41 protein-coding genes and 1 pseudogene (1 of these 42 only partly in view) are annotated in these 57671 nt (G+C 27.8%); 32 read left to right on the top strand and 10 right to left on the bottom strand.

The features are described from left to right. The 5 genes in view from RT575_RS10060 to RT575_RS10040 are tightly spaced (at most 23 nt apart) and all read left to right on the top strand, a layout consistent with a single transcriptional unit that may run on beyond the window. Positions 1 to 517, top strand: partial view of an ABC transporter ATP-binding protein gene (locus RT575_RS10060; protein WP_313385804.1) — the 3' portion only. It extends 194 nt beyond the left edge of the window; only the last 517 of its 711 coding nucleotides appear in the window; its start codon lies beyond the left edge, outside the window; it ends in the stop codon at positions 515 to 517. 23 nt (positions 518 to 540) lie between these two features. Continuing rightward, positions 541 to 1362, top strand: a complete 822-nt coding sequence (locus RT575_RS10055) for a GIN domain-containing protein (protein ID WP_313580583.1) — start codon at positions 541 to 543, stop codon at positions 1360 to 1362. Between the two features lie 17 nt (positions 1363 to 1379). Beyond that, the gene (locus tag RT575_RS10050; protein WP_313580581.1) at positions 1380 to 3800 is read left to right on the top strand and encodes an ABC transporter permease; all 2421 of its coding nucleotides are present in this window, start codon (positions 1380 to 1382) and stop codon (positions 3798 to 3800) included. 15 nt (positions 3801 to 3815) lie between these two features. Beyond that, positions 3816 to 6236, top strand: coding sequence for an FtsX-like permease family protein (locus RT575_RS10045; RefSeq protein WP_313580579.1), 2421 nt, complete (start codon positions 3816 to 3818; stop codon positions 6234 to 6236). Between the two features lie 13 nt (positions 6237 to 6249). Then, positions 6250 to 7539, top strand: a complete 1290-nt coding sequence (locus RT575_RS10040) for a TolC family protein (RefSeq protein ID WP_313580577.1) — start codon at positions 6250 to 6252, stop codon at positions 7537 to 7539. Positions 7540 to 7602: 63 nt separating this feature from the next. Here the strand turns inward: RT575_RS10040 and RT575_RS10035 are convergent, their stop codons facing one another. Both RT575_RS10035 and RT575_RS10030 read right to left on the bottom strand, forming a co-directional pair. Continuing rightward, positions 7603 to 8037 carry a DoxX family membrane protein gene (locus tag RT575_RS10035; protein ID WP_313385816.1) on the bottom strand — a complete coding sequence of 145 codons (435 nt, stop codon included), beginning with the start codon at positions 8035 to 8037 and terminating at the stop codon, positions 7603 to 7605. Positions 8038 to 8118: 81 nt separating this feature from the next. Then, complete coding sequence (locus tag RT575_RS10030; protein WP_313580575.1) at positions 8119 to 8718, bottom strand: SMI1/KNR4 family protein; 600 nt, start codon at positions 8716 to 8718, stop codon at positions 8119 to 8121. A 210-nt stretch (positions 8719 to 8928) separates the two neighbouring features. On the opposite strand from RT575_RS10030, the gene RT575_RS10025 reads away from it, so the two are divergent. From RT575_RS10025 to RT575_RS10000, 6 genes are all read left to right on the top strand, one after another. Next, a complete protein-coding gene (locus RT575_RS10025) occupies positions 8929 to 11637 on the top strand; it encodes a TonB-dependent receptor (protein ID WP_313580574.1) in 2709 nt (902 codons plus the stop codon). 13 nt (positions 11638 to 11650) lie between these two features. Continuing rightward, positions 11651 to 12871 carry a DUF4876 domain-containing protein gene (locus tag RT575_RS10020; protein WP_313580573.1) on the top strand — a complete coding sequence of 407 codons (1221 nt, stop codon included), beginning with the start codon at positions 11651 to 11653 and terminating at the stop codon, positions 12869 to 12871. A 15-nt stretch (positions 12872 to 12886) separates the two neighbouring features. Next, the gene (locus tag RT575_RS10015) at positions 12887 to 14410 is read left to right on the top strand and encodes a DUF6850 family outer membrane beta-barrel protein (protein ID WP_313580572.1); all 1524 of its coding nucleotides are present in this window, start codon (positions 12887 to 12889) and stop codon (positions 14408 to 14410) included. A 164-nt stretch (positions 14411 to 14574) separates the two neighbouring features. Continuing rightward, positions 14575 to 19077, top strand: coding sequence for a glutamate synthase large subunit (gltB, locus tag RT575_RS10010; protein WP_313580570.1), 4503 nt, complete (start codon positions 14575 to 14577; stop codon positions 19075 to 19077). Further along, positions 19077 to 20504 carry a glutamate synthase subunit beta gene (locus RT575_RS10005; protein ID WP_313580569.1) on the top strand — a complete coding sequence of 476 codons (1428 nt, stop codon included), beginning with the start codon at positions 19077 to 19079 and terminating at the stop codon, positions 20502 to 20504. Before gltB ends, RT575_RS10005 begins: the two co-directional genes overlap by 1 nt. 205 nt (positions 20505 to 20709) lie before the next feature. After that, positions 20710 to 22053, top strand: a complete 1344-nt coding sequence (locus RT575_RS10000) for an ammonium transporter (RefSeq protein ID WP_313580567.1) — start codon at positions 20710 to 20712, stop codon at positions 22051 to 22053. A gap of 89 nt (positions 22054 to 22142) precedes the next feature. On the opposite strand, the gene RT575_RS09995 is transcribed toward RT575_RS10000, so the two are convergent. After that, positions 22143 to 22850, bottom strand: coding sequence for an RsmE family RNA methyltransferase (locus RT575_RS09995; protein ID WP_313385823.1), 708 nt, complete (start codon positions 22848 to 22850; stop codon positions 22143 to 22145). Beyond that, positions 22850 to 23869 (bottom strand): tRNA (adenosine(37)-N6)-threonylcarbamoyltransferase complex transferase subunit TsaD, encoded by a 1020-nt coding sequence (gene tsaD, locus RT575_RS09990; RefSeq protein ID WP_409515954.1) that lies wholly within the window; start codon positions 23867 to 23869, stop codon positions 22850 to 22852. The genes RT575_RS09995 and tsaD overlap by 1 nt, the downstream gene beginning before the upstream one ends. 63 nt (positions 23870 to 23932) lie before the next feature. Here tsaD and RT575_RS09985 point away from each other — a divergent pair, with 63 nt between their 5' ends. From RT575_RS09985 to RT575_RS09940, 10 genes are all read left to right on the top strand, one after another. After that, positions 23933 to 28528, top strand: a complete 4596-nt coding sequence (locus tag RT575_RS09985; protein WP_313580565.1) for a translocation/assembly module TamB domain-containing protein — start codon at positions 23933 to 23935, stop codon at positions 28526 to 28528. 213 nt (positions 28529 to 28741) lie between these two features. Next, the gene (locus RT575_RS09980) at positions 28742 to 29212 is read left to right on the top strand and encodes an Lrp/AsnC family transcriptional regulator (protein WP_313374018.1); all 471 of its coding nucleotides are present in this window, start codon (positions 28742 to 28744) and stop codon (positions 29210 to 29212) included. Between the two features lie 28 nt (positions 29213 to 29240). Further along, the gene (locus tag RT575_RS09975) at positions 29241 to 29942 is read left to right on the top strand and encodes an NrtR DNA-binding winged helix domain-containing protein (protein ID WP_313385825.1); all 702 of its coding nucleotides are present in this window, start codon (positions 29241 to 29243) and stop codon (positions 29940 to 29942) included. Between the two features lie 14 nt (positions 29943 to 29956). Continuing rightward, the gene (locus RT575_RS09970) at positions 29957 to 30439 is read left to right on the top strand and encodes a hypothetical protein (protein ID WP_313385827.1); all 483 of its coding nucleotides are present in this window, start codon (positions 29957 to 29959) and stop codon (positions 30437 to 30439) included. Between the two features lie 120 nt (positions 30440 to 30559). Next, on the top strand, positions 30560 to 31132 hold the full coding sequence (locus tag RT575_RS09965; protein ID WP_313385829.1) for a hypothetical protein: 573 nt from the start codon (positions 30560 to 30562) through the stop codon (positions 31130 to 31132). A 290-nt stretch (positions 31133 to 31422) separates the two neighbouring features. After that, positions 31423 to 34188, top strand: a complete 2766-nt coding sequence (locus RT575_RS09960; RefSeq protein WP_313580563.1) for a TonB-dependent receptor plug domain-containing protein — start codon at positions 31423 to 31425, stop codon at positions 34186 to 34188. Between the two features lie 24 nt (positions 34189 to 34212). Next, positions 34213 to 35442 (top strand): DUF4876 domain-containing protein, encoded by a 1230-nt coding sequence (locus RT575_RS09955; RefSeq protein WP_313580561.1) that lies wholly within the window; start codon positions 34213 to 34215, stop codon positions 35440 to 35442. Between the two features lie 13 nt (positions 35443 to 35455). Next, a complete protein-coding gene (locus RT575_RS09950; RefSeq protein ID WP_313580559.1) occupies positions 35456 to 36985 on the top strand; it encodes a DUF6850 family outer membrane beta-barrel protein in 1530 nt (509 codons plus the stop codon). 5 nt (positions 36986 to 36990) lie between these two features. Then, positions 36991 to 38142, top strand: a complete 1152-nt coding sequence (locus tag RT575_RS09945; protein ID WP_313580557.1) for a cytochrome c peroxidase — start codon at positions 36991 to 36993, stop codon at positions 38140 to 38142. 54 nt (positions 38143 to 38196) lie between these two features. Continuing rightward, positions 38197 to 39180: a lipoate--protein ligase gene (locus tag RT575_RS09940; RefSeq protein ID WP_313580555.1), complete on the top strand. Its 984-nt coding sequence runs from the start codon at positions 38197 to 38199 to the stop codon at positions 39178 to 39180. 49 nt (positions 39181 to 39229) lie between these two features. On the opposite strand, the gene RT575_RS09935 is transcribed toward RT575_RS09940, so the two are convergent. The 4 genes and pseudogenes from RT575_RS09935 to RT575_RS09920 all read right to left on the bottom strand — a co-directional run bounded on the left by RT575_RS09935 (position 39230) and on the right by RT575_RS09920 (position 41534). After that, positions 39230 to 39334 carry a T9SS type A sorting domain-containing protein gene (locus RT575_RS09935; RefSeq protein ID WP_313580629.1) on the bottom strand — a complete coding sequence of 35 codons (105 nt, stop codon included), beginning with the start codon at positions 39332 to 39334 and terminating at the stop codon, positions 39230 to 39232. Between the two features lie 12 nt (positions 39335 to 39346). Further along, entirely contained in the window at positions 39347 to 40195 is an 849-nt protein-coding gene (locus tag RT575_RS09930) for a fibronectin type III domain-containing protein (RefSeq protein ID WP_313580627.1), read from the bottom strand. A 102-nt stretch (positions 40196 to 40297) separates the two neighbouring features. Further along, positions 40298 to 40996, bottom strand: a pseudogene (locus tag RT575_RS09925) (endonuclease I family protein); the annotation flags it as partial. Between the two features lie 10 nt (positions 40997 to 41006). Continuing rightward, on the bottom strand, positions 41007 to 41534 hold the full coding sequence (locus RT575_RS09920) for a tRNA methyl transferase PRC-barrel domain-containing protein (RefSeq protein ID WP_313580553.1): 528 nt from the start codon (positions 41532 to 41534) through the stop codon (positions 41007 to 41009). A 167-nt stretch (positions 41535 to 41701) separates the two neighbouring features. Here RT575_RS09920 and RT575_RS09915 point away from each other — a divergent pair, with 167 nt between their 5' ends. The 8 genes from RT575_RS09915 to RT575_RS09880 all read left to right on the top strand — a co-directional run bounded on the left by RT575_RS09915 (position 41702) and on the right by RT575_RS09880 (position 53599). Then, positions 41702 to 43153, top strand: coding sequence for an MATE family efflux transporter (locus RT575_RS09915; protein ID WP_313385838.1), 1452 nt, complete (start codon positions 41702 to 41704; stop codon positions 43151 to 43153). A 2-nt stretch (positions 43154 to 43155) separates the two neighbouring features. Then, positions 43156 to 43389 carry a hypothetical protein gene (locus RT575_RS09910; RefSeq protein WP_313385839.1) on the top strand — a complete coding sequence of 78 codons (234 nt, stop codon included), beginning with the start codon at positions 43156 to 43158 and terminating at the stop codon, positions 43387 to 43389. 106 nt (positions 43390 to 43495) lie between these two features. Continuing rightward, entirely contained in the window at positions 43496 to 45268 is a 1773-nt protein-coding gene (locus tag RT575_RS09905; protein WP_313580551.1) for a long-chain fatty acid--CoA ligase, read from the top strand. Between the two features lie 126 nt (positions 45269 to 45394). Continuing rightward, on the top strand, positions 45395 to 46003 hold the full coding sequence (locus RT575_RS09900) for a TetR/AcrR family transcriptional regulator (RefSeq protein ID WP_313385841.1): 609 nt from the start codon (positions 45395 to 45397) through the stop codon (positions 46001 to 46003). Positions 46004 to 46010: 7 nt separating this feature from the next. Beyond that, entirely contained in the window at positions 46011 to 47324 is a 1314-nt protein-coding gene (locus RT575_RS09895) for a TolC family protein (RefSeq protein WP_313580549.1), read from the top strand. Positions 47325 to 47345: 21 nt separating this feature from the next. Beyond that, on the top strand, positions 47346 to 48416 hold the full coding sequence (locus RT575_RS09890) for an efflux RND transporter periplasmic adaptor subunit (protein WP_313580548.1): 1071 nt from the start codon (positions 47346 to 47348) through the stop codon (positions 48414 to 48416). Positions 48417 to 48428: 12 nt separating this feature from the next. Continuing rightward, on the top strand, positions 48429 to 51605 hold the full coding sequence (locus RT575_RS09885) for an efflux RND transporter permease subunit (protein WP_313580546.1): 3177 nt from the start codon (positions 48429 to 48431) through the stop codon (positions 51603 to 51605). A 224-nt stretch (positions 51606 to 51829) separates the two neighbouring features. Beyond that, positions 51830 to 53599 carry a hypothetical protein gene (locus RT575_RS09880; RefSeq protein ID WP_313580544.1) on the top strand — a complete coding sequence of 590 codons (1770 nt, stop codon included), beginning with the start codon at positions 51830 to 51832 and terminating at the stop codon, positions 53597 to 53599. Between the two features lie 70 nt (positions 53600 to 53669). Here RT575_RS09880 and RT575_RS09875 read toward each other — a convergent pair whose 3' ends face one another. Together RT575_RS09875 and RT575_RS09870 are read right to left on the bottom strand one after the other, a co-directional pair. Beyond that, the gene (locus tag RT575_RS09875; protein ID WP_313580542.1) at positions 53670 to 54713 is read right to left on the bottom strand and encodes an acyltransferase; all 1044 of its coding nucleotides are present in this window, start codon (positions 54711 to 54713) and stop codon (positions 53670 to 53672) included. 99 nt (positions 54714 to 54812) lie between these two features. Next, the gene (locus RT575_RS09870; RefSeq protein WP_313580540.1) at positions 54813 to 56015 is read right to left on the bottom strand and encodes a GTP-binding protein; all 1203 of its coding nucleotides are present in this window, start codon (positions 56013 to 56015) and stop codon (positions 54813 to 54815) included. Between the two features lie 102 nt (positions 56016 to 56117). Here RT575_RS09870 and RT575_RS09865 point away from each other — a divergent pair, with 102 nt between their 5' ends. The 3 genes from RT575_RS09865 (at position 56118) to RT575_RS09855 (ending at position 57515) form a co-directional block, all read left to right on the top strand. Beyond that, positions 56118 to 56501: a Fur family transcriptional regulator gene (locus RT575_RS09865; protein ID WP_313385848.1), complete on the top strand. Its 384-nt coding sequence runs from the start codon at positions 56118 to 56120 to the stop codon at positions 56499 to 56501. Between the two features lie 66 nt (positions 56502 to 56567). Then, positions 56568 to 57089 (top strand): GNAT family N-acetyltransferase, encoded by a 522-nt coding sequence (locus tag RT575_RS09860; protein ID WP_313580538.1) that lies wholly within the window; start codon positions 56568 to 56570, stop codon positions 57087 to 57089. 18 nt (positions 57090 to 57107) lie between these two features. Further along, positions 57108 to 57515, top strand: coding sequence for a hypothetical protein (locus RT575_RS09855; protein WP_313580536.1), 408 nt, complete (start codon positions 57108 to 57110; stop codon positions 57513 to 57515). Positions 57516 to 57671: the final 156 nt, after the last annotated feature.

The following is a 57671-nucleotide window of genomic DNA, read 5'->3' as shown; positions in this document are numbered from 1 at the left end:
AAATAACGAAATGGCAAAAGCAAATGAGACGAAACGAGCTAAGGTTCGTAAAGAAAATATAGGTTTCATTTTTCAAAACTTTAATTTAATTGATGAACTTTCTGTTTATGATAATATTGAACTACCATTGATTTATGCTAAAATAGCTAGTTCTGAAAGAAAAAAAAGAGTGAAAGAAATTGCAGAAAAACTGAATATTTCTCATCGCTTACAACATTTTCCTCAACAACTTTCAGGAGGTCAACAACAACGTGTAGCAGTTGCAAGAGCATTGGTGATGAACCCTAAAATTATTCTGGCTGATGAGCCAACAGGAAATTTAGATAGTACAAATGGAAATGAAGTAATGGAATTATTAACAGATTTACATATACAAGGTTCAACAATTCTTATGGTAACACACTCTTCACATGACGCCGCATTTTCTGAACGAATAATTACGATGAAAGATGGTGAAATACTTTCTGAAAAAATAAATCAAAAAAATGTTAATGTTTTTGCAAATACAGAATTATAAAAATTAATCAATATACATATACTATGAAAAAATATATCACATTCGTACTAATCTTTATTGCATTAATTATTAATGCTCAAATACAAGAAACAAGAAATATTTCATCTTTTGACAAAATTTCAGGAAGCACAGGGGTTAATATTTCTTATCATCTTTCTAACTCTCCTAAGATAATTGTAGATACTGATAAAAAAGAAAATTTAAATTATATTATTACTGAAGTTAAGAATAATGTATTACAGTTATATATTGATAATAAAGAAAAAAGAAATATCAATATTTCAAAGGTTAATATAGCTGTTTATGGATCTTCGATTAATTCGATTAAAATGAGTTCGGGAGCTCAAATAAAATTTAATGATAAAATGAATTCTAATGGTTTAGAGATCCATTCTTCTTCGGGTTCTATTATTAATTTAGGTGAATTGTTTAATTCTAAAAATATTAATATTCATTTATCATCTGGTTCACAATTAAAAGGAAATCTTTCTTCTGATAATATAAAAGCATCAATTAGTTCTGGAGCAAATTGGAATACAAACTTAAAATCTAAACAATTAGAAATAAATAGCTCTAGCGGATCTAGTACAACTTTAAGTGGAAAAACAAACTTAATTACTGTAAAATCTTCAAGTGGATCTAAATGTAATTTATATGATTTAGAAGTATTGGAAGCAAATTTTAAAGCAAGTAGTTCCGCTACAATTAATAGTTGGGTTGTAGATAAATTTTCTGCTTCTGTAAGTTCTTCTTCTAAGATTACAATAAAAGGAGACCCAAAAGTTACTTCTATAAAAAAAGATAAATCAGGAAAAGTAAAAAATAAATCGGGTAACGACTATTAACTCTAAATGATATCTAGATGCTAAAAAACTGGTTCAAAATATATATTCATAATGCTATAAAAAATAAGTGGTTTACTTTATTAACCATTCTAGGTTTAGCAATAGGAATTACAGGAGTTATTTTTTCAACATTGTATTGGAAAGATGAAACAAGTTATGACCAATGGAATACAGATAAAGATCTCATTTACGAAACGTTATCTGTGTTTCCTATTGCTGGAGAAGAATGGCCGACCAGTGTTGAGCCTTTACCTCGTTATTTGAAAGAAAAGTCAGATAAAGTTGAAAATTATTGTTGGTTTGAGGGGTGGTATGGAAGAGAAACTTTTTATGTCGATAAAAAAAAAGTTTACATAGAAGGAATTGTTAGTACAGATCAAAATTTCTTTGATTTTATTCCATTCAAATTTGTAAAAGGAAATGTAGAAGACTTTCGTAAAAATAAATATGGTATTGCGTTAGAAGAAAATGAAGCAATTAAACTATTTGGTAATCAAAATCCTGTCGGAAAAATCTTAACAAACTATGACGGACGAAAGATGCCTATTTACGGAGTTTTTAAGGGAAATAAATTTAGTGGATTTCAGCCTAAAATGGTTGTTTCTAATATTTATACTCGTTTAGATGATGTTAAAGATAATTGGGGAAGTTATGGTCCTGGATTATTAATAAAGTTAAAAGACCTTAAGTATAAATCGGAAATAGAAAAATTAGGGACAGATTTGTTTTATGTAAATAATACCATAAAAAATGCCAAAAATGAAGGTATGTCTATTGAGGAATTTTCAAAAATTTATGAACCAGTAAAAGTAAAGTTTCAATCCTTAAAAGATTCTAGATTAAATGCTAAGGTATCAAAACTTCCAGAAGGAATGGGGAATATGTTGTTTATACAAATTAACTTAGGGTTATCGTATTTGATTCTAATTTTATCTATAATTAACTATATTAATCTATCTACTGCACAAGCAATAAGAAGAGCAAAAGAAGTAGGAATAAGAAAAATTGCTGGTGCATCTAAACGTAATATTATTTTACAATTTATCATAGAAACAACTATTACAACTGTTATTGCATTTTTTGTTGCATTAGCTTTAGTAGAAGTAGGTTTATCGAGTTATAATCAATTAATCAATAAAAATTTAGAAATTGATTTTATAAGTTTTATTCCAAATCTATTACTGATTTTTAGTATTGTTGTTGTTCTTGCTGGAATTTTTCCTGCGATTTATGTTTCCAATTTTAAAGAATTAAACGTTTTAAAAGGAAATTTCTCAAGGAGTAAAAATGGAATTTGGTTACGAAATTCAATGCTAGTTTTACAGTTTTCTATTGCAACATTCTTTATAGTGGGAGGTACATTTGTTATTCAGCAAATGAATTATTTAGCGAATAAAGATTTGGGTTTTTCTGGAGACCAAATTATTAGTATACGATTTAGAAGACAAGATTTAGGAGAGCGAAAGTTTGATTTTTATAAAAGTTTTCAGCAAGATTTATTAAAAATAAAAGGCGTACAAGCTGTTAATGCAACAGTATTCACATTTGGTTCTAATAGCGCTGGCTCAAATACAAGTTTTAGAGTAAAAGATAAACAATTAGTAACAGAAAATATGGCAATAGATTTTGGTTTTCTTGATATGATGAAAATAAAAGTTATCCAAGGAAGAGATCTAAACCCTACCATTTCATCTGACACGATATCAAATGTTTTGATTAACGAAACAGCTAAAAATTATTTTGGAGAATCATTAAAAATAAATGATGAATTTTATTGGAACGATCAAAAACTAAAATTAGTTGGTGTAACAAAAGATTTCAATTTAGGACAACCACAATTGAAAATAAAACCTATGATGTTTTTCAATTTCAAAGTTGTAAAATGGTTGAATGCTAATGTGGACAATATAATTATTAAAGTAGATACAAAAGACACTAAACAAACAATTGATAATATTGAGAAATTTTGGAAAGTAAAAGTAGATCAAGATTATCCTTTTGAATATGATTTTGTAGATAAACAATTTGCACGTTCATACGAAAATTATACAAAACAAGAAAAGATGTTCAAAATACTAAACGTAGTTGTGATAACGATTGCTTTGTTCGGATTATTTGCTCTTTCATCATTCACCATAGAGCGTAAATACAAAGAGATAGCAATTAGGAAAGTATTGGGGGCAGAAACAGGATCTTTATTAAAAATTCTTTCTAAACAATATATTTATTTATCAGTAATTGGTTTTGCTATTGCTATTGTCCCAAGTTATTTTTTAATGCAAATGTGGTTAGAAAATTTTGCATATAGAATTAGTATCTCTATTTGGGTTTATGTTTTTGCATTTGTGCTATTACTTTCACTTACGTTGTTAGTTGTACTATTAAAAGCTTATTCAGCAACACGAATTAATGTGCTTAATTATTTAAAATACGAATAATAAAATAATAGTTAGATGCTAAAAAACTGGTTAAAAATATATATTCATAATGCTATAAAGAATAAATGGTTTAGTTTATTAACTATTCTAGGTTTAGCAATAGGAATTACAGGAGTTATTTTTTCAACATTGTATTGGAAAGATGAAATAAGTTATGATCAATGGAATCCATACAAAGATAGAGTGTACGAGGTTATGACTGAGTTTACTCATAATAATGAAATCTGGCCATCTACAGTAACACCTTTAGGTGAAAATTTAGGTCAATCAACTAGTAAAATTGAGGATAAAACCTGGATTGTTCCATGGTATTCTAATAGTACTGTTATTATTGATAATAAAAAAGTTTATTTAAAGAATACTATAATAACAGATCAGAATTTTTTTAGTTGCATTCCATTTCAGTTTGTAAAAGGAAGCATAGAGGAATTTAATAAGAATAGGTTTGCTATTGCAATAGAGGAAGATGAGGCAAAAAGATTATTTGGAGATAGAAATCCAATCAATCAAATCATTACACAACTTGATGGAAAGAAGATGCCTATCCTGGGTGTTTATAAATTAGAAAAGTATTCAAGTATCAAACCAAAATTTGTTTTTTCTTCTATATATAATCAATTAAAAGAAAACCAAAATGAATGGGGAAACTTTGGAACAACATTATTGGTGAAATTGAAAAATCCATTAGAAAAAGATGAAGTCGAAAAAATAGGGAGTGAATTATTTTATAAAAATAGGACTATAGTTTTTGCAAAAGAAAAAGGAGTTTCTGTCAATGAATATATAAAAGTAAATGGTATAAATAAAGTAAAATTATTACCATTAAAAGATGCTCGTTTAGATTCGATTCAAACAAATTTACCAGAAGGAAAAGGGAATAAACTCTTTTTAGAGATTAATTTAGGTTTATCTGTATTGATTTTGATTTTATCTGTTATTAATTATGTTAATCTTTCTACTGCACAAGCTATTCGTAGAGCAAAAGAAGTAGGAATTCGAAAAGTTCTTGGAGCATCAAAAAGAAATGTAATTTATCAATTTATTTTTGAAACAGCAATTACAACATTTGTTGCATTATTATTTGCAATGGCTTTGGTAGAAATAGGTTTACCTTTTTATAATCAATTAATAAATAAAGAAATAGAAATAGATTTTATAAGTTATTTATCTTATTTAGGAAGTATATTTTTTATTGTTATTGTTTTAGCAGGAATTTTTCCAGCTATTTATATTTCAAATTTTGAAATTTTAAAAGTCTTGAAAGGTAATTTCTCAAGAAGTAAAAATGGAATTTTATTAAGAAATATAATGCTTATCCTTCAATTTTCTATAGCAGCATTTTTTATTATCGGTGGAACGTTAGTTAGTGAGCAGGTTCAATATATAGCTAATAAAGAATTAGGTTTTAATGGAAAACAAGTAATTAGTGTAAAGTTTAGAAAAGCTGATTTAGAAGGTAATCGATATGATTTTTATAGAAAAATAAAACAAGATTTATTAAAAATAAAAGGAATAAAGGAAGTTAATGCGATAGCATTTCAGTTTGGAGATAATGGTGCTGTTTCTAATTCGCAATTCTCTGTAGAGGATAAAATTATTACAGGAGAAAATATGGCAATAGATTTTGGTTTTTTTGATATAATGGGAATAAAAATGAAAGAAGGAAGAGATTTTAATTCTGCTATTTCCTCTGATACAATTTCCAATGTTATCTTGAATGAAACTGCTATAAAACAATTAGATAATAAATTAAAAATTAATGATGAGTTTTCATGGAATGATAATAAATTCAAATTGATAGGTATAGCAAGTGATTTTAATTTAGGTTCTCCTGCAAAAGAAATAAAACCAATGTTATTCATGAATTTTAATACAGTAAAATGGATGTCATATAACTTACAAAGTTTAATTTTCAAAATAGATTCAGAGAACCCAGAAGAAACGATTTTATCTATCGAAAAATTTTGGAAAGCAAAAGTAGATCAAGATTATCCTTTTGAATATGATTTTGTAGATAAACAATTTGCACGTTCATACGAAAATTATACAAAACAAGAAAAGATGTTCAAAATACTAAACGTAGTTGTGATAACGATTGCTTTGTTCGGATTATTTGCTCTTTCATCATTCACCATAGAGCGTAAATACAAAGAGATAGCAATTAGGAAAGTATTGGGGGCAGAAACAGGATCTTTATTAAAAATTCTTTCTAAACAATATATTTATTTATCAGTAATTGGTTTTGCTATTGCTATTGTCCCAAGTTATTTTTTAATGCAAATGTGGTTAGAAAATTTTGCATATAGAATTAGTATCTCTATTTGGGTTTATGTTTTTGCATTTGTGCTATTACTTTCACTTACGTTGTTAGTTGTACTATTAAAAGCCTATTCAGCAACACGAATTAATGTGCTTAATTATTTAAAATACGAATAAAAATATTCTTAATATGAATTTTAAATATTTTTTATTAATGGCAGTGCTTTTCTCTTTTATAGGGAAAGCACAGCTTTTATCAATTGATGATTGTATAAAAATAGGAAAAGAAAATCAACCAGATTTTAAAATACAATCAGTTATAATAGAACGTAAAAAAGAAGAAAAACGCTCTTTTGGTTCTCAATTTTTACCGAGTATAGACGCATCTTTCTCACACGCCTATAACTTTGGTTCATCTATCGATCCTGCAACAAATACACGCGAGCCATCAAATATACAATCAGATAATATTGGAGTAAATGCACAAGTTAATTTATTTGATTTTTCTAAGTGGAATAGAACAAAAATTCAGAATCTGAATATAGAGATAGAAAAAATGGAATTCGAAGTAATAGAAAACCAATACGAACTATTAGTTTTAGAAAAATTTATGGCAGCATTAGCACTTCAAGAATGGCAAAAAGTATTAAAAAAACAAATAATAAATGCAGAAAACCAATTAAATAGAATAACAAAAGAAGTCGAAGAAGGACGACGTCCTAAAAGTGATTGGTACGATATTAATGTAATTTATTTACAAGAAAAAAATAACTTAGAAATAGCGTTGAATAATGAGGTTGTAAAAAAAACAGAATTAATACAATTACTTAATATAAATACTGTCGTAGCAGAAGATATAAACCTAATACGACCAATATCACTAGATACGTTAAAAATAAATCCTGTTATCACAAATTACCCAAGTCTCAAAAAAATAGATTTAGCAGATACAAGACTAGAAAAAGAATATACACAATTATTATCCAATTATTTACCAAGTGTAAATCTTAATTATTCTTATGGAACCTTTTATTCACAAACTATAAAAAGTTTAGGAGATACGAGTTTCAATTTTGGTCGTCAGTTAAAAGACAATAAAAGTCAGTATATAGGATTAAACTTTTCTGTACCTATCTATTCAAAAGGAAATAATAAACAACTTCTAGAACTAAAAAAAATAGAGCAAAATTTAAATAACGAACTTAAAATAAAAGAAGAAAAACGTCTTAATGACTTATTTTCAATAGAAAAAAAGAAATTACAATTACTTGAAAATCTAGATCAATCTCTTCAAGAAATTGTAAAAGCATCGGAAGAATCGTTAGCAACAACAGAATCCAAATATATTTTTGATAAAGTTGATGCATCAGTATACAAAATAGCAAAAAATCAACTTCTTAGTGCAAATTATAATGAATTAAATAATGAATTCGATAAAATATATATCCAATATCAACTACAAATTCTAAGCAACAATTAATGTTTTTTTTAGGATTTTTTTGCAACAAATTTATTATTGTCGAAGGAGTTGCCTAAATAAATATTACAGTTTTTTTTTAATTAAATTATCTATTGTTATAAAATATTTTGTTTGATTTGCTAATAAAAATGAGGCAGCAAATCCTATCCAAACAGAGTAATCTAAAGAAGTTTTTATACTAAAGGATATTGCCATACTTAATGAAAAACTCAATAGTAAAAAACTTGTTAAGTAAGACGCTAATTTTATTTTATAACCAATAATTAGCATAATAGATAAAATTATTTCAAGAAAAGTAGCAATATAAGCACTAGTAGTAGCTAATTTTTCTGGTACAAAATAGATAAGTTGTTTAGTGTATAATTCAAAATTTTTCCAATTTCCCCATGTCGAATTATTTTTCCAAATTGACAAACGATCAGCAACTGCAGATAACATTGTAACTCCTAGAGCAAATCTTAATAAGAGTTGAGAAATTATGATTTTATTCTTTGTCATGAATAGCATTTTATAATGGAGCAAAGTTTGAAAATCTAAATCACAAAAATCTTAAGATAGCTTAAGATTTTATAAATTACACTACATTTCGTCTATGATAAAATCATATTCATTTTCTATTAATTTTTTTAGATAATCATCAAAACTATCAGCAATTACTGTAAATTCATCAGGATCATGTAAAAAACGAACAATTTGCCCCTTCGTTCCTTTTTCTGAAGGTGTAAAATCTATAAATAATTGGGAAGTACCTCCATTGTTCATGCAATCAGAAAAATGTAACCATTGAATATTTTTAATTGAGTTTGTTATTTTATCATCTACAATAACTTCGTCATATTTTCTTTCGATATAATCAGTATAATATTCAATGATCTTATTTTTATTTTCTATCATTTCTAATGATGAAAGTAGATAATAAGGATATTCATAGATATCTGATCCAAGAAAATAAAATGCAATTTTTTCATTTGCATATTCTGTAAAATATGTACCATCTACATATTCTAATAAATTAAGTAATGATTCTGGAATAGATGGATATAAAGTTTTAATTTTTAGTATATTTTCTAATGATGCTCCATGTTTTATTTTTTCAAAATAATCCCATTCCTCAGAATTATTATTTGAATAATAAGCTTTTTTTAATCCTTCTATGTAATTATTTACAGTGTTATTCATGATAATTATATACAAACAAATTTAAGTAATTATATACAATTGGGAATTTATTTATATCGAATAGTAGGTAATAAATGTCATTTAAATTTATTTAGATTAATTAAAAATAAAAATTACTTTTGCGCCTTTAACACATAATAAATGAAATCTCATTTTTATATATTTTTTTATATAATATTCTCTACAATTTTGTATTCTCAGAATAATAGTTTGCAAATAGAATTAAAAAATGAAAATAATACATTGACTAATGATGTGAAAGTAACATTAAAATCAGAGGAAGGTAAAACTTTAGAAATTTTTACAAATAACAAGGGAATAGCTATATTTACTGATCTTGATAGAAAAAAATATTCACTTCATATAGAATCTATAAACATAGAATCAATAAATGATGAAATAGTAATTAATAAGTTTTCTACAAAAAAAATATATATAACAGAATCTCTTATCAATAATCTCCAAGAGGTTGTTGTGACAGCTAAAGAATCGAAGGGGTTAACTAGTGTGTCCATTATTGATGAAAGAGCGATGCAGCATTTACAACCTTCTAGTTTTACTGATTTATTAGAACTTTTACCTGGAGGGAAAGCAAAGGATCCTATTTTTAACCAAACAAATTCTATCAAGCTAAGAGAAACAGGGATAAGAGATGGATCAAATAATTATTCAACATCATCTTTAGGGACTAGTTTTATTGTCGACAATATTCCTAAAAATGTTAACTCTAATTTACAATTTACAGAAGGAACTTCTTTATCAATAAATCAAGGTAATTCGACAGGATATTCAGATGCAAAAAGAAATAGTGTTCCGAAAGGTGTCGATATGCGTTCTATTTCAACAGATCAAATAGAGCGTGTAGAAATAATAAGAGGAATACCTTCTGTAGAATATGGAGATTTAACAAGTGGAGTGGTAAAAATTATTCGAAAAAAAACGCCATCAAATTTGGAAGCAAGGTTTAAGGCAGATGCTTATAGTAAATTATATTATTTAGGAAAAGGTATAGGAATAGAAAATAAAAAAATAAATTTGAATTTTGGAATTGATTTCTTAGATGCTAAACCAGATCCTAGAAATGATTTGGAAAATTATAAGAGAATAACAGCATCTATGCGAGCCTACAAAACGTGGGATAATTCTTTTTCTACTCTCGATTGGAATTTAAATCTTGATTATACAGGTTCTATTGATAATGAAAAGACAGATCCAGATAATTCTTATTCGCTTATAGATAAATATAAATCTAGTTATAATGATTTTAATATTTCGAGTATACTTGATTGGAATTTTAAGGAAAGTAAATTCTTGAAGAGTATTAATTTTTATTCATCAATATCTCAACAATTTGATCAAATAAATCAAACAAAATTAGTTCAATTAACTTCAGCTACCGCAGTTCCAAACTCAGTAAAGGAAGGAGAAGCTTATGGTACTTTTCTAGAACCTAAATATATTTCTCATTTACTTGTAGATGGTAAACCTTTAGATTTATACTTAAAATTAATAGGAAATTTTGATTGGAAATGGAGTAATTTAAGAGCTGGTCTCGAATGGAAATATTCAAAGAATAATGGGAAAGGACAAGTATATGATCCTTTACGTCCTCCATCGCCAGAAATGTATTCAAGAAATAGATCATACAAGTCTATTCCTGCTATACAAGATTTTTCTTTATTCGCAGAAACAAATAAAAAGTTTAAAATAGAAAAGCATCAATTCGAAATTTTAGCGGGAATCAGGAGTATAACTTCTCCTGGAATAAGTGACAAATATTATTTAAAAAATAAATATTACTTCGATCCAAGAGTAAATGTTCAATGGAAATTACCTAATATTTATATTAATAACAATCCTCTTAAAATAGATGTTACAGCTGGTTATGGTGTACATACTAAATTACCTACACTTAGTATGTTGTATCCAGAAAATAGTTATTTAGATTTTGTTCAGTTTAATTATTATCATGATAACCCAGCTTATAGAAGAATATACCTTAAAACTTACATAACAGATATCACAAATTATAATTTAGCTGCTGCAATTAATAAAAAATGGGAAGTAAGGACAGATCTGGAATATAAAGAGATTAATTTTTCATTGACTTTTTTTAAAGAAAAAATGAATTCTGGATTTAGAAATATGACTGATTATAGATTGTTTACTTATAAAAAATTTTCTGTAGAAGGAATAGATCATACTACAATTACAGAAGCACCATCTGTTGAAAATTTATCATATACAAATCAATCTTTATTAGAAACATTTAAAAAACAAGATAATGGAAGCACAATAGATAAAACAGGTATAGAATTTCAGATTAGTACTAAAAGATATTCTGAGATAAACACAAGGTTAACATTAAATGGAGCTTGGTTTAAAACAAAATATACGAATAGTTTACCTATTTATATGAGGAATGATAATATAGTAATTAATGGAAAACCTACCCCATATTTAGGTTTGTATTTAAATGATGATGGTTTTTTAAACGAGACATTAAATACAAATTTAATGGCAGATACTTATATACCAGTTTTAGATTTGGAATTTTCTACTTCTGTACAAATTATGTGGTTTTCTTCTTCTAAAAATATAAAAAAAAATGGAACTCCAATAGCATACGTAGATCAAAATGGAATTCAACACTCTTATGAAGATGCAGATAAAACTGATGCAAATTTAAAATGGTTGAATTTATCTTATAACGAAAATGCATTTAAAAAAATTAAAACACCTTTCGAAATGAACATAAACTTTAAAGCGTCAAAAGTTTTCTATAAAAGTTTTCATGTCTCAATGTTTGTAAATAGATTACTTAATTACTATAAAGAATATGAATTCGAAGGACAAAAAATAGGACGTAAGAGCCTTACATCACCTTATTTCGGGATGGAACTTAATATAAAATTATAAATATTAACAAATTATGCAAAAATTACTAAACAGATTTAGTTTAATGACCTTATTATCTGTGTTTTTACTTTTTTCTTGTAACAATGATGATGATAATAGTTTAACATCTTCTAATGTATCACTAGTTTTAACTAGTAAATTATCAGATGATATTCAGAGTGCTGAAATTCTTGATATGAATTATATATTCAAAGAATTAAATACAGGAAAAACGACTGAAAAATCTATCAATGGAACAAAAGAATTAACAATAGATTTACCAACGGGAACTTATGAAATATCAGTTTCTGGTAAAATAAATTACGAATTAGATGGAACAAAATTAACCAAGAATGTAACTGGTTATATAGCTTCTGAAGCAATAACCTTATCAGATAAAACAAAATCTATTCAATTATTCATAAAATCAGAGAAAAGCGACTTAATGATAGAAGAAATATTTTTTACAGGAACAGTAACTCCAGAAGGTAAACAATATTTAGGAGATAGATATTTTAAGATTCATAATAATTCTGATGATATATTGTATGCAGATGGTTTACTTATTATACAATCAGAATTTATGACAGTAGAAAAACAAGATTACAGACCAAATATTATGGCAACAGATTTTGCCGCTGGTTCTATAATTATGCTACCAGGTAGTGGAAAAGAATATCCTATTAAACCAGGTGAATCTATTATTATTGCAGAAGATGCAATTAATCATAAGGAATATAATCCAAATTCAATTGATTTGAGAAATGCAAATTTTGAAATTTATGACGAAGAAATGGATGATGTAGATAATCCTTCAGTAAAAAATACTATTTCAATTTTTTCAAGTATGACTATGCATAATAGAGGATTTACAAGTTATGCAATAGCTAGATTACCAGAAGGTATGACAGTAAACCAGTATATAAGCGAATATAATTATTCATATGAATATGATTTTGTATATGATGGTCAAACGTTTCCTATGAGCAACGATGCTTATAGAGTACCTAATGATTGGATTATAGATGCTGTGAATTTAAGTGCTAAAATTGGTTTCCAATGGATTGTTACAGCACCTTCTTTAGATACAGGATGGACATATTGTTCTTCTAATGAAAGTGATAGTGCTCGTTATGGAAAATCTGTAAGAAGAAAAATATTATCAGTTTCTATAAATGGAAGTCAAATTTTGGTAGATACAAATAATTCTACTGTAGATTTTATTCCACAAGCAAAACCTTCATTATTCAATTAGATTAATAACATAGTCATGAACTTTCGTTTCACAAATTATATATTTTTTGTTGTATTAAGTATTTTATCCATTTTCATGAAAGGGCAAAATATACATATAGATAATCGCATAAATAATAATTCGCCTATCAATATATTTTTTGATTCTATTAACACTAATATATCTGATCAAATTCTTAATAAAAAAATTAATTATACAGAATTGAATAGTAATTATTACAATTCTAAGCAAAGTAATTATTTATTACAAAAAGGTAATGGTTTGAAAAATGTGTCATTCAATGTTAAATCTAATTTTTTAATTGACTCATTGAACTATGTATGGGGAAATGTTTCTTATAAAAATGGAACTAGAAAAAATGTAAAGTGGAATGAAAGTTCTGATTATAATAGAATATCGCCTTATGTAATGGCAGACTCTGTAGGAGGAAATTTATCATTAGAAGAATACAATATAGAAGGAGGGTATAATCGAAAAATGAATCGATTTAATTTTGGTTTACTAGTTAATTATAAAGCCTTGATAGAATCAAGAAATAGAGATCCGAGACCTAAAAATATAGTTTCTGATCTTAACTTTAATATGGGATTATCTTCTAAAATTTATAAAGAAAATATATTGTCATTAAGTATATTATTAAATAAATACACACAGTCCAATGACTTAAAGTTTTTTAGTCAGTTAGGAAATTCAGAAACTTACCATTTATCAGGATTAGGAATGTATAATAATATGTTTGTTGGTAGTAGAAATAGAGCTTATTTTGATGGAAATGGTTATGGACTTCAATTATCTTTTTTTAATGCTAATAAAAAAGGAATAATGGCTACAATAGGTTTCTCTAATTTATCAACAGATAAAATTCTAACTGATTTACAAGACCTTGTAATTTCTAATATAAATGAGATTGCTTATAATTTTGATGTATCTTATATGAATCCAGATTCTAATTTATTTAAAGGAATTAGGATTAATGGAAAATTAAAAGATAGAAAAGGTAGAGAAGGTATTTTTTTTAATGAAACATCTTCTAATTATAAAAAGATAGATGAGGTTCAAAAATATTCTTATGAAAGTAAATTAATAAAATTATCCTCTCTTTTTGGGTTAACAGACAAAAGTAAAATGAAAAACATATCATTTACTCCGTCCATTATTTATTCTTCCTCTGAAGAAAAATATTTTGATCCATCAATTAAACAACGTTTTGAAAACATAACTTCTCAGATAGAATTTAGTTTTATGTATAAATGGAATGAAAAATCACTTACCAATTTTGGTATTAATTTAGGTACAAAACAGAATTTGACACATGAATGGAATTCTAGTCATTATTATTCTATGCAATCAATTCAAAATATGATGATTAATAATTACCAGTACTTATCATCTAATAATATATTTTTTAATTTAAATTTCAGACAAGATTATTCAATAAATCAAAAGTATTCTATTTTTTTAGATGCAAATTATTATTATGCAAACTATAAATCTGGTAATAACACACAACTTCAATTATCATTAGGCTTATTTTTTTAAAATAAATAATTTAAACTTTAGTTAGGATATGATTATTTAATTTATTAATAATTCAACAAAAACGACTTAAAAATAAAATTAATTTATTTTTAAGTCGTTTTTGTTATTTTTAGTTTTGTTTTGGAATTTATTTTTTGCATATTTAATAAATTAAATAATAGTTTATGGAAATGGAAGAGAATTTTGGACTATATCAACCTGATTTTGAGTTTGATTCTTGTGGTGTAGGTTTTGTAGCAAATACGAAAGGAGTTAAAAGTTTTAAAATTGTAAGCGATGCAATTACGATGTTAGAAAATATGGAACATCGTGGTGCAACTGGTTATGAAAGTAATACAGGTGATGGAGCTGGAATTCAAATTCAAATTCCTCATGAATTATTATTTGATGAAGCTTTAAATAATGGAATTGATCTTCCTGATCCAGGTTTTTATGGAGTTGGAATGTTGTTTTTTCCTCAAAATAAATTTATTAGAGAAGAGTGTAAAGAAATTATTCAACAATCAGCAGATAAGTTAAATATTAAAATATTGGGATATAGACCTGTTCCTGTAAATAATTTAGACTTAGGGGATTTAGCAAAAAGTGTCGAACCAGTAATGGAAATGCTTTTTATTGAGAGGTCATATGATATTGATACAGAAAAAGATTTTGAACGAAAATTATTTGTTTTTAAAAATTATATAGCACATCAGGTTACAAGTGTTACAAATAATGATCCTATAGGTTTTTATGTAGCTTCTTTTTCATGTAAAAAAATTATTTATAAAGGTCAATTACGTTCTGTACAAGTTCGTGATTATTTTAAAGATTTAACAGATCCTAGAACACGTTCTGCTTTTGGAATGGTTCATTCTAGGTTTGCAACAAATACTTCTCCTACTTGGAGTTTAGCTCAACCTTTTAGATTTATAGCTCATAACGGTGAAATAAATACAATTGGAGGTAATTTAAATTGGTTAAAATCATCAGAAAAAACATTTCAAAGTCAATTTTTTACTCCTCAAGAGATGGATATGATTCTTCCTTTGACAAAACCAGGTCAATCTGATTCATCTTATTTAGATAATATGGTTGAGTTGCTTTATCATTCGGGACGTTCACTTCCTCATGTTATGATGATGCTTGTTCCTGAGGCTTGGGATGGGAACGAACAAATGGAGGAATATAAAAAAGGTTTTTATGAGTTTCATGCTTGTATGATGGAGCCTTGGGATGGACCAGCGTCTATTTCATTTACAGATGGTGATATTATTGGTGCAACGTTGGATCGAAATGGATTACGTCCGTCAAGATATTGTATAACTTCTGATGATATAGTAATAATGGCTTCAGAGTCAGGGGCACTTCCTGTAGATCCTTCAAAAGTAATAGAACGAGGTCGATTACAACCAGGGAAAATGTTTTTGGTTGATATGAGGAAAGGTAAAGTTGTGAGTGATGAAGAATTGAAAAAAGAAATTTGCTCTTCAAAACCTTATCGTGACTGGCTGGATAATATGAATATAAATATAAAGGAACTTCCAAGACCGAGAGTGAGATTTAATCGTCTTGAATCGGATGATATTGTGAAGTATCAAAAAGCTTTTGGTTATTCGCGTGAGGATTTGAATATTTTATTAAAAGAAATGTGTGCTACTGGTAAAGAACCAATTGGTTCGATGGGGTTTGATGCTCCTTTGGCAGTATTAAGTGAAAAACCTCAACACTTAAGTTCTTACTTTAAACAGCTTTTTGCTCAAGTAACAAATCCTCCAATTGATCCAATTCGCGAACGAATGGTAATGTCATTGACAACAATTATTGGTGGAAATGGAAACTTATTAGAAGAAGATAAGAGTTTTGCTCATTCTATCCGATTAGATTCTCCAATATTAAGTAATGAACAATTGGAAAAATTGAGAAGTGTAGATACAGGAAAATTTCAATCAAAAACTATTTATACCTATTTTAAAACTGATGGAAAAGAAGGAGGTTTAAAGAAGGCAATAGATAGAATTTGTCGTTATGCGATAGATGCAGTTGATGATGGTTTTCAGGTTATTGTTCTTTCGGATCGTTCGTTAGATTCTCAACATGCTGCAATTCCATCTTTGTTGGCTTGCTCGGCAGTACATCATCATTTAATTCGGAAGGGAGTTCGTCGAAAAATAGGGATTGTTATGGAAGCTGGTGATGTATGGGAGGTTCATCATTTTGCAACACTTTTAGGTTACGGGGCTACAGGAATTAACCCTTATTTGGCTTTAGCTTCTATAAGGCAAATGTATAACGAAGGTGAACTTGATCAATTAGAGGAATTAGATCAGTTAAAATACAATTATAAAAAAGCTGTTGGAGATGGATTGTTAAAGATATTTTCTAAAATGGGAATTTCTACGTTGCAATCATATCATGGCGCTCAAATTTTTGAAATTATAGGGTTAAATAAGTTAGTTGTAAACACTTGTTTTACTGGTTCTGTATCAAGAATTAGTGGGATTGGTTTTGATGAAATAGCTAAAGAAGCTTTAGCAAAACATTTTAAAGCATTTGGTAAAGATGAGTCGACTCTTTTAGATGCAGGAGGTATTTATCAATGGAAAAAAGATAATGAATATCACCAATATAATCCTCAATCAATTCATTTGTTACAGCAGGCTACGTGGAATAATAAGTATGATGTTTTTAAGAAATATTCTCGTGTTGTAAATCAAATTTCAGAAAATGCAACGACTCTGAGAGGATTGTTAGATTTTAAAAATGATCGTGAATCTATTTCAATTGATGAAGTTGAGTCTTTAGAGTCAATATTAAAGCGCTTTGTTACAGGAGCGATGTCTTTTGGTTCAATTTCTTGGGAAGCACATACAACACTTGCTATTGCAATGAATAGAATAGGTGCAAAAAGTAATTCTGGAGAAGGGGGAGAAGATGAAAATAGATATTTAATCAAAGAAAATGGAGATAATCTTCGTTCAGCTATAAAACAGGTAGCATCTGGTCGATTTGGTGTTACTGCACGTTATTTAGCTGAGGCAGAAGAAATTCAAATTAAAATGGCTCAAGGGGCAAAACCTGGTGAAGGAGGGCAACTGCCTGGACATAAAGTTGATAATTGGATTGGTAAAACACGGCATTCAACTCCAGGAGTTGGTTTAATTTCTCCTCCTCCTCATCATGATATTTATTCAATTGAAGATTTAGCTCAGTTGATTTTTGATTTGAAGAACGCAAACAGGCATGCTCGTGTTTCTGTAAAATTAGTTTCAAAAGCTGGTGTAGGAACTATTGCCTCAGGTGTGGCAAAAGCTAAAGCAGACCATATTTTGATTTCTGGTTATGATGGTGGTACTGGAGCTTCTCCAATTAGCTCAACTCGTCACACTGGTTTGCCTTGGGAGTTAGGAATAGTTGAGTCTCATCAAACATTAATAAAAAATAAATTACGACAGCGTGTTACATTACAAGTTGATGGTCAATTAAAAACGGGTAGAGATATAGTTATAGCGACTTTACTAGGTGCTGAGGAATGGGGGATAGGAACTTCTGCTTTAGTTGTTGAAGGTTGTATTTTGATGAGAAAATGTCATTTAAATACTTGTCCAGTTGGTGTGGCAACGCAAGATGAGAAATTACGCCAAAAGTTTACTGGAAAAGTTGAGCATTTGGTTAACTATTTTACATTTTTAGCAATGGAAGTACGTGAATTAATGGCTAGTTTAGGTTTTAAAACAATTGATGAAATGGTTGGTCAATCTCAATGTTTAGAACGTAAACATGATATTAATTTTTGGAAACATAATCAAATAGATTTAGAACCTTTATTGCATAAAGTTGAAACTGATTTATCTATTATTAAGTCAGAGGAACAAGATCATGGTTTATCGGATTCACTTTCATGGGAAATGTTAGATTTATCACTTGATGCATTGAAAAATAATGAAAGAGTACAAGCTTGTTTATCAATAAAAAATACAGATAGAACAGTAGGTACAATTCTTTCTCATGAAATAACTAAGATTTACAAATCAGAAGGAATGCGATCAGGTTCACTTCAATTTAAATTTAAAGGAACAGCTGGGCAAAGCTTCGGAGCTTTTTGTACGAATGGAATGGAACTTTTATTAGAAGGTGATGCAAATGACTATTTTGGTAAAGGTCTTTCAGGAGCTAAACTAGGTGTTTATCCAGATGATAATGCAATAATCAATGCTAATGAAAATAGTATTATAGGAAATGTTGCTTTATATGGAGCAACTTCAGGTAAAGTTTTTATTAATGGAATGGCAGGAGAACGTTTTGCAGTTCGTAATTCAGGAGCTACAGCTGTTGTTGAAGGTATTGGTGATCATGGTTGTGAATATATGACTGGAGGTACTGTAGTTATTTTAGGTGGAGTTGGACGAAATTTTGGAGCAGGAATGAGTGGAGGAATAGCTTATATATGGGATATTAATAATTCATTGAAAGATAATTTTAATCCTGATATGGCTAACCTTGAAGAAATAACTGAAAATGATAAATCGATTATTGAAACATTGGTAAAAGAACATTTTGAAACAACAAATAGTACTTTAGCTGAATACCTTTTAGCTGATTTAGAAACTAATTTTCAGTTTTTTACAAAGGTTTATCCAAGAGAATATAAAAAAGCAATTGAGAAAAAAATAAATTTATTAAAATAATGGGAAGAGCAGATGGATTTTTATTGTTTGAAAGGAAAACTCCTAAAAAACTAAAAGTAGAAGATAGAATAAAGAATTTTAAAGAATTTTCAACAAAACCTTCATCAGAACTTCTTAATGAACAATCAGCAAGATGTATGAACTGCGGTGTTCCTTTTTGTCAGAGTGGTTGTCCATTAGGAAATGTTATTCCAGAATTTAATGATGCTGTATATAAACAACATTGGGAGAAGGCATATAATATTTTAATTTCTACCAATAATTTTCCTGAATTTACAGGAAGAATTTGTCCTGCGCCATGTGAAGGTGCCTGTGTTTTGGGGATTAATAATTTGCCTGTTACTATAGAAGAAATTGAAAAAAATATTATAGAAATAGCTTTTGAACAAGGTTTTGCTAAACCTAAAATTCCTAATTTAAGAACAGGTAAAAAAATAGCTGTGATTGGTTCTGGTCCTGCAGGATTAGCTACAGCTTATCAGTTAAATCAAAAAGGACATTATGTGACAGTTTTTGAACGAGATGAAGAAATTGGTGGTTTGTTGCGTTTTGGTATTCCTGATTTTAAACTAGAAAAAACTGTAATCGAAAGAAGAAGAACTTGGATGGAAGATGAAGGAATTCGTTTTCGTACAAGTTGTAACGTTGGTATTGATTATTCTGTAGAAGAATTGAATAGAAATTTTGATGCAATAGTGCTTGCATTAGGAAGTACTGTTCCTAGAGAGTTAAATATTCCTGGTAAAAATGCAAAAGGTGTTTATTATGCAATGGATTTTTTGTCACAAGCGAATAAGAAAGTAAGTAATATTCCTTTTTCTGAAGAAGAAATTAATGTAAAAGGTAAAAAAGTTGTTGTTATTGGTGGAGGAGATACAGGTTCTGACTGTATAGGAACTTCTAATCGACAAGGGGCTGATGTTATTTCACAAATTTATTATAAGCCAATTCTTCCTACAGAAAGAGATAAGTCAATGCCATGGCCAACTTTTCCTATGACATTACAAATTACTTCTTCTCATGAAGAGGGTTGTGAAAGAAAATGGGCAGTTAATTCGAAAGAATTTATAACTGATGATAATGGTCAGCTTATTGGATTAAAGTTGATAGAGGTTGATTGGGCAAAAGATGAAGAAACAGGAAAATTCACTTCTTATTTTGAAAAACCTAATTCTGAATTTATTATTGAATGTGATATTGCTTTTATTGCTTTAGGTTATGATCATGTTCAACATAAAGGATTGGTAGAAAATTTAGATATTAATTTAGATCCTAAAGGAAATCTTATAGGTAATGATAAAGAATATAAAACAAATCAATCAAAAGTTTTTTCTTGTGGTGATGCTAGACGAGGACAAAGTCTTGTAGTTTGGGCAATCCATGAAGGAAGAGAATGTGCTGAACAAGTGCATAAATTTTTGAGTTAATTTTTTTCTCTTTTATTAATTAAGATAGCGAATAATTATTATTCGCTATTTTTTTTGTAAAAAAATAATATTTTATGAAATTATATGTTTTTTTAAGGGGTGTTTTTTATTTTTTTTTAAAAATTTTTTAAAAAACTATTAAAAATAAAAGGGTAAATTTATTATAAGTCATATTTTTTTATATTTTTGAACAAAAATAAAACTTATGAAGGTTGGGTTGAAATGGAAGATAGCTTTCGCAATCATTACATTAATAGCAATTGCTGGTTTGTTTTGGAAACCAGTTGTAGATATTCCTGGAACAGGAGAATTTTTAGGAGAAGAAAATATAGTTGGATCAGATGTAGCATGGATATTAGCTGCTGCTGGCTTAGTTTTATTAATGACTCCAGGTTTATCATTTTTTTACGGTGGAATGGTGGGTAAAAAAAATGTTATTTCTACAATGCTACAAAGTTTTATTGCTTTAGGAGTAATTTCTATCCTTTGGGTGGTTGTAGGTTTTTCACTTTCATTTGGAGAATCTATAGGTATTACTATAGATGGAGAGCATTACGGATTAATAGGTAATCCTCTAACTTATCCATTTTTTAATCATGTAGGTGCGTTTCCTCACAAAGAAATGGCTTCAACAATTCCATTTGTTTTATTTGCTTTATTTCAAATGAAATTTGCTGTAATTACGCCAGCGTTAATAACTGGTTCATTCGCGGAAAGAGTAAGATTTATATCTTACTTATTATTTATGATTCTATTTTCTTTAATTATATATACACCACTTTGTCACATGGTTTGGCATCCAGAAGGATTGTTAAATAAATATTTCGGAGTAAAAGATTTTGCAGGAGGAACAGTGGTTCATATGAGTGCTGGTTTTGCTGCTTTGGCAGGAGCTTTAGTTTTGGGTAAAAGAAAAAATAGAGAACATAAACCAGCGAATATTCCATTTGTCTTGTTAGGAACTGGAATGCTTTGGTTCGGATGGTTCGGTTTTAATGCAGGTTCTGCTTTAGGTGCAAATTCTACAGCAGCACTTGCTTTTGGTACAACAACAATAGCTTCAGCTTCAGCAATGATGACTTGGATTTTATTTGATAGAATAAATGGTAGAAGTGTATCAGCAATGGGAGCATGTATAGGTGCAGTCGTTGGCTTGGTAGCTATAACTCCAGCTTGTGGTTTTGTAACTATTCCAGAAAGTTTGTTTATAGGTTTTATTACTGCAATAGTTTCAAATTATTTGATGAATTGTAAATTATTGAAAAAAATAGATGATACATTAGATGTTTTTGCTTGTCATGGAATGGGAGGAATTATGGGTATGATTTTAACTGCTATTTTTGCTCATGGAGAAGATGCAAGTTTATTACATGGCGGTTTTGGTGTTTTTGGGCATCATATGGCTGCATTATTATTAGTATCATTATTTACTTTTTTTGGCTCATTAATTATCTACAAGTTAACAGATAGTATTATTCACTTAAGAGTAAGTGATAGAGCAGAGTTTGAAGGTTTGGATATCTCTCAACATAACGAGAGTATAGATTAATTCATATTCATAGAGGTTTTGTATTTTTGACAAAAAGCTGACTTTTTTAGTCAGCTTTTGTTTTTTTTATAAATAATGAACTCTTTTTATTATCCTAATTCCCAATCTGTACCAAATACAGCTTGTAAAGCAGCTGTTTCAGTTCTAAATCTTTGTTGACCTAAGCTGATTCCTAAAAAATTATTTGATTCAGAAGTTTTTATTTCGTCTTTTGAAAAATCACCTTCTGGGCCTATTAAGATTAATATTTTTTTAGGTTTTTTATCTAGAATATTTTTTAAAGGAACTCTTTCAATATCTGTTTCACAATGAGCAATACATTTCTCGAAGTCACTAAAATTTAACTTTATGAATTCATTAAATTTTATAAGATCATTTATTTTTGGTAAATAAGCTTTTAATGATTGTTTTGTAGCTGATTGTACAATTTTTTCAATACGTTCGATTTTTATATTTTTCCTTTCAGAGTGATATGTTTGTAAAAAAGTAATTTCATCAATACCAATTTCAGTAGCTTTTTCAAGAAAAAACTCTAATCTTTCCATTGTTTTTGTTGGTGCAATTGCAATGTGTAGATAATAGTTTTTCTTTTCGAATTCAGTTTTTAAATCGATAATTTTACCTTCTACAACTTTTTTTGAAATAGAATTAACTTCTATTTCTGCAATTTTCCCTTTACCATTAGTTACATGTACTAAGTCACCTTCTTTTCCTCGTAATACTTTTGCAAAATGATGACTTTCTTCCTCGTTTAGAATTGCTGAATTTTCGAATATTTCCCCAAAGAATAATTTCATTATATATGATATTTAGCAACAGATTTTGTTGTGTTTTCAGTAAATATTTTGTGATTATATTTTAAGGTTCCAACCATAGCTATCATTGCAGCGTTATCAGTTGTGTAAGCAAATTTTGGAATAAAAGTTTTCCATCCAAATTTATCTTCTCCTTCTAAAAGGCGTTCTCTTATTTCAGAATTTGCAGAAACTCCTCCAGCTATAGCAATTTGTTTAATTCCAGTTTGTTGAATAGCTTTTTGAACTTTATCCATTAAAATATTAACAATAGATCGTTGTATAGAAGCACATAAATCATCAATGTTTTCTTCAATAAAATTTGGATTATTTTTTTGTTCTTTTTGAATGAAATATAGAACTGAGGTTTTAAATCCACTAAAGCTGAAATTTAATCCTTCAATTTTAGGTTTGGCAAATGTGAATTTTGTAGGGTTACCAATTTTAGATTTTTTATCAATAATTGGTCCTGCCGGATAAGGTAGGTTTAATATTTTACCTGCTTTATCAAAAGCTTCTCCAGCAGCATCATCAATTGTTTCACCTAAAATTTCCATATCGAAATAATTGTTGATTTTAACTATTTGTGTATGTCCACCACTTACAGTTAAACATAAGAATGGGAAAGTAGGTTTATCTATATTAGCATCATCAATAAAGTTAGCTAATATGTGTGCTTGCATATGATTTACCTCTATTAGTGGGATATTCAAAGATTGACTAAAAGATTTAGCAAAACTACCTCCCACTAAAAGAGATCCCATTAATCCAGGTCCTCTTGTGTAAGCAATTGCTTTTAAGTCTTCTTTTTTTATGTTTGCTTGTTTCAGTGCTTGATCTACAACTGGTACAATGTTTTGTTGATGTGCTCTTGAAGCTAATTCAGGAACAACACCACCATATATTTCATGAATTTTTTGACTTGCAACAACATTTGATAGTATTTTATTTCCTTCAATTATTGCTGCGCCAGTATCATCACAAGAAGATTCTATTGCTAAAATATAGTTTTTATCGCTCATAATTCCTTGTAGAATAAAATTTATAACTTATTTTTACGCAACAAATATCGTAAATTTAAACCATTGAAAATAGTCAGAAGAATAGGAAGAATTATATTGACCATGTTTATTGTTGTTTTAACACTTGTTTTTACAGCTTTAATCGCAATACAAATACCTTCTATACAGACAAAAATAGCTCATTTTGCTTTAGAAAAATTAAATAAATCACTCAATACAAAAATAAGTGTTGATTCAGTAGATATTGATTTTTTTGGTAAAATACATTTCTATGGTGTCAATATAAAAGATGATCACAACTATGATTTTATGAAATCAAAATCATTAGTTACAACTTTAAATGTTTGGACATTAATTCCAGGAATTAATAAAGATCATATAAATTTAAGTGAAGTAAAATTAGTAAATCCTGAAATCCGAGTAATTACTTATAAAGGAGATTCTATTTCTAATTTTATAAAATTTGTTAATGGGTTTAGCTCTGATAAACCTAAAGATCCAAATAAAATTTTTAAACTTGATGGTGATTTTATTCTAGAAAATGGAAAGGTTTCTATTGTTAATCAAAATTCAGGAAATATTTGGTTGGATGCAGAAAAGTTAAATTTATCTGTAAAAAACTTTAGATTAGTCGATACTGATGTAAAAGCTGATGTTGATGAGTTTAATTTTTATGCTAAAAAGAATAATGAATCTTATCATGTAAAGAATTTCACAGGTAAAGCTCATTACTCTGAAAAGGAAATAAGAATTGGTAATCTTAAATTCTCAACCGATACTTCAAATCTTGATGGAGAATTAGTTTTAGGTTATGATAAACCTTCAGACATGTCAGATTTTGCGGATAAAGTAAAATGGGATGTAATTTTTAATAGAGGTTCTGTAATCAATTTTAAAGAAATTAGATATTTCACAGAATTATTTGATAAAAATTCATCTGTAGATGTTTTTGGAAAAGTAAAAGGAACATTAAATAATCTTGTTTTTACAGACTTTGAATTAAAAGGACAAGATAATTATATTGGAGCTAATCAACTTGATTTACATAATGTCTTAGATGGAGATTTATTACATTTTTCTACTAAAAATGCAAAAATAAATACATCTTATAGTAATGTAACAAAACTTTTGCCAACGTTTATTTCAAAAAAAATACCAGCTTTATTGAATCGTTTTGGTAATCTTAATTATAGAGGAGATTTATCGTTAAATTCTGATGAAATAATTGCTAAAGGATATGCAATATCAGGATTAGGTGATGCTGATATTAGTGCACAAATCAATAACTATAGACATATAGATGCATTATTATATAAGGGGACTTTAAATGCTAAAAATCTTAATTTACATCAATTAACAGAAGTTAAAGATTTAGGATATGTAAGTGGTAATTTTAAATTTAATGGACGAGGAATTGATATTAAGAATATCAAATTAGATTTGGATGGTAATCTTAATTATATAGATTTATTAGGGAAAAGATATACAAATATTACAGTTGATGGATTAGTGAAAAATTATCAATTTAATGGTTTATTTGATATTAAAGATCCTAATTTAAATGCGCAACTTAATGGTAGAATAAATTTTAGTGGGAAACCATACGAATTTGATTTTGTATCAGATGTTAGACAAATTAATTTAGATTTTTTAGGGATTACAAAAAATATGAATGCTATTGTTCGAGGGAATATTGATGGTAATTTTAAATTATCTTCTCTTAATGATCTAAGAGGTGATCTAGATGTTAAGAATTTATATTTTCGATCAAAAACAGATACAGTACAACTAGCTCAAGTAAAATTAAATTCAAAAATAGAAGGTAGTCATAAATCGATGACACTGGATGTTCCACATTATATGCAAGCAAATATTGATGGAAAATTTAATATAACAGAAGTTGTAGATGTTGTTAATAATTCTTTAGTTAATTTGATTCCATCTTTCAGACAAAAGAAAGTATCTAAAAATCAACAATTTTCTTTTGATATATTAGTTCAGAATAATTTATTGAAATATATAGATCCTTCCATTTTGATTGAACCAAATACTCATTTAAAAGGCTCTATAGATGGTAATCTAAATCAACTTGAAGCAAGTCTTAATACACCTGGTATTTCTTATGCTGGTATACAATTATTTCAATCAGATGTTAGTTTAAATACAATTGCCGAGTTACCAACTTTAAATGCAAAAGTTGATAGTTTAAAGGTCGGAGGTGTTAGTGTGAATGATATAAATATTGTATCTAATCCTAAAAATGACACAATGATTGTAAAAACAGATTTTAATATAGGAAAGAAAAAACCAATTCTTTTCGATTTAAATCTGTTTCATACAGTACAGAATAATAATGATTTAATTTTTGGATTTTCACCATCAACAATAAGAATTGATTCAACAACTTGGACTATTAATAATAAAAATGATTTAGACTCTGATCGAGTAATTTATAATAGAGTAAAAAAATCATTAAAGGTCGAAGACTTGTCATTAGAATATGATCAACAATCTTTTGAGTTAAGTGGAATATTTAATAGTAATACTGATTATAATTTTAATGCCGATTTTAAAGATTTAGATTTAGAAAAAGTTATACCTAAAACATTAGTTAATGATCTAAAAATTGCAGGGATTGTTAATGGTAAAGTTGATGTAGTAAGAACTAAAGAGAAATTAGAACCAACTTTAGAAGCAAAGATTGCTCATCTAGGTATAAATAATTTTGAGTTAGGTAATTTAACATTGAATGGAGGTTATGATGTTGCTGATAAAAAATTTAATTTTAGTACTAGTCTAGAAAAGAATCAGATACAGTCTCTTGTTGCTTATGGTAATTTTGAAAATAAACCAACTGGACCAGAATTAGATGTTCTTGCAAATTTAGATGAATTTCACGTAGATTTCTTAGAAGGATTTTTGAGTTCAGTTTTTTCTAATATGAGAGGAACGCTTTCTGGTGATATGAAAATTAACGGACCTGTAGATTTACCTAATCTTAGTGGGACTATGGTAGCAAAAGATTTAGGTTTAAAAGTAAATTTTTTAGGTGCAGATTATTTATTTGAAGGAGAAAATGAACTGAATGTATCAAAACAAGGGAAAAGCCCAGGTATTATAATGTTGAATGACGTAAGTTTTAAAGATACAGCTAGTAATACAAAGGGAAAAGTTGATGGAGCCATTCTTTTTAGGAATTTAAGTAAATGGGGTCTCAATTTACAATTCAGTACAGATAATTTAATGGTGATGAATACAACCATAAAAGATAATGAATTGTTCTATGGGAAAATATTTGCGAAAGGAGATGTATCAATGTTTGGTCCAGTTGAAGAATTAGAAATTTCTGGGGATGCCACAGTTGTTGGTAATTCTGAATTAACAATAAATACAGGTAGTACAACAGTAGAATCTGAGAACACATTAGTACGTTTTGTACCTGATCAACATATTGACGATGGAACAAAGAATAGTAATGTTAGAACACCAAAAGGAATGACAATTGATGTTAATATTAATGCTTATCCTAATTCTATTGTTAATTTGGTTTTTGATGCGGCAACAAATGATAAAGCTTCAGCAAGAGGTACAGCTGAGAACTTACGCTTTTTGATGAATAGATCTGGTCTTAGTTTAACAGGTGTATATAATATAGATAGAGGAACTTATGAATTTAGACAATTTCCATTATTACCAAAAGATTTTAGTGTAAAGAAAGGTTCTACAGTTCAGTTTTCTGGTAATCCATTAGATGCAACGATGAATATAACTGCAGAATATCAAAGATCAGTATCTAATGTTGGTGATTATTTAGGAGTTGGTCATACCCAAATTTATGATGCTATTTTATCTATAAATATTGCAGAGACATTAAAGAAACCAAAAATTGATTTTGGATTATCAATACCAAATGCAGGTTCAGATATTAATTCTCAATTACAATCTAAATTTAGAGCAAATACTGAAGAACAAATGCTTCAGTTCAGTTATATTCTACTTACAGGTAAATTTGGAGATTCTTCAGCAGTACAATCAGGAGTAACAAGTACAGCTGCAGATATAGGACTATCTACTATCGCTGGAATGCTGTCATCAATTGCAGGTAATTTAGATATTCAAATGGAATATGTAGGAGGAAGTGTAAATTCACAAACGAACGATAAAATTAGGACATCTGTGTCTTATCGTATAAATAACAGATTAAGTTTAAAAGGTTCTTATGGAATTGCTGTAACTAACAATAGAGATGCGCAGGAAAATTTTGATGGTAATTTCGATATTACATATGATATATCAAAATTGAATAATGGAGCTTTATTATTAAGAGCATTTACAAAACCTACAACATTTGGTCTTTTACCAGGGATGCAGAGTAACTTGAATCAAAGTTTTGGTGTAGGAATACAATACAATAAAAACTTTGATAATTTTAGAGAGTTTTTAGGTCTTAATGAGAAGAAAAGTAAAAAAGAAAAAACTTCTTTAGAAGATGGTAAACAAGAAAAAGTTGAATTGAAAGAAAATTCAACAGAAAGTATAAAAGAAGAAAAAATAAAAATAGATACTTTAAAACCTATAAATGATACAATAAAAGTCACTTATAGAAAACCTCAAGTAAACAATACAAGTAAACGCAGAGGTTTAGTAAGAGTAAAATAAAAAAGAGTTTATTGTTATAAAAAACAATAAACTCGCGCAAACAAACAAAAGTAATAAGTTCATTAATTTCTTATGAACTATTATTTAAACAAATCTATATTATTAAATAAAACATTAAAAAATATTTTGAAGATTGTTTGTTTTATTTATATTTTTGCTAAAAATTAAATCTTTTTTTTATTAAAATAATAATAATACACAAAAATTAAGAAAATGAATTACATAATTGATGATGTTGATAAGAAGATTTTGATGTATTTAATTGATAACACGAGAATGCCGTTTACAGAAATAGCAAAAAAAATGAATGTTTCTGCAGGTACAATCCATGTACGTGTTAAAAAATTAGAGGAGGCAGGAATCATCAAAGGAACTACACTGATTACAGATTACGATAAAATGGGGTATCAATTTGTAGCTTATGTAGGGTTGTTACTAACTAAAACAAATAAAACTCAAAAAGTAATTGATGAGTTATATAAAATCCCAAATGTAACAGTTGTTCATGTAGTATCAGGGAAATACAATATTTTCTGTAAAATTCGTGCAACAGATACAGCTGATGCAAAAGAAGTTATTTACAAAATAGATCAAATTGATGATGTATTAAGAACTGAATCTATGATTTCATTAGAAGAATCTTTTAATGATAAAAATAGATTAATGCATTCAATCTTTCATTAATAAATAAAACGTATAAACGGTAATTAAAATGACAGACGAAGAAAAATCACAATATTTTCAAGTCGCACTATGTTCTAGCTTAGTACTTTTTGGGTTTGACGGAGAAGAATTAAAAATCTTAGTTTATAAAAAATTAAATGATCCTTTTAAAGGTGGTTTAATTTTACCAGGAAAGTACATAGCTCCAACTGTAAGTAACGATCAGGCAATTCATGAGTTATTAACGGAAAGAATTGCATATGATGAACATCAAACCTATATAGAGCAATTAAAAGCATTTACTAAAGTTTTCCGTAATCCATTAGGACGTGTTGTCAATGTAGCTTATTATGCATTAGTAAAGTTAACTCCTGACTTAGAAGAAAAAGTAAAAGTTCATGGAGGTGAATGGTTTCCATATGATAGAGTTCCAGATTTAGCTTTTGATCATAATGAAATTATAAAATACGCTAAAGAAAGGGTTAAACGCCGTGTTAAACGCCGTCCTGTAGGTTTTAATCTTTTAGGAGAAGAATTTACAATTGCTCAACTTCAGAGTTTATATGAAAAAGCTCTAAATAGAGAATTAGATAAAAGAAATTTTAGAAAGAAAATATTTAATTCAAATTTAATCATAGAAACAGGAAATACTACGGATCCAAAACTACATCGTAAAGTATCTAAATTATATCGTTTTGATGAAGAGAAATATGAAAAATTAAGTTTAAAAGGATACGATTTTCTTTTTTAATAAATTATAGTTCAATGGGCACAGATCAAAAAAGTACAAATAAGGAAAGAGATGATTTATTTGATACAAATGTTTTAATGTCTGATAACACTAAAACAAAAGATTTACAGCATAAAGGAAATAAAAAATCATTTTTATTCAAATCAATGATTTTTATAATGTTCTTTTTAACTTTAAGTATAATTTATAGAGGATTTCAGTTGTACATAACAAATGATTATTTGTTTAGAGCAATGATGAATGATGATGCTCCTAAAATGCCTAAATGGTATCCGATAATGACAATTATATTTGGTGTGATTGCATTCTTAGGTATTTTTTTAGTTAATGCTTACAAAAAATTAGGGGTTTATATGATAATAATATCATTATTTGTTTCTGCTGCAATGCAACCAGAATTTATGGCCGATGGAACTTTATTTACAATGTTTACACTGTTTGTATTTATTGGTTATGGTCTAGCTATTATTTATCCTTACTGGAAAAAATTTAAATAAAAATTATTACTTAACTGATGTTGATTTTTAATTAATTATAATACGATTTAATTATTTGCAAATATTTATTAAATGTAATTTGGCATAGTTTGTGTTATTATAATGTTAAAATCGACAATTATGAAAAAAGTATTTTTATCATTAATCTTAGTTGCATTTGCAACAACATCATTTGCACAAGATATTAAAACCCCATCAACATCTGCGGATGTTGGTACTGAACCTATTAAAAAAGGAAATTGGATAGTAGGAGGTTCAATAGGATCTTTAGGTTATTCTTTTGAAGGTGAAAATTTTAATATTAATTTTAATCCACAAGCTGGATATTTTATTTCTGATGGAGTAGCAGTTGGTTTAAAAACTGGTGTTGGGTTTCAAACAGTAAAAGGTGGAAAAAACGTATGGAATTACGAAGTATCTCCATTTGCTCGTTATTATTTTCCTGAAGGAGCAAGCTCTACTGGACGTTTCTTTGGACAAGGATCAGTAGGTGTTTCAGGTACTGGAGCTACAGCAACATCTAAATCTCAAACGTCTTTTGCTTTTGGAATAAATGCTGGTTATGCACATTTCGTATCTCGTAGTGTTGCTTTAGAAGGATCATTAGGGTATAATTATTCTAAATCTAACTTAGCTAATTCTCAAGCTCAGAATGGATTAGGGTTAACAGTAGGTTTCCAAATCTATTTGTAATAGATAAATAAATAATTTTCTTTTTGATTTATTTTTACATTTAACTATAAAAAAATAGGGTATCATTATGATACCCTATTTTTTTGTAATACAATTAACTTTTTATTCTTTTTTAAATTAATTAATTAAAAATTATTTATTTTATTAGCTGATTAAAAATGGCTTTTTATATGTTTATGAGTGTATTATGATATATTGAATGATTTTTATCAATATTATTAATAATTAGTCTAAATAAATTTTGTGTTATCAAAATGTTAACTTAAGTTTGCCGACCTAATGATTATAAGATGAAGTGTTGGTCAATGAAGATGATGTTCTTACTGGGTACTTTTTGTTCTTTTATTTTTGTAACAGCTCAAGAAAATGAATATAAATTACATTTAAAAGTTATAGATCAAGATAGTATTACATTACAAAATGTAAATATATTGGTTGATAATCTTACTACAATTAATACAACAAATGAAGATGGTGTTGTATCTATATTTCTTAATGGAGGAGAACATAATTTACATATTTCCAATGAAAATTATCTATCAAGAGATATAAAGACTTTTATAAGTAGTTCTAAATTATTGATTGTTGTTTTACAGACAAATAATATTGCTTTACAAGAAGTCATTTTAACAGCTAGAGAAGACAAAGGGTTAACTACTAAGTCGATTATAAATAGAAAAGCTATGGAACATTTACAACCTTCTAGTTTTTCAGATTTAATGGAATTGTTACCTGGAGGATTAGCTAAAACGCCCAATTTAACATCTCTAAATCGACCTTTAATTAGAGAAACTTCAGGAGTTCCAGGTTATGCAACGTCATCTTTAGGAATACAATTCATGGTAGATGATAATATTCTGAATAGTAATTCAGATATGCAAAGATCTTTAAACCCAAGTCAAATGTCATACGCACCATCAAATTATAATAAAATATCTACAGGAGTTGATATGCGTACTATATCTACAAATGATATTGAGAATGTAGAAATAATTAGAGGGATTCCTTCTGCAGAATATGGAGATTTAACAACTGGTTTAATAAAAATTGAACGAAAATTAGGTAAAACGCCTTTACAAGCTCGTTTAAAAGTTGATGGATACAGTAAGCAATATTATATAGGTAAAGGTTTTAAAATTAAAGATAATTGGAATTTGAATACTTCTTTTGATTTTTTAGATGCGCAATCTAGTCCAAGTGATGATACTCAAAATTATCAACGAATTTCAGCTTCTATTCGTTCTGATGTCAAATTAAAATTATTTAATAAACCATTAAGGTGGAAAACAAATGTAGATTTTTCAAATAATTTAGATAATGTAAAATTAGATCCAGATAATTCATTTGCAGGAACAGATAAATATAAATCATATTCTAAGCGAATAAATGTAGCTAATAACTTTATATATAACTTATCTAAAAAATCATTTTTTAATGAAATTACTTTAAATACTTCTATTCAACAAGGTTTAGATAGAATAGAACAATCTCAATTTGTTCAATATTCTGGACCAACAACTTTATCAATAGCTAAAAAAGAAGGAGAAAATGTTGGTGTTTTTGCAAAAAGTAGTTTCATCTCAAATTATATGACTGATGGAAAACCATTAGATATTAATGCTAGATTTCGTACAAGTGGAAAAAGAAAATTGATAGGGATGATTCATTCTTATGAGTTTGGAGGTGATTGGAGATATAGTAAAAATAATGGTAGAGGAGATGTTTATGATATTCTTCAACCACCAAGTGCAACAATGACTACTCGACCTAGAGCTTTTAAAGATATTCCCGCGACACAAAGCTTAGCAGCTTTTATAGGAGATAGAATAGATTATAAGTTTAATAATCATTCAATTACTCTATATGCAGGTTTACGTGTAAGTAAGTTGTTAGGTGTAGATAAGTCATATAAAATAAGTGATCAAATTTTTACTGAACCACGTTTCAACCTTCAATATGGATTACCAAAATTTAAAGTTGATGGTAAGCCATTTCAAATAGATGTAACAATGGGATATGGACAATTTTATAAGCAACCTACAACTTATTACCTATATCCAAATGTACAATTTAGAGATTATGTACAGCTAAATTACTATTCTAATGATGAGCAATACCGTTATGTAAGCTATATGACTTATATTCAGCAACAGGCTAATAAGGAATTAACAGCAGCGAAAAATATAAAAAAAGAAATTCGATTAGATTTTACTTATAATGAACATAATTTATTTGTTTCGTATTATAATGAAGAAATAAAGAATGGTTTTCGTTCAGTAAATCAATATAATATTAATTCTTACAAAAAATATGATGCAACACAAGTTAATATTAATAATTGGACAGCAAATGGGCCAGATTTAACAAATGTTCCTTATACAATAGTACAAGAGCATTCTGCTTATGCTAAAACAGAAAACGGAAGTGTTACAAAAAAGCAAGGAATTGAATTTCAGTATAGAACACCTCGTTTTAAATCGATTAATACACGATTCACATTAAGTGGGGCTTGGTTTGAAACAAAATATTACAATTACATTCCTATCTATGAGAAACCTAGTGTTTCTGTTGGAGGAATTCCAGGGTCTTTCCCTTATGTTGGAATTTATGAAAATGATGATTCTTATAAAAATTCAAACTTGAACTATAATCTAATGATAGATACGTATATACCAAGTTTAGATTTAACTTTTTCAGCTTCTGTTCAAGGCTCAATATTTAATCATAATATAAGAGAAAAAATAATTGCTACACCAACTTCTTATATTGATTTACAAGGTCAAACACATATGTTTACTACTGCTGATGAAAGTGATCTTTATAAACAATGGTTGATAAGACCTGTGGGGACTTCAAATCCACTATCTAGAAAAGCTAGTTATACTGTAAATGTAAATTTGAAAGTAACAAAAAGTATTTATAAAGATTTACGAGCTTCAATGTTTGTTACTCGTTTATATAATTACGAAAATCCATACTACTACAATAATGTAAAAGTGGAATTACAAAATAAACCAACTCCATATTTTGGGATGGAATTAAATTACAATTTTTAATCATAAAAAAATAAAATTAGCAATATGAAAAAAAGAATTTTAGCTTTAGGATTTCTAACTTTCTCTACTTTTTTTACATTAGTTTCATGTACTAATAATGATGATTTTGGAACAGAAATTAATCAAAATAATACATTAACTATTTCTTTTAAAGGAGATAATATTAAAACATATAAGTTATTAGAAATAGAGGCTGTAGAATTAAATACGGGAGCAAAAACAATACAAACAGCTCAAGATGTCAATGCATATAGTTTATCACTTCCAACAGGATCATATAAGATTACAGTAAATGGAACAGTAATTACACTTGCAGATGAAGAAGTAATTATAGGAGGAACAACTTCTGTTGATATTACAAAAACTACTGAAAATATCTCTATTCCTTTATCTATTAAACAATTTAGTGAAGATTTTATTATAGAAGAAGTTTTCTATAGTCAAATTTTAACTCCAGAAGATAAAAAATACAATACTAGTAAATATTTTAAGATTACAAATAATACAGATAAGGTATTGTATGCAGACAAATTAATTATAGGTCAATCAGCATTTATATCTAATGATGATGATAAGATTCCAACACCTTACCATCCAGATCAAGCTTTTGCTGTAAAAGCAGTAATGGTCTTACCAGGAAGTGGAACAGATTATCCTGTGCAACCTGGAGATTTTATTGTTGTAGCAGACAATGCAATTGATCATAGAGTTAATGCTAGTACTGCATTTGATTTAAGTAAGGCTGATTTTGAATTTCCAAGTACAAACCCTAAGTTAGCAAGTGTAGATAATCCTGCAGTTCCTAATGCAAATGTTATTTTTACAACAGCTACTTATAATCTACTTATTATGCATAGTGCTGGAGTGGAATCTTATGTTATAGGTCGATTTCCAGAAAATGAAAATTCTCAAACTTTTTTAGAAAAATATAAATATAATTATCAATATTTAGATCAAGCTGGTAATATTAAGAAAGTAAGTGTCTATGAAATTCCTAATACATGGATTTTAGATGGTTTAAATAATGGAGCTAAAGGTAGTTTTTATCAATTGATATTGGGTTCTTCTATAGATACAGGCTGGACAGGTATAGGATCAGGTTATAATAGTTTAGATAGAATGGGTAAATCTGTTCGTCGTAAAATATTAGGTCAAACAGAAAATGGTAAAAATATTTATAAAGATACCAATAATTCTACGGTTGATTTCGAAAGAGATTCTGAGCCAAGTTTAAAAAATGGTATTGTTCATTAATAGAGAATTATAGATGTTGAAAACAATAAAAATCTTTCAATTAACTTTGATTTTATGTACATCTTGTATTACATTGGCACAAGATAGTCTATCACTTTTTCAAAATTTTAAAAATCAATATAATATTGAAAGGAGTTTTAAACAAAAATTCTATTATAATCCAGCAAATATGCTGGATTATAGTTTATCCTCTTTTTCTCAGTTAAATGTTTCCTCTTTTTCTCAAAAAGATAAAGTTTATAGACAACAAAAAGGTTCTGGAGAAAAAGGATTTGGTGTTTATACAAATTCATTTCAAAAATTAAATAATCAAAAAGTTTTGTGGGGAAGTGCTTCTTATGAAAATCTAAAAATAAACCATGTGAAATTGAATGAAAATTTAGATTATGATAGAGTTGCACCATATATCACTTCAGATTCTGTAGGAGGAAATATAGATATAGAACGTTATCAATTTTTGGGAGGATATGCACAAAAAATTGATCAATTTTCTTTAGGAGCTGAGGTTGGTTATAAAGCACAATTAGGTTCAAGATCTAGAGATCCAAGATTAGAAAATACTACTTCAGAGTTAAAAGCAAAAATTGGTTTAGGTTATAATTTTTATAAAGATATTTCCATAGATGCATTTGTAGAAGGAGAGAAATACCAACAGAATAGTACAATACGTTTTGCTAGTCAATTGGGACAACCAGCAGTTTATCAAATGACAGGATTAGGTATATATAATAATCTTTTTAGTAGTGGAGGAACTTCTTCTTTTAATTCAGTTAATGAAGAATATAGTTATAAAGTAGGAGGAAAGATAGCTAATAAGGGAGGAAAAGATTTTTATTTATTGGTTCAGTATGGAAAAGCGAATATGAAAAGAAGTTTTAAAGGAACTACCAATAGATTTTACTATTCAGCTGATTTAAATAATGATTTATTAAATATGCAAGCGGCTAAATTTTTTAAATTAAATAATCATAAAATTGGAGTACAAGCAGATTATTTTTCTCGTAATACGGAAGGTTTAGAATATGGATATACTAATAACAAAGGATTATTCCAACAAATTTATAAAAGATTATCTTATAAGAGAGATGAAGAAAATATGACTTTATCATTGTTTTATTCATTGGATAAAGAACATTTTAGATTATCCTTTGTACCTTACTTTAGTTATCAAGAAATAAAGGAACAACGTTTATTTCCTTACAGCGGACAAAAATTTGAATATAATGTTTTTGGAGCAAAGGTTAATTATTTACAGAAATTGACAAATAATCAAACAATTTCTTTTGAATCTTTTATTGATTATAAATCTGTTATTTCAGCTAAAAATTTATTAGCATCTGCAAATGCTTCTTCTATTAACGATTGGTTAATACAAGATTTTAATTATTTGTCAAGTGATATTACAACGATTGGAGCTAATTTACGTTATGATTTAAAACTGGATAAATTACCTACTTTTTTTATAAATGGTAGTTTTATTCAATCAAATATTCAATCAAAATATAATAATTATTCCTCAGTTTCATTAGGAATTACTTTTTAAATAAAATGAAAAATAAAATATTTTTTATCTCTTTTTTACTATCTATTTATTTTCTAGTTAGTTTTTCACCATCAGTCCGTAATGATTTATCATCAATCGAAGATCCTACGATTCAAGATATTATAAATAGCTATAAAAATAATATTAGTCTTTGGCCAAAACCAATGATAGATAAAGGAGTAGAATGGAAAGAGTTTGCATCGATAGAAAGAGATACAGCATATTTTACAACTCAAGATAAACCTAAAGTAATTTTAGGGAAAATGTTGTTTTTTGATCCAAAACTTTCAGGATCTAGTCAGATTTCTTGTAGCTCTTGTCATGATCCAGAAATGGGTTGGACTGATAGACGTAAAGTATCTCTAGGTAATAATCATTTAGAAGGAACTAGAAATACACAATCACTTTATAATATTGCTGAAAGAACATCTTTTTTTTGGGATGGTAGAGCAAAAACTTTAGAAGATCAGGCAGCTGGGCCATTATCTGCTTTACATGAAATGGATATGGATTTAAGTAAATTACCTGATAAATTGAGTCAATATAAAGGATATAAAAAGTTATTTAAAGATGCTTATGGAGATGAAAAAATAACAAATAAACGTATTGTAGAAGCTTTAGCTAATTTTCAAAAATCTATAAAAAGCCAACCAAGTCGTTTTGATAAATTTATTGATGGTGATTATACGAAATTAACTGATCAAGAAATTTATGGAATGCATTTATTTAGAACAAAGGCAAGATGTATGAATTGTCACAATGGAAAATATTTAACTGATGAGTCTTTTCATAACATAGGATTAACCTATTATAAACGAAAATTTGAAGATTTAGGTCGTTATGAAATTACTAAAGATCCAGATGATGTTGGTCGCTTTAAAACACCTTCTTTAAGAGATTTATTAAATACAAATCCATGGATGCACAATGGTTTTTTTGATGATTTGGATGGATTAATTAATTTATATAATAGTGGGATGCATATGATAGATCCAACTCCAGAAGAAAAAACAAATGATCCTTTATATCCTTATACAGATGCTCTTTTACAACCTTTGAATTTAACAAAAGAAGAAAAACTTGCATTAAAATCTTTTTTAGAATCAATGAGTGGATCAAAATATAAAATGGATCGTCCGAAATTCCCTATTGAATAGTATGATGAAATAATAATATATCTTAATTTTAAGATCATTTTAAATAAATTAATTATGCTTATTATAGATTCTCCTTCACATAATGCTTACTTTAATATAGCATTAGAAGAATTTTTACTTTATAAATATCCAACAGAAGATATATTCTTGCTATATGTAAATGCACCTTCAATAATAGTAGGTAAGTTTCAGAATACTTTAGCAGAAATAAATTTAGATTATGTAAGAGAAAAGGAAATAAAAGTTGTTCGACGAATGTCTGGGGGAGGATCTGTTTATCATGATTTGGGTAATTTAAATTTTTCTTTTCATACACTTTTAGAGGGAAATGACTTTATGGATTTTTCTCAGTTCACTGCTCCAGTACTAAAACTTTTAAATGATAGAAATGTTCCTGCAAAATTAGAGGGAAGAAATGATTTATTAATAGAAGGTAAAAAGTTTAGTGGAAATGCAAAATTAGCTAAAAATGGTAAGATGATTCAACATGGAACCATTTTGTTTAATTCAGACATGTCTATTTTAGATGAGGTATTGAAAATAAATCCATTAAAATATATAGATAAAGCAATTAAGTCTAATCGATCTAGAGTTACAAATTTAATTGATTATTTACCTTCTGATATGAGTACAGAGGATTTGAAAAAAATATTGATAGATGAAATTGTTAAAGCTAATACAAATAGTGTACTTTATGAATTAAGTATTGATGATTTGAATGGAGTAGAGTATTTAATTAGAAATAAATATGAAACATGGGATTGGAATTTTGGATCTTCGCCTAATTATAATTATAAAAATGCAAAAAAAATTCCTGCAGGTTTTATAGAAATTCATTTAAATGTAGAGAAAGGAATAATACAAGAAGCCAAAATTTTTGGTGATTTTTTTGCTTCAGAACCGATAGAAAATTTTGAAAAAAAATTAATAGGACATAAACATAATCAAAATGAACTTCAAGAAATTTTAAAGCAGCTAGATTTAACAAAATACTTTGGAAAAGTTACATCTCAAGAGATTTTAGAAGTTCTTATATAAGAAAAAAGCTATCCAAATTTGGATAGCTTTTTTTTATATTTAAAATTTGTTATTCAACAATTATTTTACTTGATTGTTTATTTGTTTTTACAATATAAATACCTTTTGGTAAACGATTTAATTTGATTTTAGAAGAAGAATTTACTTTTTCTATCGTTTGTACTAATTATCCATTTAAATTATAGATGTAAATTGTTTCAGTTTGTTTTAACCCTTTAATATAAAACTCATAGTTTTTAATTGGGTTTGGATAAATAGAAATTTTATCTACATTATTTTTATTAATATCATCTGTAGCTAGATTTTCAGGATAGCATGTCCAAGAAAGGTTATCTAATCTAACACGATTTGTAGTACTATCATTCACTAATTCAATAATCGAGTTATCTTCTATATTAATATTATCTATTTGAATAGTTTGTGGTGTTGCTGAATAAGCAATTTTTCCAACTTCTTCACCATTAATATTTAATGTAAAAGTACCATCTGTACCAGTAAATAATAAAGCTGTTCTAACACTCAATGATCCAATTCCTCCCGAAATAGTAGACGAAGTAAGAGAACCGTTTCTAATTGTAATAGCTCTATTATCATCAGTTTGGTCTGTTCTTGCGGCTGTAGCTGTCCAAGTTATATTTCTATTTGTCCATACTCTTTCTGTGTATGCAGAATTTGAAGTTGGTATTTTTTCAAAATCTTCAGTTCCACAGCTTCCGCCTTCAGATGGTTCAGTATCATCTGTTGATTTCTCTTTTGTTTTTATGTTTATACTTTCACTTTTTATAGATGAGTTACCAGCTCTATCTTTAGCTATAATATAAACAGAATAATCTGTAGATGGTTGTAGATCAGTTATTGTAGAGTTATTTGAAGAAGATGTAGAATTGTAAATTCCGTCTAAATATATATCATATCTTGTAACAGCAATGTTATCTGTAGAAGCTGTCCAAGAAATAGATATACTTGTAGAAGTAGAATCACTTACCATTAAATTTGTAGGAGAACTAGGCGCAATAGAGTCTTGCTCAATTGGATTTCCTCCTTTTATAGTTTCAGGCCATGTGTTTTCAGCATCAGGACCTCCCCAAATTAGTGTAGCTAAATAAGGATTATCTATAAAAGGATTTCTATTTCCTTGTGTTTCTGCAACTACATTATTTCTATTTATCTCAAAATCAGAGACAGGATCTTCAACATTCCATTTCAAAAGTATATCAGAAAAATCTTCAGAATAAGTATTTGGAACAAATGCAATATTTAAAGGTTTACATTGATCTTGATATCTTACATACATATACATTAATATTCTAGCAATATCTCCTTTCCATTCATCTCCAGGATACCAACCACCACGGCTAGTTTTGTATGCTGTAACTCCCGTTCCATCATCAAATTTAAGATTACCTCTATCACTGTTTAAAGCAATATTAGCTGGGCGTAGATGATGACCATCAGATCCAGGCCCTTAAGTCCCTAAATTACCTGTACCTAATGATTTAGCATAAACATGTTCTCTATTCCAATTGGATGTGGGAAAAGATGTAATACTTCTTTGATGTTTTCCAGAACTTTCAGAACCATAAATAACTAACATTTTACTTGAATTTTGAGGATCTACATCACTTTTTGGTAATAAATCTCTTAAATCATCGTAACTAATTTGTTTTTTATGTGTTTCAGTAATTAGCTTTGTTAATTCTGCTTTTAAATCATTTTGATTTTTTTCAAAATTAATACCTGAATAGTATGCTGGTGCTGTCTGTGCATAAACTACGAGGCTTAGTAAAGTAACTAAAAAAGTAAATTTTAATCTCATGTGTTGTTTGTTATTTAATAATTATTGCTTTTATATTGTTTTCAATTAATAGATTAATAGGATAATTGATAATGTCTATGTGAACATTATCAGATAATTCTAAATATATACTATTATTATAATTGTAGAGTTCACAATATATATCAGAATTTATAATAGGGGATTGAACTAAATATTTTGTTGAGTCTGGAAAATTTTGTTCTATAAAATTTATTTCAGAATTAGAGAAATCAAGTATATTAGTAAAAAGACCAGGATGTTTGTTTCCTTGACCAACAAATAAGCGATTTTCATTTCTATCTATTCCTATTACATACAGAGGATTTAATTTTCCTCCAATATTAATACCTTTTCTCTGTCCTAATTTATATTCATTAATATTATAGTGTTCTCCGACAATAAATCCATCGAATAAAGAATATTGTCTTTTATTTATTTTATATAATATTTCTTGTTCTTTATTTTTAAAAGAAATATTATCATCGCTGTAAATTGAAGAATTAGCTGGTATTTCTACAATTTGTCCTTTTTTTGACATGATTTTTTACTAGTGAATGATTATATTAAATCACGCAGCAAAGCTACTGTTTTAGCTTAATTTGTATATTAAATAAACATTAAATGTAGGATAAATATATTCTTTTATATTTTCTAAACATAGAAGCAAAACCTTTGATGTATCTTTGCATTTCAAAAAAAATAGAATTGGAATTAAAAGAACATTTAAGGCGTAATATAAAATTAGCCTTTCCAGTAATGATTACTCAAATGGGACAAATTTCTGTCAACATTGTAGATAATATTATGGTAGGTGGTTTAGGTGGGAAATATGATAATGTAAAAGATGAAATTTTAGGAAAAACATCCTTAGCAGCTGCATCTTTAGGTAATTCATTGTTTTTTGCAGTATTAGTATTTGCTTTTGGTTTTAGTTTTGCACTATCTCCATTAGTTGCTGCGGAAGATTCTAAAGGAAACAAGAAAATGGCTGCAAGTTATTTTTCTCATAGTTTTATTTTGAATGTTACTTTATCTATATGTTTATTTCTATTAATTACATTTTTAAAACCATTAATGTATCATCTTGGTCAACCAGCTGATGTTGTAGAAAAATGTATTCCTTATCTAACAATCATGACATTCTCAATGATTCCTTTAATGATATTTCAAACTTTTCGTCAACTGTCAGAAGGTTTATCACTTACTATTCCTGTAACTATAGCTACTATATTGAGTAATATAGTAAATATTACACTTAATTATGGTTGGGTTTATGGTAATTGGGGATTTCCTCGTTTAGAGGTAACTGGTGCTGCATGGGGAACTTTTGTAGCAAGATTTGTTATGATGATTTTTCTTTTAATAGTTCTATTAAATTTTAATAAAACAAAATCAGTGTTAAATGAAGTTAGTTTTAAACTATCCAATTTTAAAAAAGATATATTTAGAAAAATTGCAGGTATAGGTATTCCTACTGCCCTTACATCATTTTTTGAGATGAGTGCATTCTCGCTGGCAGCATTTGTTTGTGGTTACACATTTACAAATACCCTTGCAGATCAAGAGTTGGCAAAAGTTAATTTAGCAGCTCATCAAATTGCGATTAATTTGGCTTCTACAACTTTTATGATGTGTACTGGACTAGGTGTTGCCGCTACTGTTCGTATAGGAAATCAATTAGGTCTAAAAGATTATAAAACATTACGAGAAGCAGGTTGGTCATGTATCGTAATGGTTTTATCATTTATGATTTTGTGTGGTATATTATTTATAGTTTTTAGATACCAATTACCAACAATATATTTAGATAATAAAGATGTTATAAATCTTTCAGCTCAATTATTAATTATAGCTTCTCTTTTTCAAATGTCTGATGGAATTCAATTAGTTATTCTTGGAGCTTTAAGAGGAATGATGGATGTTAAAATACCATCTCTTTTAACATTTATTTCTTATTGGTTAATAGCAATTCCTATTGGTGTTGTTTTAGCCATTGGTTTTGAAATGAGAGCATTTGGAATGTGGATTGGATTAGGTATTGGACTTACAGCATCAGCTATATTTTTAATGATTCGTTATAATCATCAAACTAAAAAATTAATTAGAGATAATCCTAATACAACAATTATATTAGAAGATAAATTAAAAAACATATAAAAATGGATTTACCAAAATTTTTAGTAGCAGATAACTCTACTATGCCAGATAAGATTTTTATTTTGCATACAGAATATCCTCGTTTTTTACTTGATGTAGAAAATGACGATATAGAGTGGTTTGAAGATATTTCTGAAGAAGAAGATAACGAAGAATTTAGTTCAGAAATAGCTAATTTAATCGAAGAAGCCTTAGATTTTTATGATCAAGAAATGGCTTCTTTAGATGAAGAATAATTATCAAAAGTATTTTTAGTGTTCTTTTTACACTAAAAATACTTTTTCTCTTTTATTTTGTTATATTTTTTACTAATTTGCAGTAAGTAAAAAATATTTCAAAGCCATGGAAATAAGTAGATTATTTGATTTTGTTCAAAATCAATTAGAGAAAAACCCACGAAAAGATTCTTTAGTGTCTAAAGTTCAAGGAAAGTGGGTCAAAACTTCAACCCAAGAATACATCTCTAAAGCAAATGCTTTTAGTAGAGGATTATTACAATTAGGAATAAAACCTCAAGATAAAATAGCTATAGTAACTTCTACAAATAGGACAGAATGGAATATATGTGATATAGGAATGCAGCAAGTAGGTGCTATTAGTGTTCCATTATATCCGACTTTATCTGAGGATTCTTTTGAGTTTATTCTTAATAACTCAGAAGCAAAATTAATTATTGTTTCTGATAAAAATTTATATGATACTATTTTCAATATAAAACATAAAGTTTCATCTCTAACAGGTATTTATAGTTTTGATGATATAGAAGGTGTTCCAAATTATGAAGAGATTATAAACCTTGGAGAAGATATATCTTTACAATACGAGGTTGATAGCCTTAAGAATTTAATAAAAACAACCGATGTTGTTACTTTAATTTATACATCAGGAACAACAGGAAAGCCTAAAGGAGTTGTGTTAACTCATGAAAATATTGTTTCAGATGTATTAATGTGTAAAGATAGAATTCCAATTTTTCCAGAAAATCCTATTGCACTTAGTTTTCTACCTATTAATCATGTTTTTGAACGTATGTTAATTTACTTATATCATTATTTAAATATTGGTATTTGGTATGCAGAGAGTATTGATAAATTGGGAGATAATATGAAAGAGGTAAAGCCTCATATTATGACTGTTGTACCTAGATTAGTAGAAAAAGTTTATGATAAAATTTATTTAACTGGATCTACAGCTGGTGGAATAAAAACAAAAATATTTATGTGGGCTCTTAGTTTAGTAGAAGATTATGAACCATATAAAAATAATGGGTTATTATTCTCTATAAAACATTCAATTGCAAAAAAATTGGTTTTTAGTAAATGGAAAGAAGGTGTAGGAGGGAATCTAGTTTGTATGATTTCTGGTTCAGCGCCTTTAGCAACTAGATTAAATCATATTTTTTGGGGAGCTGGAATACCAATTTTAGAAGGTTATGGATTAACAGAAACTTCTCCTGTGATTTCTGTTAATTGCATGAAGAAAGAAGGATTTGGAATAGGAACTGTTGGTGCTCCTTTAATTGGTGTTGATGTTAAAATTGCTGAAGATGGAGAAATATTAGTGAAAGGTCCAAATGTAACCAAAGGTTACTATAATGATCCTGAAAAAACAGCTGAGGCTTTTACAGCTGATGGTTATTTTATGACCGGTGATATAGGAGTTATTGAAAAAGGATTGTTAAAAATTACAGATCGAAAAAAAGAGATGTTTAAAACATCAGGGGGGAAATATATTGCTCCTCAAATCATAGAAAATATATTTAAACAGTCACGCTTTATTGAACAAATAATGGTTGTTGGAGAAGGAGAAAAAATGCCTTGTGTTATTATTCAACCTAATTTTCAAGTTCTTAAAAATTATTTAGAAATAAAAAATATCTCTCTTCCTTCCTCTAATTTTGAATTAATTAAAATTCCTCAAATTTTGGATGTGATTGACAGAGAGATTATTAAAATGAATAAAGAATTAGGGAATTGGGAAAAAATAAAAAAATTTGAATTAACTCCCGAAGAATGGACAATTGATGATGGATTATTAACTCCAACACTCAAGTTAAAACGTAAAAATGTAATGACCAAATATAAATATTTATATGATAAAATGTATGGTAAATAGTATTTTCCGTAGATAAGCAAGTTGTATTGATTATTAATCATTTATTTTATAAGTTGACATTTTTGTCAACTTTTTTTTATTTCTATTTGTCAAATTCAAAATATTTAATAATTTTGTTCAACAAAAATGTCAAACATTATTGTTGAATATAAATATATGAAGGATCAAACAGAAGAATTAATAAAAAATACAGCAAAAAAGATGTTTTTTGGAGAAGGTAAGTTTAATGCTACAACTCAAGAAATAGCTGATGAAGCACAAGTTAATCGTACATTGATTAATTATTATTTTAGATCTAGAAATAATCTTTTTGAAATTGTTTTTGAAGAAGCAATGAAACAACAACATGAGAAATCAGATTCTATTCTATATTCAAATGTTAGTTTTAAAGAAAAGATTAGTAATTATATAGATTATACACTTGGGGTAGCTATGGAATACCCATATTTAGAGATTTATCTTGTAACGCAAATCAATCAAGGTTGTATATATAAAGATAATGACCAGATGGATGATATCATATCTTTTATTGATAAAGAATTAAAGAAAGAGGTCGAAAATGGTACAATGAAACCAATTTCTCCTTTTCAATTTATTCTCAATCTAGTTTCTTTAGTTTCATTTCCAGCTTCAATGAGACCTATTTTTCAAGAATCATTTAAATTAAATGATCAACAATATAATACTATTCTTTCTGAACGTAAAGAAGTTATCATAAATACACTTTTTAAATAATAAACTGATGAAGAGATACAAGATTTTACTCTCTATAGTATTGTTAGGATTTTCTTACTTTTCGCAAGCACAAGAAATTGTTGCTTTAAAAGAAGCTATAAATTTCGCTTTACAAAATAAAGCTGATGCAAAAAGAGCTGATTTAGCAATAAAGAAAGCTGAATATAAAATTGATGAAGCAAGATCAGGAGCTTTACCTCAAGTAAATGCAAATACTGGGTTGCAATATAATCCAATTATACAAGAAACTGCTCTAACAATGCAAGGCCAAACCATTGTTATAAAAATGGGCCAGCCCTGGAATTCAAATTTAGGAGTTACTGTGAATCAAACATTATTTGATCAACGTGTTTTTACAGGTCTTAAAGCGGCTAAATCTACTAGAGAGTTTTACCAAATAAATGCAGATTTGACTGATGAGCAAATTATAGAAAGAGTTGCTAATGCTTATTATCAAGTTTTTGTTCAAGAAGAAAAACTAAAAACAATAGAAATAAGCTATTCAAATACATCAAAAGTTAGGGATGTTATTAAAAGTTTGGTAGAAAATGGACTTGCAAAGCAGATTGATTTAGATAGAATTTTAGTTCAATTAAATAATATTTCATCTACTAAACAACAATTATTGAATGCTGTAGATATAAATAAAAATGCTTTAAAATTTTACATGGGATATCCAATTAATCAACCAATTAATTTAGCTGATAATAAAATTGAACCTAATCTTGTTTTATTGGAAGATCATGTAAATGTAGAAAATAGAACAGAATTTAAAGTATTATCTAAGCAAAAGGAATTATTAGATTTTGCAAAAGAGGCTGAAAAAGCAAATCTTTATCCTACAGTAGGATTATCTGGGAATTATGGAGTACAAGGTTTTGGAGAAAATTTTATAACTGCAAAAAATTATACATGGTCAGATTTAGCATCAGTTGGATTTAATGTAAAAATTCCAATTTTCACAGGAGGTTTGGTGCGATCAAAAATAAATCAAGCAGAAATTGATTTATTAGATATACAAGAGCAAATAACTGATACCAAATTGAGTCTTGATTTAGAATATCAAAATGCTAAAGCACAAATAGAGAACGCTTTGAAAACAGTTGATATTCAGCAAGAAAATGTATCTATGGCACAAAAAGTTTTAAATAATACACAAAATAACTATCAACAAGGATTAGCAAATTTAACAGAAGTTCTTGATGCAGAAAACGCATTGACAGATTCTCGAAATAATTATTCTAATGCTTTATTAGAATATAAAATAGCTGAGGTTGCCTTAATTAAAGCCAAAGGAGATTTAAAAACATTAACACAATAATAGATTCTATAAAATATAAAAATGAAATCTGTAAAAACTTTACTTTATATATTAATTGCAGCAGGTTTAATAGCTGGTGCAGTTATCATCATCCAAAAAAATAAAGCAAAACAAGAGGAAGAAGTAGCTATTGTTAATCAATCTAATGATGAGGTTGTAGTAAAAACAATGAGAGCAAAATATGAAAGTTTAAACTCTGATTACTTAGCAAATGGAACATTTGCTCCATCTCAGGAATTAAGTTTCACTTCAGAAATATCTGGTCAAATCGTTCGTGTTTTGGTTAGAGAAGGTGATTATGTTCGTGTAGGACAAACTGTAGCTACAATTAAAAAAGATGCGATAGAAGTTGATATGTCTCAAGCACAAAATAACCTTCAGAATGCAATTATTGATAATCAACGTTATGAGAATGCTTTTAAAACAGGAGGAGTAACAAAACAACAATTAGATAATTCTAGATTACAATTAAAAAATGCTCGTGCTGCTGTAGAAGCACAGGGAATTCGTGTACGCGATACAAATGTAAAAGCAACAATTTCTGGAATTATAAATAAAAAATATATCGAACCAGGATCTGTTGTTGGTCCAGGAACACAAATGTTTGATATTGTAAATGTCTCAAAATTAAAATTAAAAGTAACAGTTACCGAAAGTGAAGTTGTTAATTTGAAAGTAGGGCAAATAATAAAAGTTTTAGCGAGTGTTTTTCCTGATAAAGAATTTGTAGGTAGAATATCTTTTATTGCACCAAAAGCTGACGAGTCTTTAAATTTTCCTTTAGAAATAGAAGTTGCTAATGATTCAGGTTTAAAAGCTGGAATGTATGGAACAGCTGTTTTTTCTACAAAAGATGATGTGAATGCAGGAAAAAATATGTTGATTATTTCTGCGGATGCATTTGTTAATGGAATTAGTTCTGGTCAAGTTTTCGTAGTAGAAAATAATTTAGTAAAATTAACTAAAGTTGTTGTTGGTAAAACAATTGGAACTAAAGTTGAAATTCTTAGTGGATTAAAAGATGGAACTGAAATTGTTACAAGTGGACAAATCAATTTGAAAGATGGTGCTAAAATAAAAGTTGTAAAGTAAGATTGATTCAATATGAAATTAGCAGAAATATCAATTAAACGTCCATCGATGATTATCGTGTTATTTACGATATTGATTTTAGGAGGATTGTTTAGTTATACGCAAATGGGATATGAATTAATCCCAAAATTCGAAACAAATGTTGTAACAATTTCAACAGTATATCCTGGAGCTTCTCCAAACGAAGTTGAAAATTCTGTTACCAAAAAGATTGAAGATGCTGTTGCAGCATTGGAAAATGTAAAAAAAGTTGAATCAAAATCATATGAAAGTTTATCTGTTGTATCTGTTACTTTAAATGCCGGAGCAGATGCAGATTTAGCTTTAAATGATGCTCAACGTAAAATAAATGCAATCGAGAAAGATTTACCAGATGATGTAGATCCGCCTTCGTTGACGAAATTCTCGTTAAGTGATTTACCTATTATTACAGCTGGTGTTACTTCTGATAAATTAACAGATAAGGCATTGTATGATTTATTAGATAAAAAAATAGAACCCGTTTTATCTCGTGTAAATGGTGTAGCACAAGTAAATTTGATTGGTGGTCAAGAAAGAGAAATTCAGGTTAGTATAGATCCTTTAAAATTGAAAGGTTATGGCTTATCTGTTCCTCAAGTTCAGCAAGCTATTCTAAGTTCAAATTTAGATTTCCCAACAGGAAGTGTAAAAACAAGAGAGAAATCTACAATTATTCGTTTATCAGGTAAATATAAGTCGATAGAAGAATTAAACAATTTAGTGATTTCTTCAAATAATGGAATACAAGTTCGTTTATCAGATATCGCTTTTGTGGAAGATTCACAAAAAGAAATAGAAAAAATAGCACGTGTTAATCAAAGTTCAGCAATTGTTGTACAAATAGTAAAACAGTCTGATGCAAATGCTGTTGCAGTTTCTGAATTAATGCGAACAACAATAAAAAAAGTAGAAGAAGATTACAAAACAGAGGGATTAAAAATTCAAATAGTTAATGATACTTCAGATTTTACTTTGGCTGCTGCTGATCACGTAATTTTTGATTTGGTTCTAGCTGTTGTTTTAGTTGCTGTAGTAATGTTATTGTTTTTGCACAGTATTCGTAATGCGTTTATTGTAATGGTATCTATTCCAGCATCATTAATAGCTACATTTATTGGGATGTATTTAATGGGATATACTCTAAACTTAATGTCGCTTCTTGGTTTGTCGTTAGTTGTTGGTATTCTAGTGGATGATGCAATTGTAGTTTTAGAAAATATTTATCGCCACATGGAGATGGGAAAATCTAAAATTAGAGCATCTTTTGATGGAGCTTCTGAAATTGGATTTACTGTTACCGCGATCACTCTAGTTATTGTTGTTGTATTTTTACCAATTGCAATGAGTACTGGTTTGGTAGCAGATGTTATTGCACAGTTCTGTGTTACAGTTGTTATAGCAACATTATTATCTCTTTTATCATCATTTACAATTGTTCCTTGGTTGTCTTCTCGTTTTGGAAAATTAGAACATATAACAGGGAAGAATTTGTTTGAGAAATTTATTCTTTGGTTCGAGAAGCAATTAACAAAATTCACTCATTTTATTTCAAATTTGTTAGAATGGTGTCTGAAAACTACAGCTCGTAGAGTAGGAGTTTTCATAGGAGTTTTTGTTATATTAATTCTTACAGTAGGTATACTAATGAGAGGAAATTACATTGGAGGAGAGTTTTTCCCTAAAACTGATAAAGGAGAATTTTTAGTTCAAATGGAATTACCAAAAGATGCAACGATAGAAGAAGCTAATTTTGTTTCTCAAAAAGCAGAAAAATTTCTTCGAGGTAAAAAAGAAGTTGTAGATATGATCACAACTGTTGGTCAAAGTTCTGAAGGTTTTGGAGCTTCTCAAGCAACTGCTTATAAATCAGAAATTGATGTGATTTTAGTTGATAAAACAAAACGTACAGATAACTCATTTATTTATGCTGCTAAAATAAAACAAGAGCTACAAAAAGAATTAGTTGGAGTTAAAGTAAAAACTGTTCCAGTTGGTTTAATTGGTGCAGAACAAGCTCCTGTAGCTTTAGTAGTCACAGGACCAAATTTAGAAAGTGCAATGAAATTTGCTGAATTAGCAAAAACAGAGTTAGAGCAAATAAAGGGGGCATCAGAAGTTAAATTAACGTCAGAAGCAGGTAATCCAGAAATTAATGTTCAAGTTGACCGCGATAAAATGGCTTCACTAGGACTTAATTTACAAACTGTTGGTGTAACTATGCAAACAGCATTTTCTGGAAATACAGATGGTAAATACCGTGCTGGTGATTATGAATATGATATTAATATTCAATACAATAATTTTAGTCGATCAAATATAGATGATGTTCGTAGTTTAATTTTTGTAAATGATAAAGGACAACAAATAAGATTGGATCAATTTGCATCAGTCACACAAAGTTCAGGACCAAGTTTCTTGGAACGTAGAGATAAAACACCTTCTGTAACGGTACAATCACAGGCAGTTGGTCGTACATCAGGAGATATTGTAAAAGAATTTAAAAAACGATTAATTAAAATTGATAGCAAAAAAACAACAGGTGTTTCTTATGTTTGGGGAGGAGACGAAGAAAACCAATCAGAAGGTTTCGGTACATTAGGTTATGCTTTATTAGCAGCTATCATTTTAGTTTATTTAGTAATGGTAGCTTTGTATGATTCATTTGCATATCCTTTTGTGGTTCTGTTCTCAATCCCATTATCGTTGATTGGAGTATTCTTAACGTTAGCATTAACAAATAATTCATTAAATGTTTTTACAATTTTAGGGATGATCATGTTGATAGGTTTAGTATGTAAAAATGCCATTTTATTGGTTGATTTTACAAACCATAGAAAAGCAGCTGGAGAAAGTACTCATGATGCATTAGTACAAGCCAATCATGCTCGTCTTCGTCCAATTCTTATGACAACCATAGCCATGGTATTTGGTATGATTCCTATTGCTATAGCAAAAGGAGCTGGAGCAGAGATGAATAATGGTTTAGCATGGGTAATTATAGGAGGTTTGGTTTCTTCCCTATTTCTTACGTTAATTATTGTACCTGTTGTATATTCACTTTTTGATAGTACAATTAATAGATTATCAAAAGGAGAAAAAGTAGATTATGAGGCAGAAATGATTGCTGATTATGAAGAGCGTCAAATAAAAGAAGAATGGGAACAATAATTTCCCCCATCTAAATCCTAATAATCAATCCGAAGTTTAATTTTATTATTCTTCGGATTTTTTTTATTTAAGTGATTATATTATTGTAAAAAGTTTTTTTATTATAAAAAAATAAGTATTATTTTATAGCCAGAATATGCTGTATAATTGATGAGTATTGATTTTGTTGGAATAATTATTGTTGCAAAAACATAATATTGTTTATTAATTTATAAGACAAATCAATGAAAAGAAATTTAATTTTTTTTATTTTGATTAGTTTTTATTCTATTTATTTGAATGCACAAATAGGAATAAATACAACTAATCCAAATGCAAAAGCTCTACTACATGTATCTGAGCAAAATAATTCTTCAGATGCTATTCAAAGTAAAGGAATAATTATTCCTAGATTAACTGAATCTCAAAGAAATGAAATTTCTCCAGGCGATACAGAAAATAGTTTAATGGTTTTTAACACAGATGAAGGGTGTTATAATTATTGGAATAGCACAGATAAAGAATGGAAAAGTTTATGTGGACAGTTAGGTAAGGCAACTTTTACAATAGAGTGTACATCTTTGGTTGCAAAAGGGAAGTATATAACTAAATCTGAAATGACGACTTCTAATTTTATTCAGATGAAAGTTACAGTTACTAAACCAGGAACCTATATTTTAACTGCTAAAACAAATAATAATAATGGGTATACTTTTCAAGCTGAAGGAACTTTTTTAGAAGCAGGAACTTTTACTGTTAATTTATCTGCAACAGGAACTCCAATAACAGCTACAACATCTGGAGCTACAGGAGATCAGGTTTTAATTTATAATTATGGAGAATTAATTTGTGATACTTTAAGAATAGTAGTTGAAGATTCAACGATTATTCCTGATTTTAGTATAAGTTGTTCAAGTATTATAGTAAATGGAACTTATACGGTAAATGAATCATTAACTGCAGCTAATACTTTAGTTATGAATGTAACTTCTCCAACTACTGCAAAAGGAGCAGCGTATTCTATTTCAACATCTACTGTAAATGGTTATTCTTTTAATGCTTCAGGAACTTTAACAGGAGGTAGTCAACAAATTACATTAATAGGTACAGGAAAACCAATAGTTAATGGATCTGATGAATTTACATTAACAACTAATAGTTCATCTGGGACAGCAAGTTGTTCTTTTACAGTAAAAACAGCAGCAAGAAAAATGAAAATAGTAGGTTTGGCTAATGCAGATGACTCATACAATATTGCTAGATCTGGTAATTTATTAAATCAAGTAATGCTTAATGCAAATTATTTTTCAAATAATCAATCAGCAGTCTATCCAGTAAATGGTTTTGAGTTTTTACAGCTAACAAGTCTTAGTACTACTGATCAAACTTCTTTTAGTAATTTCAATCCAGATATTGTTTTGGTACAATATAATTATTTCGTAACGTCATCTGCTGAAATACAATTTTTAGCTAATTATGTTGCCAATGGAGGAGTGCTTATTTACTGTTCTGATGGAGATGGGGCTACTACTGTAAGAAATTTAGCAGCTAGAGATCTTGCAAGATCTGTTTTTAGTGAGAATTTAATGGATGTTACAGATTCTGATACTAATAATTTAATGACTATTCAGGATACTGAAACATTAATTACTAATGGTCCTTTTTTAAATTTAGTAGGTAAATCAATGGGACGAGATGCTGGTAATAATTTTAGATTTACAATAAATGGATTTCCATTTGATAAAGCAACTATAATTGCTTATGGAGATGATTCAAATAATAGTATTAGAGCTTTTGTTAGTAAATCAAAAGGTTTTGCTTTTTTTGGAGATGGAGCTCCATTTGCAGCTAATCAAGGAACAGATCCATATAATTGGCCTGCTAAATTTAGAACAACTGGTGGTGTTACAGTTGCAGTACCTAATACATATAGTAGTGTAACAAGTTATAATTCTCATTTATTTCTTAATTTGATGGCTTGGGGTATTAATTATGCTCAAAAAAATAGGCCTTAAATAAGATTATATAATAACATTAAAAATAAAAGGATTTTGAATTTTTCAAAATCCTTTTATTTTTAATAAATTATTTATATTTCAACTTAAGGAAGGGTTTTTCAAAATACCTATATGATATAGAAGATAATATAATTGTAATTAAAAAAACCGAAAAATAGGATAACAATATCATAGTAATAGGACTTAGAAATGATACTTTTATTAGTAATAAGCCTATGATTTGAAATACAATTGCATGATACATATATATTCCATATGAAATTTCACCGAGATAAATTATATATTTATTATTGAGTAATTTATATGATTTTAGTGTAAGAATATATATTCCACAAGAAAATATAATCATACATAAAAAATGATAAAAGAAATCATTTAAATTTTCTATAAAGATATTAGTAGTTAATAATAATATGAAAAAAAATAATATAAAAAATTTTATAATAAAATTAATTTTTATTTTGATGAATAATGAAATATATGATAAAATACCTCCTGCAGTAAAATAAAAAAATAAAAGTCGAAATTTTCTTAAAATTTCAAGATTATCAATGTGATAAATAAACAAGTATATAAAAGAAAATGCAATCAAAAATTTTATAATATTTTCTTTTTTTAAAAAAATAAATAAAGGAGCAATAATTAAGTAAAATTGTTCTTCAATAGCAATAGACCAAAGAACTTCTATTATTCCACCAGGATTATAAGTAGAAAGTATATTAGCAAAAAATGTAAATCCAAGAAAAATTCCAATTATTGGGTTATATTCTTCATCAATAGAATAACCAAATAATTGGATTATAAAATTGTAATAAATTAACCCAAAAATTAAAACTATATAATACAATGGAGCTATTCTTAATATTCTATTTCTATAGAATTTTCTTAAGTCTATGGTGTTAGAATTATTTTTTTCTTTCAAGAGATTTCTAATAATTAAAAAACCGCTCAACGTAAAAAAAACATAAACCGCTTCTGTTCCTTTATAAAAAATATCTAATTTATCATAATATGGTAATCCTCTATTTTTCAAAAATTCAGAAAAGTGAAAAATAATAACTAGACTTGCTAAAATAAATCTTAACCCTGTGATATTTGGTAATTTTTTCATTTTTATTAGTGAATTACAAAAATATATAAAAAAGTCCGTAGTATAATATTAATCATAACTACAGACTTTGGTTGTAAAATACTAAACTAAACTATTATTTTATATATTTTTTGGAAAGGGATCATTAAAAGCTATATTATGATCAAACATATATTTTTCTTCTTCTTTTAATAGACAACTTTCTAAATCATTCAAGATTAATTTTCGATTTAAATCTTGTCCAATAAAAACCATTTCATTTTGTCTATCTCCCCAATTTTTATCCCATTTATCTTCAATATAATCTTGATTTTCATTAAAAGATGCATACATAATTCTTTCATTCATAGACATACTACACCACCAAATACCACTTTTTTCTAAACGGAAAGAACCTCCTGCTTGAGAAAAATTAAGAGCATCTTCTGGTCTCGAAGCTAACCAAAATAAACCTTTAGCTCGTATAACACCAGACGGATATTTTTGATTGATATAGTTCCAAAAACGTTCTGGATGAAAAGGTTTTTTACTTCTAAACACCAAAGAACTAATTCCATATTCTTCAGTTTCAGGAGTATGCTTTTCTTGTTGTAATTCTTTTTGCCAGCCAGCTGAATTTTGAACTGTTTCAAAATCGAATAAACCTGTATTTAATATTTCTTTAGGATCAATAATTCCAAATTCAGATGAAATAAATTTAGCATCTGGGTTTAATTTTTTTATTGTTGCTTTTAAAAAATTTACAGTCTCTTTATCAACAAGATCAGTTTTATTAAGAATAATTACATTTGCAAATTCAATTTGATCAGTTAATAAATTAACAATTGTTCTATTATCTTGGTCGATATCTGTAAGTTCTCTGTCTATCAGTAATTCATTAGAGCAGAAATCTTTAAAGAAATGGAGGCAATCTACTACAGTAACCATTGTGTCTATATAGCTAAATTTAGCTAAATCAATACCACTTTCTTCATCAACATAAGAAAAAGTTTGTGCAATTGGTAGTGGTTCTGCTATTCCAGTACCTTCAATTAATAGATAATCAAATTTATTTTCTTTTGCCAATCGTTCTACTTCGATTAACAAATCATCTCTTAATGTACAACAAATACAACCATTACTCATCTCAACTAGTTTTTCTTCAGTTCTAGAAAGTGTATTTTCATTTCTGATTAGTTTTGCATCAATATTAATTTCACTCATGTCATTTACTATCACTGCAACTTTCATATTCTGTTTATTATGAAGGATATGATTTAGTAATGTAGTTTTTCCTACTCCAAGAAAACCACTTAAAACAGTAACAGGAATTTTTTTATGCATTTTATTATGATCTATTTATGATAATAAATTATTTCTTATCGTAACTTTATTGCACAAAAGTATATATATAATTTTATTATTGCAACTTTGTTGCTTTTAAATATGAAACAAAAACGAAATACACAAGCTAAAACAGAGATAATCAATTTAATAGATTCTTCAGAAAAGGCATTGTCTCATTCTGATATTCAAATTAAATTAGATGGTTTATGTAATAGAGTTACTATTTATAGAGTACTTGATAGATTAGAAGAGGAAGGATTGATTCATAAATTTGTTAATGTTGATGGTGTAATTAATTTTGCGAAATGCAAAAATTGTTCAACTAAGCATATACATGACCATCTTCATTTTAATTGTGAAGTATGTAATTCTGTAACTTGTATAGAGCAAGTTATTCCAAAAATGAATTTACCTAAAAATTATATTGTTCATCAATATAATTATGTCTTAAGTGGAATTTGTGATAAGTGTTCAACGAAATAATTTTTTAATTTTTTTTGAAAACTTAAATTTTATTTTTAAGTTTTTATAACTTGGTAAAAAAAAAAAATGTTTGATAAATTAACTCTACGTAAAGCTACACAAGATCATGCGGATAGAATTTGGGAAATTCTTCAGCAAGCAATTTTAAAAAGAAAGGAAGAAGGAAGTACTCAATGGCAAGAAGGATATCCTAACCCTAATGTTATAAATGATGATATTACGAAAGGTATAGGATATGTTGTATTTCATTCAGAAAACAATTCAATAATAGGTTATGTTGTTATAATGGATGATATAGAACCTACTTATAATGAGTTGTCTGGAGGTAAATGGCTAACAGATGGGAAATATGTTGTTGTCCATCGTCTTGCTACTGCACAAGATGTAAAAATAAAAGGATTAGGAACTTGGGTAATGCAACAAGTAGAAAATGTAGCATTATCAAAAAACATAACAAGTATAAAAGTTGATACTAATTTTGATAATGATGGTATGTTAAGAGTTTTTGAAAAATTAAATTATGTTTATTGTGGTGAAGTGTTTTTTAGAGGAGGTAGTAGAAGAGCTTTTGAAAAATTATTAGTATAATTTTTATATACATAATTTATGATCAGATTATTTAATAAATTATTTTTTACGATTTCATTAATAGTATTATCAAGTTGTTTTAATTCAAATACAATTTCAAATACAAAAACAGTAAATAATTACGAGATAAATGATTTATCTGGCAAATGGATTATAAAAAATAGTAATGATTACATAATTTTTGAAGACACTACAAAAAAAATTGTTTTAAAAACATCTTGTGGAATAATTACTGGTGATTTTACAAAAATTAATCAAGCTTTAATTTTTAATCATTTAATTGATTATTCATCTGACTGTAAAGTTCCTCAAGATATAAAAGATAGATTAAATGGAATTGCTTATTATAAAGTAAACTCTTCTAAAGATCTAACTTTGTATGATGAAAATCATAACGAAAAGTTAACTTTACTTTATAACAAGTAAAACATTGCTTAAATTTTATTATGCAAAGCATAATTTTTATAGATTTGTCTAAATTTTTAACATTGAAGAAAATTTTAAGTTATCCGTTAACCATAATTTTTTATATATTTTTTGGATTAACATTGTTGATTATGCATGTTGTACAAGTTTTGTGCA

This window comes from Chishuiella sp. (assembly GCF_032109125.1).
Lineage (GTDB): Bacteria > Bacteroidota > Bacteroidia > Flavobacteriales > Weeksellaceae > Empedobacter.
Note: the sequence above shows the minus strand (reverse complement) of the source record. Positions and strands in the feature narration are given on the sequence as shown.

Bases quoted from the DNA above. Each gene is read 5' to 3' on its own strand.
- RT575_RS10055 (WP_313580583.1), top strand. From the start codon at position 541: ATGAAAAAATATATCACATTCGTACTAATCTTTATTGCATTAATTATT.
- RT575_RS10050 (WP_313580581.1), top strand. From the start codon at position 1,380: ATGCTAAAAAACTGGTTCAAAATATATATTCATAATGCTATAAAAAAT.
- RT575_RS10045 (WP_313580579.1), top strand. From the start codon at position 3,816: ATGCTAAAAAACTGGTTAAAAATATATATTCATAATGCTATAAAGAAT.
- RT575_RS10040 (WP_313580577.1), top strand. From the start codon at position 6,250: ATGAATTTTAAATATTTTTTATTAATGGCAGTGCTTTTCTCTTTTATA.
- RT575_RS10035 (WP_313385816.1), bottom strand. From the start codon at position 8,037: ATGACAAAGAATAAAATCATAATTTCTCAACTCTTATTAAGATTTGCT.
- RT575_RS10030 (WP_313580575.1), bottom strand. From the start codon at position 8,718: ATGAATAACACTGTAAATAATTACATAGAAGGATTAAAAAAAGCTTAT.
- RT575_RS10020 (WP_313580573.1), top strand. From the start codon at position 11,651: ATGCAAAAATTACTAAACAGATTTAGTTTAATGACCTTATTATCTGTG.
- RT575_RS10015 (WP_313580572.1), top strand. From the start codon at position 12,887: ATGAACTTTCGTTTCACAAATTATATATTTTTTGTTGTATTAAGTATT.
- gltB (WP_313580570.1), top strand. From the start codon at position 14,575: ATGGAAATGGAAGAGAATTTTGGACTATATCAACCTGATTTTGAGTTT.
- RT575_RS10005 (WP_313580569.1), top strand. From the start codon at position 19,077: ATGGGAAGAGCAGATGGATTTTTATTGTTTGAAAGGAAAACTCCTAAA.
- RT575_RS10000 (WP_313580567.1), top strand. From the start codon at position 20,710: ATGAAGGTTGGGTTGAAATGGAAGATAGCTTTCGCAATCATTACATTA.
- RT575_RS09995 (WP_313385823.1), bottom strand. From the start codon at position 22,850: ATGAAATTATTCTTTGGGGAAATATTCGAAAATTCAGCAATTCTAAAC.
- tsaD (WP_409515954.1), bottom strand. From the start codon at position 23,869: ATGAGCGATAAAAACTATATTTTAGCAATAGAATCTTCTTGTGATGAT.
- RT575_RS09980 (WP_313374018.1), top strand. From the start codon at position 28,742: ATGAATTACATAATTGATGATGTTGATAAGAAGATTTTGATGTATTTA.
- RT575_RS09975 (WP_313385825.1), top strand. From the start codon at position 29,241: ATGACAGACGAAGAAAAATCACAATATTTTCAAGTCGCACTATGTTCT.
- RT575_RS09970 (WP_313385827.1), top strand. From the start codon at position 29,957: ATGGGCACAGATCAAAAAAGTACAAATAAGGAAAGAGATGATTTATTT.
- RT575_RS09965 (WP_313385829.1), top strand. From the start codon at position 30,560: ATGAAAAAAGTATTTTTATCATTAATCTTAGTTGCATTTGCAACAACA.
- RT575_RS09960 (WP_313580563.1), top strand. From the start codon at position 31,423: ATGAAGTGTTGGTCAATGAAGATGATGTTCTTACTGGGTACTTTTTGT.
- RT575_RS09955 (WP_313580561.1), top strand. From the start codon at position 34,213: ATGAAAAAAAGAATTTTAGCTTTAGGATTTCTAACTTTCTCTACTTTT.
- RT575_RS09950 (WP_313580559.1), top strand. From the start codon at position 35,456: ATGTTGAAAACAATAAAAATCTTTCAATTAACTTTGATTTTATGTACA.
- RT575_RS09945 (WP_313580557.1), top strand. From the start codon at position 36,991: ATGAAAAATAAAATATTTTTTATCTCTTTTTTACTATCTATTTATTTT.
- RT575_RS09940 (WP_313580555.1), top strand. From the start codon at position 38,197: ATGCTTATTATAGATTCTCCTTCACATAATGCTTACTTTAATATAGCA.
- RT575_RS09920 (WP_313580553.1), bottom strand. From the start codon at position 41,534: ATGTCAAAAAAAGGACAAATTGTAGAAATACCAGCTAATTCTTCAATT.
- RT575_RS09910 (WP_313385839.1), top strand. From the start codon at position 43,156: ATGGATTTACCAAAATTTTTAGTAGCAGATAACTCTACTATGCCAGAT.
- RT575_RS09905 (WP_313580551.1), top strand. From the start codon at position 43,496: ATGGAAATAAGTAGATTATTTGATTTTGTTCAAAATCAATTAGAGAAA.
- RT575_RS09900 (WP_313385841.1), top strand. From the start codon at position 45,395: ATGTCAAACATTATTGTTGAATATAAATATATGAAGGATCAAACAGAA.
- RT575_RS09895 (WP_313580549.1), top strand. From the start codon at position 46,011: ATGAAGAGATACAAGATTTTACTCTCTATAGTATTGTTAGGATTTTCT.
- RT575_RS09890 (WP_313580548.1), top strand. From the start codon at position 47,346: ATGAAATCTGTAAAAACTTTACTTTATATATTAATTGCAGCAGGTTTA.
- RT575_RS09885 (WP_313580546.1), top strand. From the start codon at position 48,429: ATGAAATTAGCAGAAATATCAATTAAACGTCCATCGATGATTATCGTG.
- RT575_RS09880 (WP_313580544.1), top strand. From the start codon at position 51,830: ATGAAAAGAAATTTAATTTTTTTTATTTTGATTAGTTTTTATTCTATT.
- RT575_RS09875 (WP_313580542.1), bottom strand. From the start codon at position 54,713: ATGAAAAAATTACCAAATATCACAGGGTTAAGATTTATTTTAGCAAGT.
- RT575_RS09870 (WP_313580540.1), bottom strand. From the start codon at position 56,015: ATGCATAAAAAAATTCCTGTTACTGTTTTAAGTGGTTTTCTTGGAGTA.
- RT575_RS09865 (WP_313385848.1), top strand. From the start codon at position 56,118: ATGAAACAAAAACGAAATACACAAGCTAAAACAGAGATAATCAATTTA.
- RT575_RS09860 (WP_313580538.1), top strand. From the start codon at position 56,568: ATGTTTGATAAATTAACTCTACGTAAAGCTACACAAGATCATGCGGAT.
- RT575_RS09855 (WP_313580536.1), top strand. From the start codon at position 57,108: ATGATCAGATTATTTAATAAATTATTTTTTACGATTTCATTAATAGTA.